Source organism: Dongia sp. (genome assembly GCF_041905885.1).
In the GTDB taxonomy this organism is placed as follows: domain Bacteria; phylum Pseudomonadota; class Alphaproteobacteria; order Dongiales; family Dongiaceae; genus Dongia.
Genome location: NZ_JAYRKD010000003.1, coordinates 111,120 through 165,294, shown reverse-complemented (window position 1 = coordinate 165,294; position 54,175 = coordinate 111,120). Strand labels below are relative to the sequence as shown.

The following is a 54,175-nucleotide window of genomic DNA, read 5'->3' as shown; positions in this document are numbered from 1 at the left end:
GATTTCGCGGTGATCTCGTTGGCGGCGTCCCCGCCCCCAAGATGGGGGCGGGTTTGGGTGGGGGTTGACGCCTACCATGTCTCGATACCTCTTTGACGATCCCGGTGAGCGGCGCAATCGTGCGCGCACGGTGAAGCGCGCCAAGGACCTGCGGCGCAATATGACCGAAGCCGAGAAACTGCTGTGGTCGAGAATCCGGCGGGATCAGATCGACGGGTTGCCGTTTCGCAAGCAAGTGCCGATCGGGGATTTCATCGCCGACTTCGCCTGTCTGCCGATCGGACTGGTGATCGAGGTCGATGGCGGGCAGCATGATGCGCAGAAGGACTACGACGATGCGCGCACCGCGGTGTTGGAGAGCCAGGGGAATCGGGTGCTGCGGTTCTGGAACAATGAGGTGTTGGGGAATATCGAGGGGGTGTTGGCGGTGTTGGTGGAGACGTGTCGGAGCCTGAAGCAAACGTCACGCGGATAGGTCAACATGGTCCGCGAAGGCGGACCATCCACGAATTTCGGGGTGCAGGTCTCGACCCCTCAAGGCATTGGCGAGCGAAGGAAGCACCGCATAATCAATTCAATCTGCAGCCGCTCGGCTCTAGCAGCCGGTCCAGGGGCCGCGGCATTACGTCCTGGGGATGACCGCGGAAAGGTCGCAATTCGGCCTTGCAAGCGCCGCGAAGCCAATGCAACCTCCCGTTACATTTCACCAACGGTGGGGACCGTATCTTGATGACATTTCTGCGCACCGGCCTGGCGGCTGTGGGCCTGGCCGGGCTTCTCTTCCTGACCGCCTGCAACTCGTCAGGCACGCTGGCGGTGGCAACGCCCAAGGCCGAGCCGATTCCGCCCGGCAAGGTGGTCGCCTTGAGCGTCACCGCGGCCGAGGACGAGGACTCGCAGGACGCCGCCGGACGGTTGCAAAACGATCTATTCGGCCGGCTGGTGACCGCGGGCCTGTTCAAGCAGGTGGTGCAGGCGGGACAGCCTTCGGATTATCGAATGACCGTGGCGCTGAGCGGGGTCGACAAGGTCTCGCAGGGCGCGCGCATCTTCCTCGGCGTGTTCGCCGGATCGAACGAGCTCAAAGCCGACGTGACCCTGTTCAACGGCACCGGCGGCGTGGTGGAGAAGTTCGCCGTCACCGGCGAATCCGCCTCGCACCCACTCTCCGACGAGAACGGGCTCGACGACGCGGTGCGCGAGGCCGCGACCAAGGTGGTGCAGGCGCTGCGGTAGGCCTCCGCTCTCCGATTGACCGCGCGCTGGATTTGAGCAGCGCGGCTGCATCACCCCCCTCCCCAACCCTCCCCCGGTCTCGGGGGAGGGGGTCTTTTTTGGGGAGCGGCCTGCGCTACCTGCGCTTCGCCCGCGCGTCCGCCAGCAGGCAGAGGATTTCGAACATCAGCGTGGCGCCGACCAGGGCGGTGTTGCCGCTGGGGTCGAAGGGGGGCGCCACTTCGACCACGTCGCCGCCGATCAGGTTGAGGCCTTGCAGGCCGCGGACCAGGTGCTGGGCTTCGAGTGTCGTCAGCCCGCCGATCTCCGGGGTGCCGGTGCCGGGCGTGAAGGCGGGGTCGATGCCGTCCACGTCGAAGCTGACATAGGTCGGGCCGTCGCCGACGACGCGGCGGGCCTCGGCGATGGTCTTCTCGACGCCGAGCTTCGAGAACTCCTCCATGTAGATCACGCGCATGCCGTTCTCGAGCGCGAAGGCGATGTCATCGGCGCTGTAGATCGAGCCGCGGATGCCGATCTGCACCGTGCGCTTCGGGTCGAGCAGCCCCTCCTCCACCGCGCGGCGGAACGGCGTGCCGTGGGTGTACATGTTGTCGCCGAAATAGCGGTCGTTGGTGTCGGAATGCGCGTCGAAATGCACCATGCCGACCGGCCGCTGCTTGGCGATGGCGCGGAAGATCGGCAGGGTGATCAGGTGGTCGCCGCCGGCCGAGAGCGGGATCGCGCCGGCAGCGTGGATCTTGGCGTAGAAGCCCTCGATCCGCTTCAGCGAATCCATGAGGTCGATGGGATTGACCGGCGCGTCGCCGCAATCGGCGATGCGCGCGAGCTCGTAGGGCGCGATGCGGCTGACATGGTGCACCTTGCGCATGAAGCTCGACATGTTGCGGATCTCGCGCGGCCCGTGCCGCGCGCCCGCGCGGTTGGTGGTGCCGCCGTCCCAGGGCACGCCGATGAGGGCGATATCGACCTCGGTCGGCTCGGTCACATAGGGCAGGCGCATGAAGGTCGGAATCGCGCCGAAGCGCGGCACGATCGCGGCGTCGACCGGCTGCGGGAAGTTGGGGGTGGTGCGGTCCATGGCAGGCGGCTCCTGGTGTTTGGGGGAGTTTAGACCGAGGGCTGGATTGCGTGGCGGGTTTTTGTTGGGGACAGCACAGCTGCATCCGCCTGCGCCAAGGCTTCGGCGGACAGGTCAACCACCCTCCTGGCCTCCCCCCAATCTTGGGGGAGGGACTCTTGAGAAGACGCTGTTCGACGTGACGGTCTGGGTGAGCCCCCTCCCCCAAGATTGGGGGAGGGTTGGGGAGGTGGTTGATGCGGCCTGAGGCGGTGCAGGATCATACTCGCTGCGGAGGCGAGACCGACTATCGCGCTTCAGCCTTTCGGCTTGGTGGCCAGCCAGATCGCCTCGCGCACGCCATCGATGTTCCGCAGCACGTCGTTGTTCCAGAACCGCATGACGCGATAGCCTTGCGATTCCAGCCAGCGCGTACGTCGCTCATTGCGCGCCTTGTCGATATTGTGCTGGCTTCGATGACGAGCTTTATGGTGAGGCAGGCGAAGTCGACGATGTAATTCCCGATCGAAGCTTGATGCCGGAACATGTGGCCGTGCATCTGGTGGCGGCGGAGTTTCGACCAGAGCAGGCGTTCGGCGTCGGTCATGTTGGCGCGGAGGCGCTTGGCGTTGCGCAGCGTGCGCGGGCGATTGCGCCAGTTTTGGCGGGTTGAGCGCGTTTTGCTCGGTGACAGCGCTGGATCATCCATCGGTCTTATCTCGGCAAAGTCTCAGGCTGCATCAACCACCTCCCTTACCTTCCCCCCGTCCGCGAAGGCGGACCTTCGTCCGCTGGCTTGGGGGAGGGGGCCCTTAACACAGGGCTCTAAACTATTCTGTCCAGCAGCTGCTTGAACGCGCCGTCATTGGCCGGCTGTTCGCGCATGGCTTCGGAGTTCATGACGTCTTCCAGGAGCGCGCTGGTCAGCAGGTGGTTGCGCCATTCGCCGTTGATCTTCAGGTAGCCCCTGGCCTCGCCGATCTCGCGGAAGCCGAATTTTTCCAGGAGATGCCGGCTGGGGCGATTCTCGGGGATGCAGGCGGCGTCGATGCGGTGCAGCCCCAGGCCCTGAAAGGCATGCGGCAGCAGCGCCCGCACCGCGTCGGTCATGTAGCCCTGGTTGGCGTATTCCTCGCCCATCCAGTAGCCGAGATTGGCGGCCTGCGCGACGCCGCGGCGGACGTTGTTGAGATTGACGCCGCCCAGCAGGCGGTCGTCGTTCTTGCGGAAGATGTGGAAGCCGTAGCCGAGGTCGAGCCGCCATTCCTGCAGGATGCGCGCGACGCGGTCGCGGAACACGGCGCGCTCCAGCGCATCCTCGCCCCAGGCCGGCTCCCAGGGCTCGAGGAAGCTGCGGCTGGATTCGCGCACGGCGATCCATTGCTTGTAGTCGGCGCGCGAGGGCGGGCGCAAATAGGTGCGCGCGCCGAGCAGCTTGAAGCGCGAGAGACCGTCGGAGCGGAAGAGCGGCAGCATCGCGGTCCCCTGCCCGCGCTCAGGCCAGGCGGCGCCGAACCGCGTCGAGGCTCGGCACCTGGCCGACCGGGCCGAGCGAGGCCAGGGTCGGCGTGGAGGCGAAAATACGCTTGGCGGCCCGCGCGACATCGAGTACGCCGACCGCCTCGATCTTGGCGACGACCTCCTCGGCCGGGATCGGGCGGTCGTAGAGCAGGAGCTGCGAGGCGAGCTGCTCGCAGCGGCTGCTGGTGCCTTCGCGCGACATCAGGGTGCCGGCCTTCAGCTGGGCGGCGGACCGCTTCACCTCCTCGTCGCTCAGGTTGTCGGCGACCTTCAGCACCTCGTCGCAGATGACCGGCATCATCTCGGCCGCTTCCTTCTCGCCGGTGCCGGCATAGATGCCGAACAGGCCGGCGTCGCTGTAGGAGCTGGAGAAGGTGTGGATGCTGTAAACCAGGCCGCGCTTCTCGCGCACTTCCTGGAACAGCCGCGAAGACATGCCGCCGCCGAGCAACTGCGACAGCACCGCCGCGGCATAGTAATCGGGATCGTGGTAGCTGACGCCGGAGAAGCCGAGCACGACGTTGACCTGCTCGAGGTCGCGTTCCTCGCGATGCTCGCCGCCCTTGTAGACGGCTTTCTCGCTGCCCGGCGCGGCACCTTTCGGCAGGCGATCGAGCAGGCGCCCGGCGAGCTCGACCAGCCGGTCATGGTCGATGTTGCCGGCGGCGGAGACGATCATCCGCTCCGGGCGATAGCGGCTTTCCAGGTAATGCGCCACCACGTCGCGCGGCAGGCTGCCGATGATCTCGGCGCGGCCGAGGGTCGGCCAGCCCATCGGCTGGTCGGGGAAGGCGACTTCCTGGAAATGGTCGAAGATGATGTCGTCCGGCGTGTCCTCGGCCTGGCCGATCTCCTGCAGCACCACCGCCCGCTCGCGCTCGAGCTCGGCCTCGTCATAGACCGAATGCTGCAGGATGTCGGCCAGCACATCGATCGCCAGCGGCATGTCGGCGCTCAGCATCTTGGCGTAATAGGCGGTCTGCTCGCGGCCGGTATAGGCGTTCAAGATTCCGCCGACGGATTCGATCTCCTGGGCGATCTCGAGCGCATTGCGACGCCTGGTGCCCTTGAAGGCCATGTGCTCCAGCAGATGCGCGACGCCGTTATGCTCCGCCGTCTCGTGCCGCGTGCCGACCCCGGCCCAGATGCCGAGCGACACGGTCTCGACCGAATCCATCCGGTCGGTCGCGACGCGCAGGCCGTTCGGCAGGGTGGTGATCTGCACGCTGTTGGGGCGATGCTTCTTCGCGACGTTCAATTCACATTGCTCCCACGCCGGTGGGCGAGGACATAGTCCTGGATCTTGCCGAGGTCCCTCGGCAGCACGTCGTAGCGTTCGCGGCGCGAAAGCAGGTTCGAGAGATGCGCGGGCAAGGCCGGGCGCACCCCGGTCGCCCTCTCCACCGCGTCGGGGAATTTGGCGGGATGCGCGGTCGCCAGCGCCACCACCGGCACGGACTTGTCTTTGCGCATCGCTTCCGCGGCGGCGACGCCGATCGCCGAATGCGGGTCGATCAGCATGCCGGTGCGCTTGTAGAGATCGGCCATCGCCTTGAGCGTGCCGGCATCGTCCAGCTTGTAGCCGGAGAAAAGTTTCTGCGTGGCGGTCCAGCCCGATTTCGGGGCCGCAAACTTGCCGGTCTTACGGAAGGCTGCCATCGCCTCGGCAAGCTTGGTGCCGTTGCGCTTGTAGAGATCGAACAGCAGGCGCTCCAGGTTGCTGGAGATCTGGATGTCCATCGAGGGACTGAGGCTCGGGACCACGTCCGTCACCTTCATGCTGCCGCTCTTGAAGAAGCGGGTGAGGATGTCGTTACGGTTGGAACCGACGATCAGCTGGCCGATGTCGAGGCCCATTTGCCTGGCGGCGTAGCCGGCGAAGACATTGCCGAAATTGCCGCTGGGCACCGAGAAGCTGATCTTGCGGTTGGGGGCGCCGAGCGCCACCGCCGCGGTCACGTAATAGACGATCTGGGCCATGACTCGAGCCCAGTTGATCGAGTTGACCGCCGACATCGAGATCTTGTCGCGGAAAGCATGGTCGTTGAAGCAGGCCTTCACGATGTCCTGGCAGTCGTCGAAGCTGCCGTCGATCGCGATGTTGAAGACATTGCCGGAATCGATCGTGGTCATCTGCCGGCGCTGGACTTCGGAGACGCGGCCCAGGGGATGCAGGATGAAGATGTCGATGGCGCGCCGGTCGCGGCAGGCTTCGAGCGCCGCCGAGCCGGTATCGCCCGAGGTGGCGCCGATGATGGTGACGCGCTTGCCCTGCTTCTTCAGCACATGGTCGTAGAGGCGGCCCACCAGCTGCAGGGCCAGGTCCTTGAAGGCGATGGTCGGCCCGTGGAACAGCTCCTCGATCCAGACCCCCTCGCCGACTTCGACCAGCGGGGTCACGGCTTGGTGGCGGAAGCCGGCATAAGTGTCGGCGACCATCGACTGGAAGGTCTTCTGCGGGATGGACCCCTTTGAACCCATTGGGCCGATGAACGGCGCCATCACGGCGGCCGCCACCTCGGCGTAAGGTTTGCCGGAGAAACCGGCGAGCGTCTTTGGCTTCAGGCTGGGCCAGGTTTCCGGAACGTAGAGCCCGCCGTCCCGGGCGAGGCCGGCCAGCAGGACCGCCTCGAAATCGAGCCGCGGCGCGGCGCCGCGGGTGCTGATGTAACGCAAAATCCACCTCCAAATGGGTGGCGGTACAGTAGTTTGGCGGGGGGTGGGAGGCAACCGCGTAGGCGCGGTTTTCGGCCCCAAAAGCCGGGCAGTCGGCCCTAGACCAGCCGGCTGGGCGGCAGCCAGAGGATGGCCGTGGTGCCCTCGCCGATACAGCTCTTCAAGGTGACGGTGCCGCCGTGCATCTCGGCCAGGCGGCGGGAGATGGCGAGGCCGAGGCCGGTCCCTTCCCGCTTGCGGCTGACATCACTGTCGCTGCCCTGGAAGAAGGGCTCGAAGGCGCGCTCGATCGTCTCCGGTGACATGCCGCGGCCGGTATCGGCGACGCTGATCGTGAGACCGTCGCCGTCGGCATGGGCCTTCAGCTCGACCCGGCCGCCGGCCGGCGTGAACTTGGCGGCGTTGGTCAGCAGGTTGAGCACGATCTGGGTCACCGCGCGCTGGTCGCCGTTGAAGCCGACCGCGCCCAGCGAGATATGCGTCGCGAAGGAAACCTGCCTGCCGTCGATCTCCTGGGAGACGAAGCGGGCGGCGGCGCCGAGCACCGCTGACACGTCGAAGACTTCCTCGATCAGCGGAAACTTGCCGGCCTCGATCTTCGACATGTCGAGGATGTCGTTGATCATCCGCAGCAGATGCCGGCCGGAGCCGGCGATGTCGGCGACGCATTCCTTCTGCCGGTCGTTCAAGTGGCCATAGGCCTCGCCGTTGAGGACGTCGGCGAAGCCGATCACCGCGTTCATCGGCGTGCGCAATTCGTGACTGACGGTGGCGAGGAAGCTGGTCTTGGCGCGGTTGGCGGCCTCGGCCTGCTTCATGGCCGCCTCGATCTCGCGGCGGCTTTCCTCGAGGTCGAGTTCGCGCTGCTTCTGGGCCGAGACGTCGATCAGCATGCCGCGGAGCTCCAGCGAGCCGTCCACCTTGCGATCGACGCGGAAGAGATCGCGCACCCAGATGACCCGGCCGTCGCCGGCGACGATCCGGTATTCCCATTCGTGGTCCTCGTCGGGGCGGAGCTCGGCGGCGGCGAGGCGCTTCATCCGCTCGCGGTCGTCGGGGTGGATGAACGTGATCCAGGCCCGCGGCTTCACCCACTCGGCCATGGGATGGCCGAAGGTCGCGACCGCGCGCTCGCCGACATAGGAGTAGTCGAGAAAATGCGGACCGTCCTTCGCGTAAGGGACGATGCGGCTGCCTTCCATCATCATCTTCAGGCGGCTCTCGCTCTCCAGGATCTCGTCCTGTTGGCGGTCGCCTTCCGAGCGGGCGATCGCGACCACGAGCAGGCCGATCAGCACCGCGGCCAGCATGCCGGCCAGCGCGATCCGCTCGCCGTCGAGCGAGAAATGGGGAAAGGGCATCACGCCGAAGCGCGCGGCGCCGACCAGCGCCACCGCCAGCAGCAGCGCCGAGAGGCTGGCGCCGCGGCGGCCATAGGAGATCGCGGCCCAGAAGGCGAGCGGCAGGCCGATCACCGCCAGGGTCGAGACGCCGACCGCCAGGTCCGGCGTCATCCAGCCGACCATGAAGAGCAGCCAGCAGGCCGAGCCCGCGAGCGCGGCGATCTCCATCCAGCGCGGGCCCCGTACCCGGGCCTGGGTCACCCATACGAGCGCCATCGGCACCGTCATCAGCACCGCGGTCGCATCGGCGGTGGCCCAGCCGAACCAGAGGGCCAGCGGGTGAATATCGGTGTGTGGCGCCACCACCAGCGTGCCGACAATGCCGGAAACCGCTGGAACCAGCACGACGCCGAACAGCACGAAGCGCTGCAGGTCGTCCTGGGTGCGGAACCGGGGATCGAAGAGGGCGAAGCGCGCCATCGCGGCATAGGCCAGCACCGCCTCGAGCACGTCGCCGGTCGCCGCGATCAAGGTACCTTCGGCGCCGCCGCGGGAGATCGCCTCCACCGCGAAGGCCAGGGTGATCGCGGCCGGCAAGGCGCGCCAGCCATAAAGCACAAGCGGCGCCAAAGCCACGGCGCCGCACCAGAACAGCCCCAAACCACCGTCATTCCAGGGGAGGAGGCTCGAAGCCACCAGGCGGCTGGCGAGCGCGCCGAACAAGGAGACCGCCGCGGCGTAGTAGAGCCGAACGCGGTTCTCCTCGGAACGGAAGTCGATAGCAAGCTTCGGCATCATCGCGTTGCGGCCTCGACCGCCACCATGCCAGCCGCGCGATGCGCGCGGCAAGCCGCTTTGCGTGCCGCCGTCGGAGTCTGTCACCATCCCCCTCACCCCTCACCGAATCATCGGCGTCGATGATTGAACGCTACGACTCTTCCCGTGATCGGCCCGTGACCGACGGCTAGCCTGTTGTTCAGTCGGGCAAATAACGCTGCTGCAGATGCGCCTTGAAGACCCCGACGTCGAGCGGGCGGCCAGTCGCCGCGGTCACGATTTCCCGGGTCGTCATGCTCGAGGCGCGCTCATGCACGTTGGGCCGGAGCCAGGCCATCAGGGCTGAGAAATCACCCCGCGCGATCGACGCCGGGATGTCGGGGTTTGCGGCGCAGGCCGCGGCATAGAGCTGCGCCGCGGTCATCGCGCCCAGGCTGTAGCAGGGGAAGTAGCCGACCGCGCCGTCGAACCAGTGGATGTCCTGCAGGCAGCCCTCGCGGTCGCTGGGCGGCTTGATCCCGAGCAAGGACTGCATGCCCTCGTTCCAGGCACCGGGGAGGTCGGCGACCTGCAGATCGCCCTTCACCAGGGCCTGCTCCAGGCGATAGCGCAGGATGACATGGGCCGGATAGGTGACCTCGTCGGCATCGACCCGGATGAAGCCGCGCTCGACCCGGCTGTAGAGCCGCTGCAGATTCTCCGGCGCGAAGGCCGCCTCGTTGCCGGGGAAGGCCTCGTTCAGCAGCGGCGAGAGGAAGGTGCAGAAGTCGAGGCTGCGCGAGGCCTGCATCTCGACCAGCAGCGACTGGCTCTCGTGCAGAGCCATGCCGCGCGACTGGCCGACCGGCTGCAGCCGCCATTGCGCGGGCAGGCCGCGCTCGTACATCGCATGGCCGGTCTCGTGGATGATGCCCATCAAGGCCGAGGTCACCTGGTCCTCGGAATAGCGGGTGGTGATGCGCACGTCGTCCGGCACGCCGCCGCAGAAGGGATGCAGGCTGGTGTCGAGCCGGCCGTGATCGAAGTCGAAGCCGATGGTCTTCATCACCCGCTCGCCCAGCGCCTTCTGCGCCGCGACCGGAAAGGGCCCCTTGGGCTCAACCGGCGGCTTGCCCTGCGCCTGGCGCTCAAGCACGGAACCCAGGAACTCCGGCAGGAAGGCGGCGTAATCGCCGAACACCGCGTCGATGTCGGCGGTGCGGCTGCCGGGCTCGTATTCGTCCATCAGCGCTTCATAGGGCGAGAGGCCGAGCTTCTCGGCTTTTGCCGAAGCGGCCTCGCGCACCAGGCGGATGATCGCTTCCAGATGCGGCTGCACCATGGCGAAATCGCCGGCCGGACGCGCCTGGCGCCAGACCGCCTCGCAGGCGGTCGAGGCCTTGCTCATCGCCTCGACGAGATCGGAGTTGAGCGCGGTCGCGTGGACATGGACCCGGCGCATCTCGTTGAGGTTGGCGCGCTGCCAGTCGTCCAGGCCCCGCTCCTCCTCGCCCGCGGCGGCCAGGAGCTCGCCGGTCTTGGGTTCGGTGAGAAGCTGGTGCGAAACCACGCCCAAGGCCGCGAGCTGCTCGGCGCGGGCGGAATGGCCGCCTTCCGGCATCATCGCCGACATGTCCCAATGCAGCATGCCGGCGGCGTCGCGGAGCGCCGACCAGCGGCGGAAGCGCTGCTCCAGGTTCTCGTAGGCGCCGACTGTATTTCCGGTCACCGACTGCCTCGCTCGCGTTCCAGTTTCAGGTGATAGACGACATACACGCCCGCCAGCGAAAGCGCCAGCAGCGCCCAGGTGACGGCGTATTGCAGGTGGTCGTTGGGGAGCTCGATCCGGGTCTGCCCGCCGAGCGGATAGTTACCGGGAATTTCCGTCTTCTCGGCATCGAGATAGAGATCGGTGCGGACGGCGACACCGGCCGCCGCCGCCATCTGCGCCGGATCGATATAGAACCAGACGTTCTTGGCGGGCTCGTTGTCCGGCTGGAAATAGGTCTTCACCTGCGGCAGCCGGATGAAGCCGTTGAGGGTCACGGTGCCGGCAAGCTGGCCCTGGGGACGGGTTTCCGGCCGTTTCTGGTTCTCCGGGACCCAGCCGCGCTCGATCAGCACGCTTTCACCGCTGTCCAGCTTCATCGGCGTCATGATCCAGTAGCCGACATTGCCGTTTTGCGAGCGGGCGGCGAGATAGAGCTCATGGGCGTGGTCGAAGCTGCCGGTGACGGTCACCCGGCGGAACTCCAGCGGCGCGAGATCGGTGCCGACCGGCGGCAGCGGGACCGGTTCGGCGGTGGTGCGCGCGACGCGCTCGGCGATCTCGCCTTCCTTCCAGTGCAGGCGCTGCACCTGCCAGACCGAGAGGCCGATCATGACCAGGATCGCCGGCACGGTAAACAACGTCGGCCAGAAGGTGGGGCGGAAGGGAAGACGCATGATACTGCCTAGATAATCAGAACGGGCGGGCGTTCAACGGCGGTCCTGGCCCGCGCGGTGATGGAGCTGGAGCGCCATCAACACCGATTTCGCCGGGCGCATCAGCAGGGCGCCGCCGCCCAGCGTGAGCGGGATCAGGATGACGACGAAGAGCCAGTAAGGCGGATCGAAGGTGAACTCGGCCCAGAAGGCGAAGCCCATCACGATCGCGCCCCAGATCAGGATCACGAAGGCGATCGGCCCGTCGCCGGTCTCTTCGGCGTGGTAGTCGAGGCCGCAATTGGAGCAGGAGGGAGCGGGTTTGAGGAAACCCGCCAGCAGCTTGCCTTGGCCGCAGCGCGGGCAGACGCCCGCCAGGCCGGAAGCGATCGGCGACCGGTAGCCGGCCATGAGTCCGGGCTACCGGTCGCCGCGCATGGTCAGCCCGCGAACGGGCCGGGGCCGCTGCCCCAGATGTAGACGAAGCTGAACAGGAACAGCCAGACCACGTCCACGAAATGCCAGTACCAGGCGGCCGCCTCGAAGCCGAAGTGATGATCCGGCTTGAAGTGCCCCCGGATCGCGCGCACCAGGCAGACGATCAGGAAGATGGTGCCGACGATCACATGGAAGCCGTGGAAGCCGGTCGCCATGAAGAAGGTCGAGGTGTAGATGCCGTCCTTGAAGCCCCAAGGCGCGTGCATGTACTCGTAGGCCTGGAACGAGGTGAACAGGATGCCGAGCACCACGGTCAGCGCCAGACCCTGAATGAGGCCGGCGCGGTCGTTGTGCTTCAGCGCGTGGTGCGCCCAGGTGACCGTGCAGCCCGAGGTCAGCAGGATCAGCGTGTTCAGGAGCGGGATCGCATAGGGATCCAGCGGCGTGATCGCGGTCGGGCCGGTCGGGGGCCAGACGCCGCCGGAGGCCTCGCGCGGGAAGATCGAGAAGTCGAAGAAGGCCCAGAAGAAGGCGGAGAAGAACATCACCTCGGAGGCGATGAACAGCGCCATGCCGTAGCGCAGGCCGATCTGCACGACGGGGCTGTGGTGGCCCTGGAACTCGCCCTCCTTAACCACGTCGCGCCACCAGAGATACATGGTGGCGGCGATCAGCAGCACGCCGGGGACGATGTTGCCGAGCCCGAACTTGTGCCCGAACACGGCGATATCGTGCATGTAGAGCACCATGCCGCCGGTGAACAGGCCGCCCGCCAGCGCGCCGACCACCGGCCAGGGGCTGGGATCGACCAGGTGGTAAGGATGGTTCGGCTTATGGGCTGCGTCGCTCATGGTCTCCACTCTCCCTTCGCGGCCGGTCCCCCTTGGACCCGGCCGGCAGATTCGCGCATTCAGTTCACGGCCGGCTTCGACGCCGGTTCGGCCGAACCGACCTTGGCCGGCGCGTCCTGCGCCGACGGCTGATCGGCCGCCTTGAAAAAGGTGTAGGACAAGGTCACGTCCGACATCCGGTTCAGCAGCTTGTCGTCCGCCAGCGCCGGGTCGAGATAGAAGGTCACCGGCATCTCGATCGACTCCCCCGGCTGCAGGGTCTGCTCGGTGAAGCAGAAGCACTCGATCTTCACGAAATACGGACCCCAGAGCTCCGGCGAGACGTTGAAGGTCGCGGTTCCGGTGATCGGCTTGTCCGAGAGATTCTTCGCCTCGAAGAAGGCGAGATAGGTCTCGCCGACCTTGGCCTCGATCTTGTTCTGCTTCGGGTAGAAGGCCCAGGGCATGCTCTGGTTGACGTCGCCGGTGAAGCTGACCGTCACCATGCGGTCGATCGCCTTGCCGCGCTGGCCCGCAACGTCGGCACGGATCGGCGTGCCTTCAAAGCCGGTGCGCTCGCAGAAGATGCGATAGAGCGGCACGGCGGCGAAAGTCAGCCCCACCATGAAGGCGATCACGGCAACCAGGCCCATCACGACGTTGAGATTGCGGCGCGCCTGCCTGGTCATCTCAGCCGCCCTTCATCTTCACGATGGTGACGACATAGACCAGCACGACGAAGGCGGCCAGGGCCGCCAGCAGCGCCCAGTTGCGCTGGCGCAGGCGCTTCTGCTTTTCGGTCAATTGCGCGCTCATCGCACCAGCTCCAGCAGGCCGGGCGCGCGATCGATGCACAGCACGGCGAAATGCGCGAAGAGATAGATGAGCGAGAAGCCGAACATGCGCTTGGCGTAACGGAGATCGTCGCTCTTCAGCACCCGGATCGCATGGCCGACGAAGCCGAGGTTGAGCGCGACCGAAACCGCGCCATAGACCCAGCCGGCGACGCCGAAAGTGACCGGCAGCAGGGTCAGCGGGCAGAGGATCAAGGTGTAGACCAGCATCTGCAGCTTGGTGGAGCGCTGGCCGGCCACCACCGGCATCATCGGCACGCCGGCCTTGGCATAATCCCCCTCACGGTAGAGCGAGAGCGCCCAGAAATGCGGTGGCGTCCACATGAAGATGATCAGGAACAGCCCGATCGATGCGAGGCTGACGTCGCCGGTCACGGCGGCCCAGCCGATCATCGGCGGGAAGGCGCCGGCGGCGCCGCCGATCACGATGTTCTGCGGCGTCGAACGCTTCAGCCAGATCGTATAGACCACGACATAAAAGAAGATGGTGAAGGCCAGCAGCGCCGCCGCGGTGGTGTTGACCGCGATGTCCATCAGCATGACCGAGAACAGCGACAGCACCAGGCCGAAGGTCAGCGCCTGTTCCGGCGTCACCACGCCGCGCGGGATCGGGCGGCCGCGGGTCCGCGACATGACGGCGTCGATGTCGCGGTCGTACCACATGTTGATCGCACCGGAAGCGCCGGCGGCGACCGCGATGCAGAGGACCGCCACCGCGGCAATCACCGGATGGATATGGCCCGGCGCCACATAGAGGCCGGCGAAACCGGAGAACACCACCAGCGACATCACGCGCGGCTTCAGGAGCGCGATGAAGTCGCCGACCGACGCGCCCTCACCCACCGCAGTTGCGGTGGCTGCTTCGTTCGCGATGCCAATCTGCTGTTCGGCCATGTCCAGTCAGTTCATCCCGACAATCCGGCGGCGGGCCACCCTCAATTGGAAAGGGGCCCGCCGCCGATCGTCGTCAGTGGTGACCTTCAGCCGGCTTGATCACCGGCAGGTCTTCGAAAGTGTGGAACGGCGGCGGCGAGGACACCGTCCATTCCAGGGTCGTGGCGCCCTCGCCCCACTGGTTCGCACCAACCTTGCGGCCGGCGAACACGGTGTAGAGCGCCATTGCCACGAAGAAGAGCGTCGAGGCGAAGGAGATGAAGGCGCCGATCGAGGAAATCTCGTTCCAGGTCGAGAAGGCGTCCGGATAGTCCGGATAGCGCCGCGGCATGCCCGCGAGGCCGAGGAAATGCTGCGGGAAGAAGGTCAGGTTCACGCCGATGAAGGTGGTCCAGAAGTGGAGCTTGCCCGCCCATTCCGGGTGCTCGCGGCCCGACATCTTGCCGATCCAGTAGTAGTAGCCGGCGAAGATCGAGAACACGGCGCCCAGGCTGAGCACGTAGTGGAAGTGCGCGACGACGTAATAGGTGTCGTGCAGCGCCACATCGACGCCGGCATTGGCCAGGACCACGCCGGTGACGCCACCGACCGTGAACAGGAAGATGAAGCCGAGGGCCCACATCATCGGCACGCGGAAGGTGATCGAGCCGCCCCACATCGTCGCGATCCAGGAGAAGATCTTGATGCCGGTCGGCACCGCGATGACCATGGTCGCCGCGGTGAAGTAGGCGCGGGTGTCGACGTCGAGGCCGGCCATGTACATGTGGTGGGCCCAGACGACGAAGCCGACGAAACCGATCGCGACCATCGCGTAGGCCATCCCGAGATAGCCGAACACCGGCTTCTTCGAGAAGGTCGAGATGATCTGGCTGATCATGCCGAAGCCCGGGAGAATGAGAATGTAGACTTCCGGATGGCCGAAGAACCAGAACAGGTGCTGGAACAGGATCGGGTCGCCGCCGCCGGCGGGATCGAAGAAATGGCTGCCGAAGTTGCGGTCGGTCAGCAGCATGGTGATCGCGCCGCCGAAAACGGGGAGCGAGAGCAGCAGCAGGAAGGCGGTGACCAGCACCGACCAGACGAACAGCGGCATCCGGTGCAGGGTCATGCCCGGGGCGCGCATGTTGAAGATGGTGGTGATGAAGTTGATGGCGCCCAGGATCGACGAGGCGCCCGCCAAGTGCATTGAGAAGATCGCCATGTCCACGGCGATGCCCTGTTGCGTGGCCAGCGGCGGATAGAGCGTCCAGCCGGTGCCGGCGCCGCCGTCCACGAAGGCCGAGCCGATCAGCAGGGCGAAGGACGGAATCAGCAGCCAGAAGCTGATGTTGTTCATGCGCGGGAAGGCCATGTCCGGCGCGCCGATCATCAGCGGCACGAACCAGTTGCCGAAGCCGCCGATCATCGCCGGCATGACCGTGAAGAAGATCATGATCAGCGCGTGGGCGGTGATCACCACGTTCCAGTACTGCTGGTCCGGGGCGGCGTCGCCGCCGAACATCGGCAGATCGATGCCCGGGCTCATCAGCTCGGCGCGCATGAAGATCGAGAACAAGCCGCCGATGCAGCCCGCCACCACCGCGAAGATAAGGTACATCGTGCCGATGTCCTTATGGTTCGTCGAATAGAGGTAGCGGATGATCCCGGTCGGGTGATGGCCGTGATCGTGGCTGTCGTGGGCGTGCGAAGTGGAGACGGGGCTCATGGCAGGGTGTCCCTCAAACTACCGGCGGATCAATTCGCCGTTTGAACTTGGGTGGCGGAAGCGAGCGCGCTCGATCCGTCGGTGCTGGTGGGCGCGGCCGAAGCGGCGGGCGCATCCAGCTTGTCGAACTTGCCCTGGGCTTCCTTGACCCAGGCGTCGAACTCTTCCGGCGTCACGGCGCGGACCTTGATCGGCATGTAGGCATGCTGGACGCCGCAGAGCTCGGAGCACTGGCCGTAGTAGATGCCGGGCTTCTCGATGTTGAACCAGCTCTCGTTCACCCGGCCCGGCGTCGCGTCGTGCTTCACGCCGAAGCTCGGGATGGTCCAGGAGTGGATCACGTCTTCCGAGGTGATCTGGATCCGGATGTTCTTGCCGACCGGCAGCACGACTTCCTCGTCGGTGTCGAGCAGGCGGATGACGTTCTTCTCCTTGGCGACCGCGTCCTCGGCGGTGACCATGCGGGCGTCGAAGGTGAAGTTGCCGTTGTCCGGATAGACATAGGACCAGTACCACTGGTGGCCGATCGCCTTGATGGTCATGTCCGGCTTCGGGATCTCGAGCTGGTTATAGAGCAGGCGGAAGGACGGGATCGCGATCAGCACCAGGATCAGCACCGGGATGCCGGTCCAGGCGATCTCCAGCATGGTGTTGTGGGTGACCTTGGACGGGACCGGGTTCCGCTTGGCGTTGAAGCGGTACATCACATAGAGCAGCAGCAGCATGACGAAGATGGCGATCACGAAGATGATCGGCGTCAGGATCGCGTTGTGGATCCAGTCCAGCTCCTCGGCCAAGGCGGTCACGGGCGGCTGCAGGCCGAGCTGATCGGGCTTCGGCTCGCCGATCACCTCTTGGGCAAACGCGGCCCCGCCCCCACATGTGACTCCGAGCACCCAGGCAGCTTGTGCAAGAAGACGCTTCAACGACATATCGAACCACCCCGTCCTGTCGGCGCTCGCAAGGCCCCCTAAGACCCGTCCCGCCGACGTGTGCGAAAGGCCGGAAACGGACCGATCAGCCCTTCCGGCGAAAGAATTTGCTCTCATTCCAAGGCTTTGACGGGCAGCCGCAGGCTTGCGTCCGACCCCCATCGAAAGCGAGCCGACCCTACATGGGCGATCTCGATAACTCAAGCATTTCGGGGCCTTGCACGCCTTAAGGCGGAGGGCTTTGCTCCCGGTCAATCCGATTCTGCGACGATCCGTCGCAATAAAGGTAAACGCCCACCGTAAACGCGGTTGGTGAGCGCGCCGGATGACTTATATTGCTCCAAGAGTACCGCGTTTTCCGGAGGATCCATGTCGAATCTGATCGAGGCCGACCGGCTGTTTTTCGAGCGCGCCGGGCTGGACCGCAGCCGAATCGAGCGCACGGTCGCCGATTCGCTGTCGGGGGCCGATGACGGCGAGCTCTATCTGGAATACGCCCAGTCCGAGGCCCTCTCCTACGACGACGGCCGGTTGAAGAGCGCCAGCTTCGACACCACGCAAGGCTTCGGGCTGCGCGCGGTGAGCGGTGAAACCCACGGCTATGCCCATGCCAGCGAGCTCTCCGAGGCCGCGATCAAGCGCGCCGCGGAGACGGTGAAGGCGGTCCATGCCGGGCGCGGCGGCAAGCTCGACCTGGCGCCGAACGGCACCAACCGGCAGCTCTACGCGCCGGACAATCCGATTTCCCTGGTGCCGTTCGAGACCAAGGTGAAGGTCTTGCAGGAGATCGACGCCTATGCCCGGGCCAAGGATCCGCGGGTGAAGCAGGTCATGGCCTCGGTCGCCGCCTCCTGGCAGGCGATCGAGATCCTGCGCGGCGACGGCGCCCGCACCGCCGATATCCGCCCGCTGGTCCGCCTCAACGTCTCCATCATGGTCGAAGCCGACGGCAAGATGGAGACCGGCAGCCATGGTTCCGGCGGCCGGATCGGCTACGAGACGCTGATCGAGCCCGAGCATTGGAAGGCGAGCGTGGACGAGGCCCTGCGCCAGGCCCTGGTGAACCTCGACTCGGTGCCCGCCCCCGCCGGCGAGATGCAGGTCGTGCTGGGTCCCGGGTGGCCCGGCATCCTGCTGCACGAGGCAATCGGCCACGGTCTCGAGGGCGACTTCAACCGCAAGAAGACCTCGGCGTTTGCGGGCCTGATGGGCCAGCGCGTCGCCGCGAAGGGTGTGACCGTCGTGGACGACGGCACGCTGGGGCAGCGCCGGGGCTCGCTCACCATCGACGACGAAGGCACGCCGACCCAGTGCACCACCATGATCGAGGACGGCATCCTGGTCGGTTATATCCAGGACCGTCAGAACGCCCGGCTGATGGGCATGAAGCCGACCGGCAACGGCCGGCGCCAGAGCTTCGCGCATCATCCGATGCCGCGCATGACCAACACGATCATGATGAATGGGCCGCACGACCCGAAGGAGATCATCACTTCGGTGAAGAAGGGCCTCTACGCCGTCAACTTCGGCGGCGGCCAGGTCGACATCACCTCTGGCAAGTTCGTGTTCTCCGCGGCTGAGGCGTACCTGATCGAGGACGGCAAGATCGGTCCGGCGGTCAAGGGCGCGACCCTGATCGGCAACGGGCCGGACGTGCTGACCAAGGTCGATATGATCGGCAACGACATGATGCTCGATCCCGGCATCGGCACCTGCGGCAAGGACGGCCAGGGTGTCCCGGTCGGCGTCGGCCAGCCAACCCTGCTGATCGGCGGCCTGACGGTCGGCGGCACCGGCGCGTAACGACCGCGGCGAAGCTAGGCAACCGGCGGTGCGCCTGATAGCGTGCCGCCGTTGTCACATCTTGAGAATCGAGAGAGCAAATGCCGGGGGAAGGCCGCTCCGCGGAGATGATTCGGCCGGAACTTGAACAACTGCGGCTCGGCCTGTTCGCCGTCGCGTTGTCCATCCTCATCACCGCGATCCTCGTCGCCTTCCGGGTCGGCCTGCCGAACCCGCCGCTGGCGATTCTGCTCGGGCCCGCCATCGTCGCCGTCGCCGTGCTGCCGGCCTTGCTCTGGGGCGGCTCGATCTGGGCCGGGCCGCTGGCCGTGGTCGGGCTGCTGGTGGGTTGCGGCCTGGCGGCCTTAGGCACGGTCGGTTTCGCCCTGCTCTGGCTCGCCGCCCTGGCCTGCGCCGGCATCGCCGTCCGGCGGCTGCTCGACAACGCCTTCCTGTCGCCGCGGCGGCTCGTCGCCTGGCTGCTGCTGCTGCTCGCAGCCGCCCTGCTCTCCGCGCTGCTGATCGCCGGGAGCAAGTACACCAACTTCATTTCCGACCAGCTGCTGCTCTACGGCCGCACCGACGGCGACGTGATGTTCCACGGTGCGATCATCAACGCCTATCGCTACTTCCATTTTCCAAGCACCGGGATCGACGGCCTGCATCTGCTGCGCTACCACACCGGCGTCGATGTGCTGGCGGCGGCGATCGCCGGGGGTGCCGGCATCGACGCGCTGCTCGGGCTCGTCATCCTGCATGCCTCGGTGCTGTTCCCCCTCGCCGTCTTCGCCGTGGGCTGGGGCGGCCTGCTGTTCGGCCAGGCCCTGCTGCCGGTCGGGCTCCGGGCGCTGGCGGCGGCGACCGCCGCCGTCATCGTGGCCCTGCTGGTGCAGTGCGGATCCTGGAACGAGCTCTCGTTGCAGGGCGAGCCCATGCTGTTCAGCGGGACGCTTTTCGTCCTGCTGGCGCCGCCGATCGTGCTCGAACTGCTGGTGCGCCGCGCCGCGGCGCATGTCGCGCTCGGCGCCGCGATCCTGGCCGTGCCGCTGCTCAGCCTCGCCAAGGTCTCGACCGGCGCGGTCTGGTGCGCGCTGATCGGCTGGCTGGTGCTGCGCCTGATCGGGCCGAAGCGCCCGGCCTTCTGGATCACCGCCGTCGCCATGTCCCTCCTCTTCGTGGGCAGCGTGCTGCTCGCCAACGATCCCGGCCAATCCGGCGCGGTGCTGTTCGGCACCCCCTTCTTCGTTCAGTCCGGGTTCCAGGCCGGCAATTACCTGCTGCCGCTCGCCGTGCATGCGACGCTGCTGGTCGTGATCGGCGCCCTGGTGCTGCTCAAGGACGTCGTCCCCGAGCCCGCGCGGCTCATGCTGATCGAGGCCTTCGCGGTCACCGCCCTCGCGGCCAACGTGCCGGGACTGGTGCTGGAGATCCCCGGCGGCGATGCGTTCTTCTTCTTCAGCGCGCTCAACTGGCTGATGGCCCCGGCCCTGGCCATGGTGATCGCGAGCCTGCCCGCGCTGATCCCGCAGCTGCAGCCGGCGCGCCGCCGCTTCGCCTGGCCGCTGGCCGGCCTGGTCCTGCTGGCGCTGCTGGTCGATGCCGGCCTCCGCGCCGACACCCGCTTCGACACGGCGATCTCCGGCACCGCGCTGGTGCGAACCGGCGACACCACCTACTACGCCGACGACAAGCGCAAGGTCTGGCGTGCGGATACCAAGCGGGCGCTCGCCGAGCATGGGCTGGCCGGGCTGTTCGCGCTCACCCCGCCGAGCCCTTCCGGCGCCAGCCTCGCCTCGGCGCTGGCGACGGCGAAGAGCGCGGATGCCGCCGCCTATATCCCGCCGGATTCCGATTATTGGAACTTCGTCGCGGATTGCGACGGGCGCAGCCTCTGGCCGATGGCCGTCGCCGGCGTGCCGCTGATCGACGGCACCGTCCCGGTCCAGGCCGAGTGCCGCCAGGAATTTGCCCTGCTCGGCTACGGCCCGCCGCCGGAGAAACGCAGCCGCCTGGACGAGGCCGCGCTCTGCCAACGCGCCGCCGCCGCCGGCCTGCCGGTCGTGATGCGGATCGAAAGCCTGGACGACCGCAGCAAGGACCAAGTCGCGGCTTGCCGCTGAACCTAAGAGCGCGGAACGGAGAAACGCGATGATCAAGAACGATGTCGTGCTCGGCGCCAATGTCGGCATCCCGCAGCCGGACCTGGTCAACCTCTACGGCTGCACCATCGGCGACGAGACCAAGATTGGCGCCTTCGTCGAGATCCGCAAGGGCGTCACCATCGGCAAGCGCTGCAAGATCCAGGCCTTCGCCTTCATCCCCGAGGGGGTGACGATCGCCGACGGCGTCTTCATTGGCCCGCATGCCTGTTTCACCAACGACCTCTTCCCGGCCGCAATCACGCTCGGCGGCGAGTTGAAATCGCCCGACGACTGGGAGATGAAGCCGACCCTGGTCGAGACCGGGGCGGCGATCGGTGCCAACGCGACCATCCTCTGCGGCATCACCATCGGCAAGCATGCGCTGATCGGCGCCGGCGCGGTGGTGACCAAGGACGTGCCGGACTACGCGATCATGATCGGCAATCCGGCGCGCCGCATCGGCGACCGGCGCGACCAGGTGAGCGACGAACCGAAGATCGGGTGACTAAGCCTTCCAGTTGACAATCTGCTCGTCCGCCAGCAGTTCTTCCGGGTCCTTGCCGCTCGACTGGTACCAGTCGCGCAGCAATTCCAATCCCCGCTGCAGCGATGTCTGCGGCTTGAAGCCGATCAGCCGCTGCGCCTTCGAGCTGTCGGCCAGCAGGCGGCGCACGTCACCGGGGCGGTCGGGGCCGTATTCGACGTTGATGTTCTTGCCGGGCAAGGTGCGGGCAATCAGCTCGGCGAGGTCCTTGATGGTCACGTCCTTGCCGCTGCCGAGATTGATGGTCTCGCCGATGGTCGCTTCGTGGGTGCCAGCGGCGATGATGCCGCGCGCGGTGTCGGCGACGAAGGTGAAGTCACGGCTCTGCAGCCCGTCGCCATGGACGATCAGCGGCTTGCCCGCCATAGCGCGCAGCATGAATTTCGGAATGACCTCGCCGCTGTCGCCTTCGTGATGGCTGCGCGGGCCGAAGGCGTTGAACGGCCGGATGACGGTCGTGGGATAGCCGTAGGTCTTCCAATAGGCGTCGGTGTAGCGCTCGCCGGCGAGCTTGGCGGCGCCGTAGACGGTCATCGGGTATTGCGGATGGTCCTCGGTCATCGGCGCGGTGCGCGCCGTACCGTAGATCTCCGAGCTCGAGACATTGGCGAAGCGCTTCACCCCCGCCGCGCGGGCCAGTTCCAGCAGCACCAAGGTCGCGGTGGCGTTGACCTCGTGGTTCTCCAGCGGGGCGTGGATCGAATGCCGAACACCGAGGCAGGCGAGATGCAGGACCAGGTCCTGGCCCTTCAGCGCCTTCGTCATCGCGTCGCGGTCGCGGATGTCGGCGGCCTCGACCTTCAGCCGGTCGGACTGGATGTCGGCGAGGTTCTCGCGCTTGCCGTTGCGGAAGTTGTCGACGACGGTGACCGCGGCCCCCGCTGCGATCAGCTGCCGCGCCACCTCGTTGCCGATGAAGCCGGCGCCGCCCGTGACCAGCACGCGCGATTTGGCGAGATCGATCGCGTTCACGCCAGGATGCGCTTCAGGGCGCCGGCGACTTCCTCGACCTGGGCATCGGTCATCTCGGGATACATGGGGAGCGACAATTCGCGATCGCCCTGCTCTTCCGCAGCCGGGAAGTCGCCCTTCTTGTGCCCGAGCTCCTTGAAGCAGGGCTGCAGATGCACCGGCACCGGGTAATGCAGGTTGGTGCCGATCCCCGCCTCGTTCAGCTTGGCGATGATTTCGGAGCGGCGCGCGGCATCGACCCGCACGGCGTAGACATGCCAGACGTGGCGCGAGCCCGGCCGCTCATAGGGCAGCTCGATGCCGGCGACATTGCCCAGCGCCTGCTGGTAGCGCTTGGCCACGCGGCGGCGGCCCTCGGTCCAGGCCTCGATATGCTTCATCTTGACGTCGAGCACGGCGCCCTGGACGCCGTCCATGCGGTAGTTGAGGCCCTTGATCTCGTGGTTGTACTTCTTGGTCTGGCCCCAGTCGCGCAGCATGCGGAGCTTCTCGGCGAGCTTGGCGTCGCCCGTCGCGACCAGGCCGCCCTCGCCGTAGGCGCCGAGATTCTTGCCGGGATAGAAGCTGAAGCAGGACATGCGGCCCATCGTGCCGGCGAACTTGCCGTCGAACTTCGCGCCATGGGCCTGGGCCGCGTCCTCGATCACGATAAGGTTGTGCTTGTCGGCGATCTTCTGGATCGCGGCCATGTCGGCGCATTGACCGTAGAGATGGACCGGCATGATCGCCTTGGTCCGCGAAGTGATCGCGGCCTCGATCTTCTTAGGATCGAGCAACGCGGTCTCGAGGTCGATATCGGCAAAGACCGGCTTCGCACCCACGAGATCGATCGCGATCGCGGTGGCGATGAAGGTCATCGGCGTGGTGATCACCTCGTCGTCGCGGCCGATGCCGGCCGCGAGCAAGGCGAGATGCAGGGCCGCGGTGCCGGAGCTGCAGCCGATCGCATGCTCGATGCCATAGGCCTTGGCGAAGGACTGCTCGAAGGCCTGCACCGCCGGGCCGAGCACGAACTGCCCGCTCTCCAGCACGCCGATCACGGCGGCATCGACTTCCGGCTTGATGGCCTGGTACTGCGACTTCAGATCGAGGAAGGGAACCACGTTGTCTCTCACGAAACCGGTAAGACGGCGCCGGATTGCTGTGCCGACTTGTCGGCCAGCTCCAGCAGCTTGACGATCCGCATCCCCACCTCGCCCGAGGTGACCGGCGGCTTGTTGGCGGCGAAGCATTCGTTGGCATGCGCGGCGAGCACGGCCAGGGCCTCGCGGGTGTCGATGACCGGCGCGCGCATGTCGCCGATGCGGTACTCGACCCGCATCGCATGCTCGCGCACGGGATCGCGCACGAACTCGACGCCCTTGTCGTAGATCCGGATCTTCTCCGAGGGCGAGAGGTCGTCATAGACGACCATGCTCTTGTCGCCGCCGACGATCACCTGGCGGATCTTCACCGGGGCGAGCCAGCTGGCATGGACATGGGCGACGGCATTGCCCGGATAATGCAAGGTCACGTAGCCGACGCTGGCGAGGCCGCTGCCCGTCGGGTCGAAGGCCTGGGCGCTGATCGCGGTCGCCTGCGCCGGCATGATGCGCTCCAGGATCGCGAGGTCGTGGACCACGAGATCCCAGATCACGTTCACGTCGTGCTGGAACAGGCCGAGATTGATGCGGGTGGAATCGTAATAGAGGATGCGGCCGAGCTCGCCGGCATCCGCCATATCGCCGATCTTCCGCACCGCGCCGGTGTAGACGAAGGTGTGGTCGGAGAAGATCTGGCGCTGCTTCTTCGCCGCCAGCTCGACCAGGCGCTCGGCATCGGCGAAGTTGCCGCAGAGCGGCTTCTCGACCAGGACATGCTTGCCGGCGTTGAGCGCCGCAGCCGCCAGCGTGTAATGGGTGGAGACCGGGGTCGCGACCGCGACCACGTCGATCGCGGGATCGTTGATGACCGCCATCGCGTCGTCGTGGGTGGCGGTCTTCGGGTAGAGCGCCTCGACCTTGGCGCGGTTGGCCGGCAGCTTGTCGGCGACCGCGGCAACGGTCGAATCCTTCGCCTGGTTGAACACGCGCACCAGGTTCGGCCCCCAGTAGCCGTAGCCGATCACGCCGTATTTCAGCATGCGCGCGCCTTCTGCGATGTGGCGGCCAGCGCCGCGTCGATGCGCGCCGCGACCCAGCGCGCCTGGTCCGCGGTCATGCCGGCGAACATCGGCAGGATCATGCCGCGGTCCTGCGCCTCCTCGGAAACGGGGAGCGGCACGCGGACGCCGTCGCTCTCCGGCGGATTGGCATAGGCCGGCTCGCGGTGGATGCACATCACGCCGCGGCGCGTGGAGATGCCGTCGTCGAGCAGCCGCTGCATGACACCGCGCTGGTCGGCGCCTGCAGGCAGCAGGATGCAGTAGCTCTGCCAGTTGGTGCGGGTGTCGGCGCGGTCCGCCGGCGGCACCAGACCGGGAATCCGCGCCAGCGCCTGGCTGTAGGCGCCGGCAAGGGTGCGGCGTTCCTCGACCATCGCGGGGAGGCGCTGCAGCTGGCAGCGGCCGATCGCGGCCTGGATGTCGGTCATGCGGTAGTTGAAGCCGACCTCGTCGTAGGATTCGAACATCACCTGGTTGGACTGGTGGCGCTGGCGGTCGTTGAGCGACATCGCATGCTGGCGCAGGCGCCGGAGATGCGCGGCGAAACCCTCGTCGTCGGTGGTGATCATGCCGCCGTCGCCGGTCGCGAGCAATTTGCGCGGATGGAAGGAGAAACAGGCCGCGAGGCCGAACGGCTTGCCGACCTTGATCCAGCCCGCTTCGGTCTTCAGCTCGCTGCCGATGCCGCAGGCGGCGTCCTCGATCAGGATCAGCTTGTGCTTCTCCGCGACGGCGCGGATCTTCTCCAGCTGCGCCGGCATACCCAATTGGTGCACCGGCAGGATCGCCTTGGTCCGCGGCGTGATCGCGGCCTCGACCTTCGCGGGGTCGATGTTAAAGTCGTTGAGGGTGACATCGACGAAAACCGGGATCGCACCCGCCATGCGGATCGCATTGGCCCCGGCGATGAAGGAATGGCTGACGGTGATGACCTCGTCGCCCGCCCCCACCCCGGCCGCGTGCAGCGAGAGGTGCAGCGCCACGGTGCAGTTGGCGACGGCGATCGCATGGCGCGCGCCGCAATAGTCGGCGAACTCGCGCTCAAGAGCGGCGACTTCCGGACCCTGGGTCACCCAGCCGGAGCGGAGCACGCGCACCACCGCCTGCTCCTCCTCCGGGCCGTAGAACGGCTTGGCAACAGGCAGGGTTGTCTTCGACATTTCGACAGGTTTCGCGCGTTTCGGGAAAGGGCGCCTCCGAATAGCATCCCGCGCCCGGCCCCGACAAGGGCAACCCCGGCTCCGCCCGGCCCGGCGGCAAACTGCCACGCTGCATGTTAGGTTGGCTGAAACGACCCGGTGAGGACTCGATGATCGACGAACTTCGCGCCCTGCAGAAGCGACTCCAGGCGGAAAAGCGGCGGGATTTCAACCGGCGCGTCTCCCTGGGCGACCTCCTGACCGAGCGTAAGGACAATGCGGCCGAGATGGGCTTCGGCGAGGGCACGACCTGCTACGACAACGTGCTGATCCTGGGCGACGTGACGGTCGGCAAAAACACCTGGATCGGGCCGAACGTGATCCTGGACGGCAGCGGCGGCAAGCTGGTGATCGGCGACTTCTGCTCGATCTCGGCCGGGGTGCAGATCTACACCCACAACACCGTCGAATGGAGCACGTCCCTCGGCGAGAAGCCGATGGCCAAGGCGCCGACTCGGATCGGCAATGGCGTCTATATCGGCCCGAACAGCGTCGTTGCGATGGGCGTCAGCATCGGCGACAAGGCGGTGATCGGCGCGCTCTCCCTGGTCAACGGCGATATCCCGGCCGGCGCCCGGGCCTGGGGCACACCGGCGCGGGTGGTCTAGCCTTTCCGGCAGACCAGGGTGTTGCTGCGCATCATGCGGCCGTTGTCGCCGAGGCGCGCCAGCAGCTTGTGCACCTCGGGCAGATGCGGCTCGTCGTCCGCACCGCCCAGCTTCCCGGCCCCGCGCAGATAGGAAAGGATCAGCGAGAGCGATGAGATGCCGTGCTGCTCCAGCACGTGCAGCCCGCATTCCTCCGCCATCGCCACCAGCTCCTCGCGGGTGAAGCAGCGCGAGCGCACCATGTTGCCGGCGCTGCCGTCCCAGATGTCCCGGTTGCCGGCCTGCTTCAGCATCCCGGCGACGCCGTCGAAATAAAGCAGCTGCAGCATCAGCCCGCCTTCATAGTCGCGGTCGGAGACAAGGAGATGCGCCGCCGATCCCATGATGCGCCGGCAGTCCTTCAGGCCCGCGGCATAATCCTCGTTGAGATAGGCCAGCGCCTCGATGCTCTGCACCGCGTCAAAGGCGCCGCTCTTCAGCGGAATGCGGCGGGCATCGCCCTCGATCAGCAGCACGCGGTCGAGCCACTGCGGATGCTCGGTTTCCAATCGCTGGCGAAAGCGATAGAGCCCATCGAAGATCGGATCGACCACGACGATCCGCGCATCGGTCTCGTTGAGCCAGGGCATCGCATTGCGCCCGTCGCCGCCGCCGATATCGGCGACCAGCGCGCCGCTGCGCGACGGCCGGATCAGTTTGGTGTAGCCGGCATAGATCGGCGTATCCAAGGTGGTCATGGCATAGCCGACCTTGGAGCGGTCGTGGAAGTTGGCGCCGCCGACCTTCTGGTACCAATGGATCGAGGGATCGTCGGCGCGCACGCCGAAGCGCAGCACCCCGGAATCGATGTAGCCGATCGCCTCGCCCTTTGCCGAGAGAATGCGGTCGCCGGAGATCGTCGCCGCGGCCTCGCCACCCGGCGTCGCCAGGACGTCCTTGACCCAGAGCGGTTCAACCCATGCCGTCATGAAACTCTCCACCGCCTATCCGAGCCCGCGCGTCGCCAGGGGGATAGCCGTCCGGAGCCGGGCTTGTAAAGTGTCCGTGCGCCTGATAGGCGGTGGGCCAAGCCGGGACAAATAGAGATCGCTGGATGAATCAGCCGGAAGGCATCGGGGTTCGCGTTCTGCCGCAGGCGCATGCGGCCGAAGCCGCCGCGCTCGCGCCCTGGCGCACTTTGCTCGCCCAGTCGCCCGCCGCCAGCCTGTTCCACGAACCGGAGTTCCTGGCCTACCACCCGGAAGGCCGTTTCCAGTTCCGCCACCTGCTGCTCGCCAAGGGCGGCCAGCCGCTGGCCCTGCTGCCGGGCGGCATGGCCGGAACCGCTTTCCGCTCGCCGCTCGGCGCCTCCTTCGGCGGGCCGGTGCTGATGCCGCGTCTGCCGACGCCCGACGTGATGGCGGTGCTCGAGGCCCTGCAAGCGCATGCCCGGGCGGAAGGCTGGTCGTCGATCGAGCTCACGCCGCCGCCGCTGGTCTATCGCCGCGACGCCAGCGACACGCTCGGCTTCTGCCTGCAGGCGGCCGGCTTCGTGCTGGCTTCGCGCATGCTCTGCCACGCGATCCCGCTCGACGGCGCGGCGCCGCGCTATGAAGCGCTGTTCCGCTCCCGCGCCCGGCGCAACACCAACAAGCTCCGTGCCACCAACGATGCGCGGTTTGAAACCAAACTCGGCGGCGCCGAGCTGCTGGATGCGTTCCTGGTCGCCTTCAACGAGACCTACGCAAGGCACGGCGTGGCGCCGACCCACAGCGCGGCGGAGCTGGCCGACCTGCTGCGGCGGCTGCCGGATCGGTTCCGGATCGCGCTGCAATTCTTCGAGGGCCGTCCGGTCGCCGGGCTCTTCCTGATGCGGATGAGCGCGACGATCGAGAACGCCTTCTACATCTGCGCGACCTCGGAGGATGCCGAGCTCAACGCCAGCCTCGCCCTCTTCGCCTGGACCCTCGACCGGCTGGCGGATGACGGCGTGGCGCTGCTGGATCTCGGCCCCAGCAGCCTGCCCGACGGCAGCCTCAACCGCGGTGTCTGCTTCTTCAAGGAATCGCTCGGCGCCGTCGGTTATTGCCGCGACCGCTGGACCTGGAGCGCCGCGTCATGACGACCGCCCTTTCCGACTGGCGCACGGAGCCGGTCTTCGCGCTCACCAGCGACACCGACTGGGCCTCGGAATATGCGATCGAGCAGCTGCTCGGCTTCGCCGCTGCGCGCGGGATCCGACCGACCGTGTTTCTCACCCATGAGAGCCCCGCGCTGCAGCGCGCCGCCGCAGCCGGCCAGGCGGAGCTCGGCATCCACCCGAACTTCCTGCCGGGCTCCAGTCACGGCGCCGATGTCGATGCCGTGGTCGCGCATGCCTTCCGCCTGGTGCCGGGGACCCGGCTCTGGCGCAGCCATGCCTTCCTCGACGGCACGCATATCGCGCTGAAACTCTTCAATGCCGGGATCCGCATCGACAGCAATCTCTGCCTCTATCTGCAGCAGGGCTTGCAGCCGCTGGAGCATTGGGTGGGCATCCGGCGCTTCCCGGTCTTCTGGGAGGACGACGTGCACTGGCATCGCGGCGGCGCCTGGTCGTTCGAGCGCTACCAGGAGGATTTCTTCTCGCCGGGGCTGAAGGTCATCAACGTGCATCCCTTCATCCATGCCCTCAACATCCCCGACGACCGCAGCTACCAGTCGGTGAAGAACCACATTCCCTCCCTCACCGCCGATTCGGCCAAGGCCCTGCGCTGGTCCGGCCCGGGATCCGCCGATTTCCTGGCCGCCCTTGCCGACGCCGTCGCGGCACGGGGCCTGCGCTGGCACACGCTGACCGAGCTGGCCGCGCTTGGTTGATAAACCGGGGCGGTCTCGCTAGCTTGGGCCCATCTGCCCCTTGGAGAGCCTTTTGGAATCGTCTGCGCCCCACGCCCAGCCGGAAGCCGGAGCCCAGGCGAGCCAGCGCAGCCCCGTGCTGAGCATCGTCCTGCCCTGCTACCGCGAGGCCCAGAACCTCCCCATCCTGCTCGAGCGCCTGGCCCAGGCGCTGGGCGGCGCCGGGATTGGCTGGGAAGTGATCGTGGTCGACGACCATTCGCCGGACCAGACCTTCGAGGTCGCGGCGGCGCTGGCGGCCAAGCACCCCAACGTGAAGGTGGTGCGGCTCGCCCGCAACAGCGGCTCGCATGTCGCCTCGTCCTGCGGGATCGAACTCGCCCAGGGCGATGCCGCCGTGGTCATGGCTTCCGATCTCCAGGACCCGCCCGAGATCTTGCCGGAGATGATCGCGCGCTGGCGCGCCGGCGACCAGGTGGTCTGGGCCTGCCGCCGCCAGCGCAGCGGCGTCGGTCCCTGGGGCCGCTTCCTCTCGCGCGTCTATTACAAGCTGCTCGCGCGCCTGGTGCCGAACGAGACCCTGCCGCCGCAGGGCGCCGACTTCTTCCTGCTCGACCGCAAGGTGATGGATGCCCTGATCCGCTGCCAGGAATCCAACTTCAGCGTGCTGGCGCTGATCCTCTGGCTCGGCTTCCGCCAGGGCCAGATCCAGTATGACAAGCAGGCCCGGTTGCACGGCCGCTCGAGCTGGAGCTTCACCCGGAAGATCCGGCTGGTGATCGACTCCATCATCTCCTTCAGCCATCTGCCGCTGCGCCTGATCAGCATCTTCGGCTTCCTGGTCGCCTTCCTCGGCTTCCTCTATGCGCTCTATGTCGCGGTCGGCTACTTCCTGGCCAGCGCGCCGGTCGAAGGCTGGTCCTCGCTGATGGTGGTGACCCTGATGCTCGCCGGCACGCAGATGATCATGCTGGGCGTGATCGGCGAATATGTCTGGCGCACGCTGCACGAAAGCCGCCGCCGGCCGCGCTACAACATCGAGCGCGCCGTCGCGGCCGATCCGCAGCCGCCCGGCCCCCGTCTCTAACCGAAACCGGAACATGCCCTTCACCGTCGCCATCGTCGGCCGCCCCAATGTGGGCAAGTCCACCTTGTTCAACCGTCTGGTCGGCAAGAAGCTCGCCATCGTCGACAACCAGCCGGGCGTCACCCGCGACCGCCGGATCGGCGAAGGCCATCTCGGCGATCTCGATTTCGCGGTGATCGACACCGCCGGCCTCGAGGACACCTTCGACGACAGCCTGGAATCCCGGATGCGCGAGCAGACCGAGGCCGCGGTCAAGGAAGCCGACGTCGCGCTGCTGGTGATCGATGGCCGCGCCGGCGTGACCCCGCTCGACGAGCATTTCGCCCGGCGCCTCAGGAAGAGCAAGACGCCGATCCTGCTGGTCGCCAACAAGAGCGAGACCAAGCAGAGCGAGGTCAACGCCAGCGAGGCTTATCGCCTGGGTCTCGGCGACCCGATCCCGATCTCGGCCGAGCATGGCCAGGGCATGTCGCTGCTCTACGACGCGCTGCAGCCGATCGCCAAGAAGGCCGGCGCCCTGGCCGAGGAAGACTCCTTCGGCGACGCCGAGCTCGATGCCCTGCCGGACGACGAGGCCGAAGCGCCGAAGCACCTGCAGATGGCGATCATCGGCCGGCCCAATGTCGGCAAGTCCACTTTGGTGAACAGCCTGCTCGGGCGCGAGCGGCTGCTGACCGGACCGGAAGCCGGCATCACCCGGGATTCGATCGCCATCGACTGGAGTTGGAAGGGCACGCCGATCCGGCTGATCGACACCGCGGGCCTCCGGCGCCGCTCCAAGGTGGTGGACAAGGTCGAGCGCCTGTCCAGCGCCGATACCGACCGCGCCCTCACCTATGCCCATGTCGCGGTCCTGGTGCTCGACGCCAACGACATGCTGGAGAAGCAGGACCTCACCATCGCCCGCCACATCGTCGAGGAAGGCCGGGCGCTGGTGATCGCCGCCAACAAATGGGACGCGGTCGAGAACAAGACCGAGGCGATGAAGAAGCTCCGCGACCGCATCGACTACTCGCTGCCGCAGGTCAAGGGCGTGCCGGTGGTGACGATCTCGGCGATGACCGGCAAGAATCTCGACAAGCTGATGCAGACGGTGCTGGAGATGTATGCGCTCTGGAACAAGCGCATCCCGACGGCGCGGCTGAACCGCTGGCTCGAAGGCACCACACAGGCGCATCCGCCGCCGCTGGTCTCCGGCAAGCGGATCAAGATCCGCTACATGACCCAGATTAAGACCCGGCCGCCGACCTTCGCGCTGTTCGCCCAGAAGGGCGAGGAACTGCCGGATGCCTATCACCGCTATCTGATGAACGGCATCCGCGAGACCTTCGACCTCGAAGGCGTCCCGCTCCGGCTCTACCTGCGCAAGGGCGAAAATCCGTTCGACAAGAAGGATTAACGCCGGACCGGAACGTGACGGCCGTCAATTGGCCCTGCATCGGAGTTCTGCTAGGTTCCGGCCGCCCAGGGGACCAAGTATCTCGCGCCATGCCGCATCGATCTGCCAACCAGCCGCTGAAAGTCGCGGTGCTCGTCACGCTGGAACGGGGTCCCGCCGCCGGCGGCCATGTGAAAAGCTGGGAGCGTATCGCCGAAGTCGCGGCCCAGCGGCCCGACCTCATTGAGCTCGACCTCCATTTCCTCGGGCCGAAGCGCAGGACCGAGGCGACCGCGCCCAATGTTCGGTTTCACACCCATCGCCCGACCCTGGGCACGCGCGCGCTGATGTTCCTCGAACAGGGCGCCGGCCACACCGATCTCGCGCCGTTTCATCCCGGCATCTATGCGGCGCTCAAGGGTTCCGACGTAGTGCATGCCACCGACTTCTTCAGCTTCGGCAAGACCGCGATCGCTTTCGCCAAGCGGACCGGATGTGGCCTTTCGGCCTCGGTGCAGACCGACGTTCCACGTTTCACACTGATCTATGCCGGCGGCATCATCCGCCGCATGTTCGGTCCGGTGATCGGCAGCTGGCTGTTCGTCAAGATCTGGCGCCTGCCCGAGCGGGTCGCCCGCGGCCAGCAGCGCGGCATCGACCGCCGCCTGGCACTCTGTGATCGCATCCTGCTCTCGAAGCCCGAGGACCGCGACCGGCTCGCCAAGTCCGCACCGAGCGTCCGGTTATTCAGGCGGGGAATCGACCGCGCCAAGTTCAATCCGGCGCGTCGAGACCGCGGGCGGCTGCTCGAACGATTCGGCATACCGGCCGATCGCGTGGTGCTGGTCTTCGCCGGCCGGGTCGATGCCAGCAAGGGCGCGCCGCTCATGGCCGAAGCCGCGAAACGATTGCTGGACCAGGGACTTAATGTCCATGCGCTGGTCGCCGGCGACGGCCACGAGCGGGCCGCGATCGGGGCGCTGCTGGGCGAGCGGGCGACCCTCTCCGGCAACCTGCCGCAGAGTGAATTGGCCTGGATTTATGCGAGCGCCGATGTATTTGTCTTCCCCTCCACGACCGAGGTTTCGCCCAACGTGGTGCTGGAAGCAAAAGCCAGCGGCCTGCCGGTTGTCGTGGCGGCCGATCACGGCGGCGGCCAGTTCGTCGCCCGCTCTGGTGAAGACGGCATCGTCCTCAACGAGATGGATGCCGGGATCTGGGCCAGGGCGATCGCGCCGCTGGTCGTGGAGGAGACTCGGCGCCGGGAGATCGGCCGCAACGCCCGCCAGTGGATCGAGCGGGAATGGCCGGACTGGAGCGAGGTCCTGGAACGGGATTTGCTGGCCGCCTGGCATGAGGCGGCGCTGAATGGAAAGGTCCGTCATGTCGATCATGCGCGCCGTTGGGCAAGCAGTTGACGTTCTTCGCCTGCTCCCGATCGGCGGCCCCAGCTGCTGCAATATCGCGGTCACCAACGTCTGCAACGCGACCTGCGATTTTTGCAACTACGCCAAGGACAAGGATTTCGTCACCGAGAAGAAGTGGCTGGACCCCGAGCGCCTGAGCCGCGCGCTCGACATCCTGCATGCCCGCGGCATCCGCTACATCACCTTCTCCGGCGGCGAGCCGATGCTGCACCCGAAGATGTGCGAGATGATTGCCGCGGTCGCCTACCGTGGCATGCGCCCGGCAATGGTGACCAACGGCTCGGCGCTGACCGAGAAGAACATGCGCGATCTCGCCGAAGCCGGGCTGAAGACGCTGTTCATCTCGATCGACTCCCCGGAAGCCGAGGAGCACGAGAAGAACCGCGGCCTGCCCGGCGTGTTCGAGAAGATCAAGGCGGGCAACGCGCTCCTGAAGGAACTCGGCATCAAGACCGTCGCTTCTTGCACCATTAACCGGCTGATCGGCGACGATTTCGAGAGCCTGTTCGCGAGCCTGGACGAGCTCGGCTTCTCGACAGTGACCTTCACCTATCCGAAGAAGGAGCTCAATTCCGGTTCGCTGGTGTTCTCCTCCTCCTCGCTGATCGACTTCTCCGATCTGGAGCTGGCCGACGTGCTGGAGATCCTGCGCTCGAAGAAGGAGAAGTTCGGGATCCTCAACCCGTCGGAATCGCTCAGCGAGATGGTGCGCTTCCTGAAGAAGGAGAAGCAGCAGTTCGAGTGCTACGGCGGCTACAAGTATTTTGCGCTCGACGTGAACTTCAACATTTACCGCTGCGACTTCTGGCACGAGCCGATGGGCACGATCGAGGAGTTCCAGCACGTCGAGTTCGTGCGCGACGGCTGCACCAAGTGCATGTCGGTCTGCTATCGCGACAGCAGCGTGTTCCTCAACCTGCCGGTGGCGATCGGCGATGCGATCGGCCACACCAAGCGCGGCCGCATCGACAAGGCCGCCCGCGCCCTGGCCCAGCCGAGCGTCCGCAAGTCGGCCCGCTCGCTGATGAACGAATGGAAGACGCTGAAACGGCTGGCGCGCACTTCCTGACGGCGACGCGCTGAGTTTGCGGAAGCGTCAACCCCCTTCCTATAGCCTTCCCCCATCTTGGGGGAAGGGACTCTTATGAAGAAGCTGTTGAAAGTGACGTTCCTATCCGTCCCCCGCCCCCAAGATGGGAGCGGGTTGGGGTGGAGTTTGACTGCTCCGCTTGCTCGCTGTTTCCGCGCAGGAATACGCTCACCGCGCGTGATGGTGCCGCCGCATCTTCGGGCGCTCCAGCACCGCCCAGGCGACCAGGCCCGGCAGTCCGACGCCGAGCTCGCGCGCGCGCTTCACCAGCGCCAAGGCCAGCGCGACCGGACCCGGGATGCCGGCCCAGCCGCAGAGCAGCAGCAAGGCGCCTTCCTGGATGCCGAGGCCGGCCGGCAGCAGGAAGCCAGCGGTGCGCGCGGCGTTGAGCAGGCCTTCGATCATCACCGCGTCGAGCAGGCCGATATCCTGCCCCATCAGGTGGAGCGCGATGTAGGTCTCACCGGCGCGGCAACTCCAGGCGACCAGATGCCCGCCGGTGACCGCCGCCGCCAGAGAAAGGCGGCGGTAGAGCGCCGCCAGCCGGGTCCAGAGCGGATGCTCTTGGGCTTCGTCGGCGACCAGGCGCGCAAGGCCGAAGCGCGCGGCCAGGGCGGTACCGCCCTTGATCGCGCCTTGGTGCTGGGCGGCGATCAGCAGCACCAGCGGCAGGATCGAGACCGCGACGCCGCCGACGATCCGGGCGATGGCGCCCTCGTTCAACTGCCAGAGATGCCAGAGGCCGGGTAAGGCGAACGCCGCCTGCGCGACCAGCGCCAGGGTCATGTCGACGATCACCGTCGCTGCCGAATCCAACCCACTCGATGGTTTGCCTGCGCGCTTCAAGGCGTGAAACGCCAGGCGCGCGCGGGCGAGCTCGCCGCCGACCTGCGCCACGGGGAGCAGGCCGTTGACGCTCTCGCTGACCCAGCGGGCGATGACGGTGAATCCGAAGCGCGGCCGCGCGCCGGGCGCGTAGAGCAGGCGCCAGGAAGCGCCGGCGACGATGATCGAGACGAAGCGCCAGAGGATGATCGCGGCGAGGCCCCAGCCGAGCAGCGCCACCGCTTGCCAGATCTCATCCCAGTCGTGGCGCGAGAAGACGAAGACGCAGGCCGCAATGCCGAGCGCGGCGCCGATGATGACGCGAAGACGCAATGCGGTTTGCCCCTGTCCCCGAACTCAGATGTAGCCGTGCTGGTTGAACCAGGTGACGGCGTCGGCGATCGCGACCTTGGCCGGGCGCGGCTGGTAGCCCAGCGCCTGGATCGCGTGATCGCTGGAGAAGAACATGTGCTTGCGCGCCAGCCGCACGCCGTCTTGCGTCACGAAGGGCTCGCGGCCGGTCAAGCGCGCCCAGAGCTCCGCCAGGAAGGCGATCGGCATCACCACGTCATGCGGCAGCCGCCATTTCGGCGCCGGGCGGTGCACGATCTCGGCGACCGCGGCCAGGATCTCGGCCAGGGTCAAGTTCTCGGCGCCGAGGATGTACTGCCCGCCGATGGCGCCCCGCTCCATCGCGAGCAGATGACCCTCCGCCACGTCATCGACGTGAACGATGTTCAACCCGGTATCGACGAAGGCCGGCATCCGCCCCTTGGCGGCCTCGACCACGATCTTGCCGGTCGGCGTCGGCTTCACGTCCCGGGGGCCGATCGGCGTCGAGGGATGGACGATGATGGCCGGGAGGCCCTGCTCCGACACCATCTTCTTCACCAGGGCTTCGGCCGCGTATTTCGATTGCTTGTAGGGGCTGATGATGTCGCCTTCGCGGACCGGCGTCTGCTCGTTGGCCGGCACATGGTCGCTCTGCGGCAGGCCCAAAGTCGCGACGCTGCTGGTGTAGACGATGCGCTTCACGCCGGCATTGCCGGCCGCCTCCATCACGTTGCGCGTGCCGTCGACATTGGCGCTGAACATCTCGTCGGGCTGCGGCACCCAGAGCCGGTAGTCGGCGGCGACGTGGAAGACGGTGTCGCAGCCCTGCATCGCCCGGTCGAGCGAGGCGCGGTCGCGCAGGTCGCCGACCTCGATATCGACCTTGATGTTCTCGAAATTGCGGCGGTCGCTGGAGGGACGGACGAAGGCGCGCACCGTCTGGCCCCGCTGCAGCAGGGCGCGGACCACGGCGGAGCCGACGAAACCCGAGGCGCCGGTAACCAGAGCCGTCATATCAACGACGCTCCTCACCGAATCCAATGGACCGACAGAACCCTGCCGTCACGACCGCAACCCCCTTGGCATCCGCACCAAAAGCCCCGGCTGATAAATACAACATCTCGGCGGTCTGACTCAAAATTGATCCAAGGCGGCAGCGACCCGAATCGCCCTGCCCGGGTCGATAATATAGGCCGCTTCGCCTGTCATCTGTGGCTCAGCCGGCTGACGAAATCGTAACAGACGGCAACGGCGGTCGCGGTCGCCGGGACGGGATTACAGCATTTCCAAGGGCTTCGCCCGGGCCGGCGGCGGAAAGTCGCGGTCGATTTCCGCCAGGTCCTGTTCCGTTAACTTGAGATCGCCGGCTGCGGCATTCTCCCGCACGCCCTCCAGGCGGCTGGTCTTCGGCACCGCGAAGACGGATTTCGACCGCAGGCACCAGGCCAGCATCACCTGCCCGACAGTCACATGATGCCGTGCCGCCACGCCTTTCAGAGCCGCGGATTTCGGCAGCCGCCCCTGGGCCAGCGGCGAATAGGCCATGACGGGAATCCCGGCTTTGGCCTGGAACGGCAACAGGTCGAAATCGATGCCCCTTGTGCCGACGTTGTAGAGGACCTGGTTGGTCTGCGTGGCCTTGGCGCCGCCCGCGATACCGGCGGTGAGCGCCAGCCATTCCTTCATGTCGTTGACGTCGAAATTGCTGACCCCGAAGCCGCGGGTCTTGCCGGCCTGCTGCAAGTCCATGAACCCCGCCAGGGTCTCGGCCAGCGGCACGCCGCCGCGCCAATGCAGCAGATAGAGGTCGATGCGATCGGTCTTCAGCCGCTTCAGGGAACGCTCGGCCGCCTGCACCACGGCCTTGCGAGCGGCATTCGAGGGCAGCACCTTGGTCACCAGAAAGACCTGGTCGCGCTTGCCGGCGATGGCCTCGGCAACCACCTCCTCCGACTTGCCCTCGGCATACATCTCCGCGGTGTCGATCAGGTTCATGCCGAGCTCGAGGCCGAGCTGCAGCGCCCTCACCTCGTCACCGCGCTTCGAGGCCTGCTCGCCCATGCGCCAGGTGCCCTGGCCCAGCACCGGAATCTCGTCGCCCATCGGCAGTCGGAGTTTGCGCATCATTGGCCCCACGGTTTGAACCGCAGCAATCTAGCGGGCGAAGATCGAGGCCGCTATAGTGCCGGCCCATGAGCATATTCTTCTTCGCCCTCGGCGGGCTGTTCGCCATCGCTACCCTCGGCACCCTGCTGACCGGCGTGGTCGGCATGGGCAAGGGCGGCGCCTTCAACGAGAAATACGGCAACAAGCTGATGCGCTACCGCGTGATCTTCCAGGGTCTCGCGATCGGCTGTTTCGTGCTCGGCCTGCTGACGCGCTGACGGCCCGCATGGTCCAGCTCACCCGCATCTACACCAAGGGCGGCGACAAGGGCACGACCTCGCTCGGCACCGGCAAGCGCGTGTCCAAGCACGACCCGCGCGTCGCCGCCTATGGCACGGTCGATGAGGCCAATGCCGTGATCGGCATCGCAAGACTGCATGCAGAAGGCGAGCTGGATGCCATGCTTTCACGGATCCAGAACGATCTCTTCGACCTCGGCGCCGATCTCTGCCGGCCGGATATCGAGAACCAGGAAGGCCTGCGCATTGTCGAGGCCCAGGTCGAGCGGCTGGAACGCGAGATCGACGCGATGAACGCCAAGCTGCAGCCCTTGAACTCCTTCGTCCTCCCCGGCGGCTCGCCGGCCGCGGCCTATCTGCACCAGGCCCGCACCATCGTCCGCCGCGCCGAGCGCGAGATGACCGCGCTCAGCGAACGAGAACCCGTGAATCCCGCGGCAATCCGCTACGCCAATCGTCTCTCCGATCACCTCTTCGTCGCCGCCCGGGCCGCCAACGACTGGGGCAAGGACGACGTGCTCTGGCAGCCCGGCGCCAACCGGTAGCCCGCGACGAGGCGCATGCGGCGATCGCACAGGCCAAGGGCCTGATCGCTTTTGCGTCGCAGGCCGCGCGCAACCGCCGGCGGCCGCAGGAGGACGATCATCCGTTCTTCCGCCCGCTGCAGGAAGCGGCGCAGGACCTGGACAGCGCCCTCTGCGAAGCCGGGCAAAGTCTGAGCGCGGCGGAGTCGGGGTGGGCAGCGTCTCCGCCGTCCAGACCACCACCCTCCTGGTCCAGATGTCGGTCGAAGTGTCGGTCACGGCGAATCTCGTCATCTGACCAATTCGAGAGGCAAATCAGCCGCTTAAACCGGGCCTTTCAGGCCCCGGAAAGCCCCCTGTGGCCACGTTGACACGTGTCTGTCGCATCAATATTGTGCAACCGCGAAAAAAGCGGGCAGGCCTTGAGCCGCCGCGGAAAATGACCCCCTTCGTGAGATCCGAGCAGCAAGATGAAAGTCCTGGTCGCGGTTAAGCGGGTGGTCGACGCCAACGTGAAGGTGCGCGTGAAAGCGGACGGCACCGGCGTCGAGACCCAGAACGTCAAGATGTCGATGAATCCCTTCTGCGAGATCGCGGTCGAGGAAGCCGTGCGCCTGAAAGAGGCCGGCAAGGTGACCGAGATCGTCGCGGTGTCGCTGGGCGGCGCGCAATGCACGGAGACGATCCGCACCGCGCTGGCCATGGGGGCAGACCGCGGCATCCATGTGCAGACCGATGTCGAGTTGCAGCCGCTGGCGGTGGCGAAGCTGCTGAAAGCCGTCGTGGACAAGGAACAGCCCGGCCTCGCCATCCTCGGCAAGCAGGCGATCGACGACGACAGCAACCAGACCGGCCAGATGCTCTCGGCCCTCTTGGGCTGGCCGCAGGCGACCTATGCCTCGAAGCTCGTCATCAACGGCGACAACACCGCCAACGTGACCCGCGAGGTTGATGGCGGCCTGGAGACCGTGCAGGTGAAGATGCCCTTCGTCATGACGACGGATCTGCGCTTGAATGAGCCGCGCTACGCGTCGCTGCCGAACATCATGAAGGCGAAGAAGAAGCCGATCGAGGCGCTGACTCCGGAAGCGCTGGGGGTCGATCCGGCGCCGCGCCTGAAGACCCTGAAGGTCGTCGAGCCCGCCAAGCGCTCCGCCGGCGTCAAGGTGAAGTCGGCGGCCGAGCTGGTCGAGAAGCTGCGCAACGAAGCCAAGGTCATCTGAGCTTCCCCGATAAAATCTCTCCCTGGGATGAAGATCCATGAGTGTTCTGATCATTGCCGAGCATGACAACGCGACCCTGAAGCCCGCGACCCTGCACACGGTGACCGCGGCCAAGAAGATCGGCGGCGATATTCATATTCTGGTCGCCGGCCAGGGCGTGGACGGTGCCGCAGCGGCCGCCGCGAAGGTCGCCGGCGTTGCCAAGGTGCTGAAGGCCGATGACGCAGCCTATGCGCATCAACTGGCCGAGAACGTGGCGAAGCTGATCGTCGCCCTCGCGCCGAACTACAGCCATGTCCTCGCCGCGGCGACGGTCAACGGCAAGAATTTCATGCCGCGCGCAGCCGCCTTGCTGGACGTGCAGCAGATCTCGGAAATCTCCGGGGTCGAGAGCGCCGATACCTTCGTGCGCCCGACCTATGCCGGCAACGCGATGACCACCGTCCAGTCCTCGGACAAGATCAAGGTCATCACCGTTCGCGCCACGGCCTTCGACCTCGCCCCGGCCGAGGGCGGCTCGGCCGCGATCGAAGCCGCTTCGGGCGGTGGCGATGCGGGCCTCTCCAAGTTCGTCGGCCAGGAAGTGCAGAAGACCGAGCGTCCGGAGCTGACCTCGGCCCGGGTCGTCGTCTCCGGCGGCCGCGGCATGCAGAACGGCGAGAACTTCAAGCTGCTGGAAGCGGTGGCCGACAAGCTTAATGCCGCGGTCGGCGCATCGCGCGCCGCGGTCGATGCCGGCTTCGTGCCCAACGACTACCAGGTCGGCCAGACCGGCAAGATCGTCGCCCCCGACCTCTACATCGCGGTCGGCATCTCGGGCGCAATCCAGCATCTGGCCGGCATGAAGGACAGCAAGGTCATCGTCGCCATCAACAAGGACGAGGACGCGCCGATCTTCCAGGTGGCGGATTACGGATTGGTGGCCGACCTGTTCCAGGCGGTCCCGGAACTCACCCAGGCGCTCGAGAAGAAGTAGTCTCGGGGAACGCGCCGGGCTTTGAAAGGCTGAAAGTATGATCGAGACGGTTGGTGTGATCGGCGCGGGCGCCATGGGCAACGGCATCGCCCATGTTTGCGCGCTGGCCAAGATGGACGTGACGCTCGTTGACATCAACGAGAAGCAGCTCGCGAAAGCACTCGACACGATCCACCACAACATGGACCGGCAGATCAAGCGCCAGCTGATCACCGATGCCGACCGCGACGCCGCGCTGAAGCGGATCACCACCTCGCTGAAATACGACGCGCTGAAGAACTGCGACATCGTCATCGAGGCGGCGACCGAGAAGGAAGAGATCAAGAAGGAGATCATGAAGACGGTCTCGCCGCTCTTGAAGCCGAGCGCGATGATCGCCTCCAACACCTCCTCGATCTCGATCACGCGGCTGGGTGCGGCGACCGACCGGCCGTCGAAGTTCATCGGCATCCATTTCATGAACCCGGTGCCGGTGATGCAGCTCGTGGAGCTGATCCGCGGCCTCGCCACCGACGACGAGACCTTCACCGCGGCGAAGGGCCTGGCCGAACGCCTCGGCAAGACCACGGCGACGGCGGAAGATTTCCCGGCCTTCATCGTCAACCGCATCCTGCTGCCGATGATCAACGAGGCGATCTACACGCTCTACGAGGGCGTCGGCTCGGTGGACTCGATCGACACCGCGATGCGGCTCGGCGCCAACCACCCGATGGGCCCGCTCGAGCTCGCCGATTTCATCGGCCTCGACGTCTGCCTCTCGGTGATGCAGGTGCTCTATGACGGCCTGGCGGACAGCAAGTACCGCCCCTGCCCGCTGCTGGTGAAGTATGTCGAAGCCGGCTGGCTCGGCAAGAAGACCAAGCGCGGCTTCTACGACTACAGCACCGAGACCCCGACGCCGACGCGCTGAGCGTGGTGCAGGTGGCGCCGGCGAAGACCCGGACGGCGACCTGTTCCTGCGGCGGCCTTTCCGTCATCTGCACCGGCGAGCCCGCCAAGGTCTCGCTCTGCCATTGCCTTGAATGCCAGAAGCGCACGGGCAGCACCTACGGTATCGGCGCCTTCTTCCCCGCCGCAGCGGTCACCGCGCGCGGCGCGACCCAGACCTACACCCGTCCCTCAGACAGCGGCCAGGCCGTCAGCTTCCGTTTCTGCCCGACCTGCGGTTCCACGGTCTTCTGGGAAGCCCATCGCCTGCCCGGCATGATCGCGGTCGCCGTCGGTGCCTTCGCCGACCCCAGCTTCCCGGCACCGGAGCAGGCGGTCTACGGCGAGCACCAGCACGGCTGGGTCGTGGTGCCCGGGTCATAGGCGAGGATCGACATTGGCGGTGGAGTCGCCGCCGGATCGGCAAGCCCCAACCCCACCCGAACCACGATTAGATCCCTCTCGATCAGGCCCGACGGACTCTCCTAAAAGCCGGACACCCGGACAGACGGACACCCCTTAGGGGGATGTCCAGTCTGTCCGAGGAGGGTCCTTCAATCTGGCCTGACTGCTTTCACGCGCGCCTTCACAGGCTGATCACCGCGATCAGCGCCATGGTCGTCATGGCGATGGAAAACAGCAGCCAGGTGCGCGTCCGCAGCCTGCGGCCGGCCGGGATGCCGGGGGCCTGGTCGCCGGCGCCGCGCGGCGCCGGGTTGCAAAGAGCGGGATCGGGTTGCTGCATGCGAGCCTGTTCGCGCCAAGCCGTGGCTGCTCAACCAACCGGCGCAGCGCACGGTCTTTCCGTCGTAACGAGAAACCGCGGGTGATTTGGAACGGCGCCGGCGGGCGCGCTCACCGTCCGTCTTGTCCGGGTGGCTCAGAGCTTGGTCTTGTAGAGCTCTTCCACGAAGGCCTTCGCGGCCGCGATGGTGAATTGCAGCGCCTGCGCCTTGGGGTCGGTCCCCCTGCCCGGCACCTCCATGGCGGAAGCCAGCCGCGGCACGCCGCCCGCGGCGAGGAAAGCTTCGTCGGTCATCGGCACGACGACGTGCTGGGTGCGGTAGCGGCCGTTCAACAGCCGACGGGCGCTGACCGAGATATCGAACCCCCGGTATCTGAAACTGTCTTCCATAAGAATCGGCGGACGTCTGCGAAGCGACGAACATACCAGCCGCCCGCAGCGAAGGTAGAAATCTTGGAGTTCCGGCCCCGAGAGACGTTGCCGGCCCTTATCGCATCCCGCGCGCGGAACGGCCGCGGCGGGCGACGTTGACTGTCACTCAACAGGCGCAGAAAGCGAGAGTGACATGGGACAGCAACAGAATCCGAACCAGCCGCAGCGGCAGCCGAACGAGGGAAATCCGGGCCAGGGCAACCCCGGTCATGGCAATCCGGGTCATGGCAATCCGGGCCAGGGCAATCCGGGCCAGGACAATCCGGACCAGACCGGCAAGCCCGGCACCGGCCGGCCGGATGAAGGCCGGCCCGGCCAGCCCGGAACCCCCGCCGGCGGCCGGGACTGAGACCGCGCCACCTCGCCGAGCCTCCGCACGCGAGGAAGAGAGCGCCGGCCCCAGCGGGTCGGCGCTCTTTGCTTGCGCCGCCGACGGCTTCAGTCGGTGCGGCGCTAATTCGGGACAGACCCGATAACGCAGCGGCACACACCGCGCAACTGATCCAGGTCTAGGCAGAAGCCCTGACTAGGATTTAAGGCTGGTCCGGCTAGATTGCTCGGGAAAGGCAGACCCGTCACCATGGATCACCCTTCGGACCACCGCCCCACGCCGAACTCTCCCACGGACGTCGCCTTCGCGCACGGCTTCCAGTGGGCCGGCAGTTTCGTGAAGCTCGCCACCTATCGCGGCCGGCCGCTTTCCTTCCGGCTCTCCACCCAGCTCGCCGCCAACTGCCTCGCGCCGCAGCCGGGCGCGATCGGGCCGGTGCAGAACGTCGCCGCCAACGAGCCCGCGATCGAGCGCGCCTGCCGGCGCGCGCTGGCGCGGCTCAGCCACAGCATGGCGACGATCGATCTCCAGCGGCAAGATTTCGACGCCGCCGCCTGAAGCACCGGGGGATCGCCGTGCCGCTCCGCAACAGCGTGGACGAACTCGCATCCGACAAGGTCAAGTCGTTGCATGACTGGTGGCGCGCCGCACTCGATGGCGCCGGGCGCATTCCCGATCGCCGCGACTTCGACCCGACCCGCTTCGCCCGGCTGCTGCCCAACCTGATCATTGCGGAAGTGGAGCGCGATCCCTTCCGCATCCGCTATCGCCTGGTCGGCACCAAGGTCGCCGACGTGCTCAACATCGACTTCACCGGCCGCTATCTCGACGAGCTCATCGACGGCGCCACCGACACGCCGTGGCAGGACTACTTCGTGACCGCCTTCGAGCAGCGCGTGCCGATCCTCGGCGAGATCACCGAGCGGACGCTGTCGGGCGGCACTTTCATCTTCGAGTTCGGGATCTTCCCGGTCACCGCCGGCGGCGCCGCGGTCGGGCAGTTCCTCTGCATCGAGGATTACTTCGACTTCAACCTGACCTCGGCCGAGCTCATCCCCTGGTCGCTGCGGGACGCCAAGCTTTCTGCCTGAGCGCGTGGGGGTGAGTCCGGCTCTAACCCGCGCCCCCGAGCAGCGCATCCACCACGCGCACGACCTCCTCGACGACGAAGGGCTTCTCCAGCGTGGCGTTGGCGCCCAGCCGCTTTGCGATCGCCAGCACGTCGTATTTATGGTCGGCGCCGGAGATGGCGAGGATCGGCGTCTCGATGCGCTGCCGGCGCAGCTGCCGGATCACCTCGAGCCCGTCGGTCTCCGTCATGTAAATGTCGGTCACCACCAGCGCCGGCGCGAGCGCGTCGAAACGCGCCAGCGCTTCCGCGCCGTCGGCGACGTCGATGCAGCGATAGCCCCGGTCCGCCAGGGCCGCGCAGATGTCCATGCGGACCATGGCTTCGTCATCGACGACCAGGATGGTGGGTGGCTGAAGGTCGCGGGGCTGGGCGGCGGACGCGCCGCCGGGATCGAGGGACATGATGCTCAGGAGGCTGGCTGCGAAAAGTTGTAGAGAATCCTAATCAGAGACCAACCGCCGCGATGGCGCCTGCGTTCCCTTGCGCCCCCTGGGCGTTGCGGGACCCCAGCGCCGCCGGATTCGCTCGAGACTTGAACTAAGACCGCGATCGTGGGTTAATACCGCAGCGTCGGCTTCCACCCTGGACATGTCGACGCCTGAGAGACTGCGGCACTGCCTGTGAGGTGTCCCGCGCTCCCGTTCAAAACGGAGGGCGCGCCGGTGGCGAGTCTCAATTTCACGCGACACGATTCCATTCGGGATCTCGCCCTCCAGCAAGGGAGGGCACCATGGCTGTCAAGCCGCTCGAGCATTCCCGCGACGGCCCGGCCAAGCGGCCGCGGCCGGCGCGTAGCGCGGGTAAGAGCTATGCCGACCTGGTCACGGGCAGCTTCGCCGCGGTGGCGCGCTCGCACGAGCTGCTGACGCGCACTGCGAACCTGCCCGGCATGCCGGAGGCACCGCCGAGCAAGGCACCGCCGAAGAACGCATAGAGCGTGCTGCGACCTCAGGGCGTTTCCTTGCCGGGCTCGCAGCAGAGCACGCTGGTGCGCCCGGGCCAGCCGGTCGGGCCCAAGTTGAACAGGGCGATGATACCCAGCACCGCGAACAGCAGCACCGCAAACACCAGGACCGGCGTGCCGATCCGGCGCAGCGGCGAGACGTCGTCGTCGCTGCCGCGCTCGATCTCCTGCCGGACCCGCTCCAGCACGGCGCGGACGGACGGCGCCGCTTCCGGGGTCTGGTCCCGGTCTGTCCGGGCGAGATCAGTCCTGGGCGCCGATACCTCCCTCTCGCCGCGCTGACGTTCGGCCGCTTTCGGCTCCATGCGGCCCGGCCAGGCCGCGTGGATCGCCATCACCTTGGGAATTGCGATACAGCCGAGATCGGTGGTCTGGAACAGCCGGGCATCGGGCAGGCCCCAGCGCTCGGGCGGGGTCTTCCGCTTCATCCAGCCCTGCTTCTCCATCTCGAGATAGAGCGCGTGTTTCGGGTTGCCCTCGATCACCGTGGTGTCGGCCGGGATGCGCGCGACCGCCTCGAGGGTCGCAAGATCGCCGCGGGTGAGCTCGTTGATCATCCGCAGCATCGGCTTGGCCGCGAGCAGGAGTGCGAGGTCGTTGCCGGCGAGCGACGCATTCTGTGCCACGGCTTGGCGCAACCAGGCCTCCGCCGCCTCGAGATTCTGCCGGCCGCCGCGGCCGTAGAGCCGGAACAGCCCGGCATTGTGCTGCGCCGCCTCCAGGCCCTGCGCTGCCGCCTTCTCGTACCAGGCAAGTGCCAGTTGGTCGTCGGCGGCGACGCCCTCGCCCCGCGACAGCATCGCCGCCAGGCTGAACTGCATTGGGGCGATGCCCTGCTCCGCCAGCGCCCGGAAGATCGGCAGCGCGGTGCTGAAGTCGCGCGCCTGATGCGCCGCGAAGGCGCGCGTCGAATCCTTGGCCAGGATATGCGCGGTCGCGCGCCGCTGATAGTCGTCGCCCGAGGGCTCGATCGCGGGCGGCTCCGGCGCGACCTCGCGCGGCGCCAGCCATTCCGGCGCGACCCGCAGGGTCTCCAGCGCCAGCAGGATGCCGGGGCGTCCGGGCTCGGTCATGCGGAAGACCGCGCCGCCGCCGGGCGGCGCCGGATCGGCGCCGAAGGCCCACTCCATCCAGCCGGCCGCCACCAGCGCGGCGCACAGGCTCTCGGCCGCGCTGCCGGCCTTGGTGCGGAGCTCTTCCCCCGTGCGGATGACGCCGGCTTCGAGCACGAAGAGATCGGCATGGGCGAGCTGCAGCAGGAACGGTAGCAGCGGGCGGATGGTGCGGAGCTGGGCCAGGCGTTCCGCCGCGCCCTCGGTCGCCGCGCCGGCCAGCGTGTACCAATGCTCGGCCTGCCCCAGGTCCTGCCGCACGCCGATGCTGAACTGGAACATCGAGCCCAGCGTGAGCTGGGCATTGCCGAGCCCCTGCTCCGCCGCCTTCAGGGTCCAGCGGAAGGATTGGGCGAGGTCGACCGGCACGCCCTCGCCGTTCTTGTAGAGATTGCCGAGGGTCTCCTGCGCCGGCGCGAAGCCCTCCTCGGCCAGCACCCGGATCATCTCCGCGGCGGCTTCGTGCTCGCCGCGCATATGGGCGGCCCAGGCGGCGAGATAGCGCTCCCGGCTCAAAGACTGCCCCTGTGATCGGAGGTGACATCTGCGGGCGAAATGCAACCCACGCCGCCAGACTATTGGTTGCTCCGAAAACTGGCAATATGAATGGGATGCCGGAAATCCGTGGGTTTTGTGAATTTGCCGCAATCCGGACACATTCTTGGGAACCCAAGCTCACGTGATGGGTCGATTCCGCAAGGCCCCGCCTCACAGGCCCCAACGAAACGGACAAAACCATGCTTGCCGTCTGTTTGACGATCTGGCTGCTGCTGCAGCTGCCAGTGGCACTGGTGCTCGCCCGATTCATCGGCTGCCCAAGTAAGCGGCACGCGGTGAAGCGTCACGCACCACGCCGGTCTCCCCTTGCGCCCACCCGCGCTCGCGCGGCTTAGGCGGGGTTTGAACCCGACTTACCGGCACGGATCCGGTGGGATCGGTTCGGCTCCCAAGGTGTTGCCCTTTCCGTTCTGGTTCGGGCGGGGATTTCAATGACCGATGTACACGCGATCGAAGCGGCGCGCCGGCGCGTGCGCGAAGCCGAGGAGAAGTTCGACCGGCAGACCCGCCGCTACGCGCTGATGACGGTGCCGTCCGACGCCGGCACCAAGGTCGGCAGTTCGGAGAAAGGCGAAGCCGCCAAGGCGCTGCTGGCCGAGCTGGAGGCCGAGCTCGAAGCAGCAAAAGAGGCGCTGCTGAAGCTGGAACGCGATCCGAAATAGCGCGGCACTCGCGCTGGAACCAGCACCGGGAGTCTCGGTTGGTTCGACGCCAGGCATTGCGCCTAAACCGGGAGAAAAGATAGATGGCAAGCAGCAAGGACATGGACGCAGTCGCTCTTCTCAAAGCCGACCACCGCAAGGTCGAGGAGCTGTTCGAGAAGTTCGAATCCGCGCGCAGCAACAAGCAGAAGATCGCCGAGCAGATCTGCATGGAATTGATGATCCATGCGCAGATCGAGGAGGAGATCTTTTATCCGGCCTGCACCGGCAAGGTCGAGGACGCGAACCTCGTGCAGGAAGCCTATGTCGAGCACGACTCCGCCAAGGTGCTGATCGCGGAAATCCTCGCTGGCGGGCCGGACGACGAGTTCTACGACGCCAAGGTCAAGGTGCTCTCCGAGATGATCAAGCACCACGTCAAGGAAGAGGAGAAGCGCGCCGAAGGCCTGTTCGCCGAGGCGAAGGAAGCCGGCCTGGACATGGACGCACTGGGCGAGCAGCTCATGGCTCGCAAGGAAGAGCTGATGGAGGAGTTCAAGTCCGGCCTGCCGACCCCGCAGACCCGCTCCTTCAAGGGCACCGAGCTGGAGCACGGCGAGCCGGTCAGCCAGGCGGCCTGATCGACAGGAGTAATGGATGGACTGGAACCGCGAAGAAGAGATCCGCAAGCGCGCGCTGCGGATCTGGGAAGACGAGGGCAAGCCGGAAGGCAAGGATGCCCAGCATTGGGCACAGGCCGAGCGCGAGCTCGAAATGACTTCGCACCAAGGCGGAGAGGCCGGCAATCCGCGCGGCTTCGCCGAAGGCTCACAAACCGAGCGCAGCGCCGAGGACCTCAAGTCCGGCGACGCTCGCCGGCGCTAGAACGATCCCGCAGCCGGACGGACGGACATGCCTCCAGGGCTTGTCCGTTTGTCCGGTTTCTTCGTTTCAAGCGCAGCGACCCTCGTAGTAGACGTCATAGATGCTGCCCAACGCGCCGGTCGATAACAACACCGGCTTACGCGATGTGATCTCATAGCCGTTAGGACAGGTTGCGGTCTGCTGCAGCCGCTGCTCCAGCCACCGCATCCGCCAGGACTCGCCGTTGGCGCTGTCCTCGGGATAGGCGGCATCGGCGATGGCGCGAAACTCGAAGCCGCCATCGACCGCGTCGAAACGCGTCGCTTCCGGCTTCTTCAGATATTCGCAACCGCCGGCCAGCATCGGCAGGACGACGGCGGTCGCCACGATCCCGATCTTCAGCTTCACCACTGACAGCATTGCAATGAAAGGCCGGGCGGGTCCCGAAGTATCCCCGCGATGGGGCCCGAATCCGCCCAACGCCGGGCGGCTCGCTCGGCGAACCCAGAAATCGACAGGAAGGTGCGCGTGATCACGGTTTGCCCGCATCAACCCCAGGATGCTGGCCATCCCGCAGGGCCGGGTATAGCGTCGTCCGCTCCGTTCCCGGCCACCCGGTTTAATATGAAGCGTGCCGCCTTCTTCCCCAATCCCTCGATTACCGTCGAGCTCATGACGGTGGTGGTCGTCGCCACCAGCGTGCTCTCGGCCTCCGTGCTGTGGAGCAAAGCCGCGACCGACAATTGGTATCTCGACCACATCAATGCCTTCATCGCCACGCTGATGGCGATCCTGGCCGCGCATCGCCTCTATCTCGGCGTCGCGCCGCGGCTGGCCCGCTTTGCCTGGATCGCGGTGCTGGTGCTGTTCCTGGCGCTGGCCGTCATTTCGCCCTACGAGGCGGCGATGGACCGGATCGAGACCATGCTCGGCATCGAGGACATCGACGATCTCTGTCTCTGGTTCGTGCTGCCCTGTGCGCTGCTGGCAGCCTTGCGCGCCGAGCGCGTGGCCGCGCTGCCGTTCCAGCTGCTGGTCGGCGGCTTCATCGCCCAGACGCTGTCGACCGGGCTCGATCTCTTCGACGACAACCTGGCGCCGATCGGCCGCATCACCATCGGCGAGATGGTCGATTTCTCGGAGTTCGTCTATCTGACGCTCTATTTCGTCGGCCTCACCCTGTTCATGGCCTCGGTCTATCTGCGCCTGTGGCCGAACGGCGCCGCGCAGCCGACCGGCCTCACCCGTTCACTCGCCAAGCGCGGCAAGTCCGCCCTGCGCTATCGCGTTTGGAAGCTGCGCCACCCCGAAGGCAGCCATGGCGATTACTATGCCGAGCGTATCGCCCGCCGGCTCGACCGCGGCGACGGGCATGCCACCTTGGGCCTGCAGGAGCGCCAGCGACCGGCGCACTCGACCCGCGGCGCGGGCGACTCCGACCTCGATCTCTGGCAGCGCGGCGCCGGCACCTTCGGTTTCCTGAAGACCTATGGTCTCGAGCCGCTGCACAAGGTGGTCGATTACGGCTGCGGCAGCCTGCGCATCGGCATGCATTTCATCGACCATCTGGCGCCGCAGAAATACTGGGGCGTGGACGTGACCCGGCGCTTCTTCGAGGACGGGCTGCACCGGCTGGATCCGGAGCTGCTCGCCGAGAAGGCGCCGCGGTTCGACCAGATCTCCGCGCAGAGCCTGGCCGCGATCCAGGCATGGCAGCCGGACTTCGTGTTCAGCGTCTCGGTGCTGATGCATGTGCCGCCGGTCGAAGTCGAAGGCTTCCTGCGCAAGATAACCGACCTGCTGGCGCCCGGCGCCCGCGCCGTGATCCTGTTCGACCGCACCGAGCAGAACGCCAAGACCGCGACGATGAGCTGGACCTATAACGAAGCCTATCTCTGCGAAGCGCTGCGCCGCATCAACCCGGCATTCCAGATCAGCTTCCGCTTCTTCGAGCCGGCTGGTTTCGCCGGCCGCAAGCCGATCAGCCGCCTCGGCATGGAGCTCGTCGCGCCGGCGGGCTAGGCCGCGGCGCGGTCGAGCAGGCTGTCCAGCAGGCTCTCCAGCTGGCGTGCGCGGAACGGCTTGGTGAGGGTGGCATCGGCGCCGAGGGTCCTGGCGAGCTCCGGCTGGCCGCCGGACATCACGATGATCGGCACGGTCTCGCCGCGGCTGCGCAAGGCGTTGATCAGCACGAAGCCGTCCGAGCCGCCCATATACATGTCGGTTACGATCGCGGCGACGTTGCGCGCCTCGAAGAGCGCCAGCGCCTCCTCGCCCTCGGCCGCGGTCAGGGTCTCGTAGCCGCTTTCCGCCAAGGCCTCGGCCAGGCTCTCGCGGATGAGCAATTCGTCATCCACGATCAGAATCAGCGGGCGGTGGGTGGTGTCGTCCATACCCCTGCTTAGGCCAGGGGCACCGCTGCGACGATGATCCATGTCAAAAGCCGCAAAATATGCATTAGGCTGCCCCGATGACCGGAATCCTCTACGCCCTGCTTTCCGCCGCCCTTTTCGGGGTCAGTGCGCCCTTGGCCAAGCTCTTGCTGGGTGAGATCTCGCCCTGGCTGCTGGCCGGCCTGCTCTATTGCGGCTCCGGCTTGGGCCTTGCTTTGGTGCGGCTGGTCCGGCGCTCCAACGAAGCGGGCTTGAGCCGCCGCGACCTGCCCTGGTTCGGCGCGGCGGTGCTTTCCGGCGGCGTCATCGGCCCGGTGCTGCTGGTCTTCGGACTGGCGCAAAGCTCGGCTGCCGAGGCCTCGCTGCTGCTCAATCTCGAAAGCGTGCTGACGCTCGGCATCGCCTGGATCGTCTTCAAGGAGAATGTCGATCGCCGGCTGCTGATCGGCGCGGCCGCGATCGTCGCCGGCGCGCTGGTGCTCTCCTGGCCGGAGGATGCTTCAGTCGGCCTCAGCTCAGGCCCGCTGTTGATCGCCGGCGCCTGTCTCGCCTGGGCCATCGACAACAACTTCACCCGCAAGGTCTCGGCTGCGGACCCGATGCAGATCGCCATGGTGAAGGGCCTCGCCGCCGGCATCGTCAATGTCGCGATCGCCTTCACTCTCGGGGCGCCGGTGCCGGGCCTTGCCGCGGTCGCGGGCGCCGGCCTGCTCGGCTTCTTCAGCTATGGCGTCTCGCTGACCCTGTTCGTGCTGGCGCTCCGGCATCTCGGCACCGCGCGGACGGGCGCCTATTACGCACTGGCGCCCTTCATCGGCGCCGGCGTCGCGATCCTGTTCCTGGGCGAGCCGATCGGCCTCGCCTTCGTCGCCGGCGGCCTGCTGATGGCGATCGGCCTCTGGCTGCATTTGACCGAGCAGCATCAGCACGAGCATGTTCACGAGCCGATGGAGCATGAGCATGTCCATGTGCATGACGCCCACCACCAGCACGACCATGCCCCCGGCACGCCGCCCGAGCCGCATGTGCACAAGCACCGGCATGCGCGGCTGATCCACCGCCACCCGCATTACCCCGACCTGCACCACCGGCATTCGCATTGAGCCGGATGGACGGACACGCCCTCGGGCCGGGTCTGTTTGTCCGGGCTATTCGTCCGGCAATTTCGAGATCAGCAGCTTGTCGATGCGACGGCCGTCCATGTCCACGACCTCCAGGGTGAAGGCGCCGACCGTGACCTTCTCGCCGGTCTTCGGTACATGGCCGAGGCGGTCCAGCACCAGGCCGGCCACCGTCGTGTAGTTCTTGCCCGACCATTCGTAGGCGCCGACCGCGCGCTCGGCATCGATCACGCGCACCCGCCCGTCCACCAGCCAGGTGCCGTCCGCGCGCTTCACGACATTGGTCGCCTCGTCGCTGGATTCCAGGAGTTGGCCGGTCACCGCCGAGAGCACGTCGCTCGGCGTCACCACGCCCTCCAATGAGCCGTACTCGTCGAGCACCACCGCGAGATGCGACGGCGCGTTGCGGAACAGCTCCAGCAAGCGCAGCGCCGTCGTCGTTTCGTGGATGCTCAGCACCTGGCCGCAGGCAGCCTCGAGATCGATCGCCTGCCCGGCCGCCAGCTGGTTCATCAGGTCGCGCATCCGCACCATGCCGACGATGTCGTCGAGTTCGTCGCCGCAGAGCAGCAGGCGCGAATGCTTGGCGGTGGCCAGGGTCTGCAGCACGTCCTCGCGGGCATCGTGCTTCGACAGCCATTCAACGTCGGGCCGCGGTGTCATGATCGCCTTCACCGAGAGATCGCCGAGCGCGAACACGCCTTCCAGCATGTGGCGCTCGGACTCCTCGATCCCGCCCTGCTCGGCGCCTTCGGCGATCAGGGTCTTCACCTCCTCGTGGGTGACGCCCTCGCGCTCCTTGTGGCCGCCCAGCAGCCGCACCAGCAGCTCGGTCGAGCTCTGCAGCAGCCAGACCACCGGCGTGCCGATCTTGGCCAGCAGCGCGATCGGCCGGCTGACCACCACGGCGATGCCCTCGGCATGGTTCATGGCGAGGCGCTTCGGAACCAGCTCGCCCACTACCAGCGAGAGATAGGTGATGATCGAGACCACGATCACCAGCGCCGCATCGTCCGCCATGGTGCCCAGCACCGGGAAGGTCTCGCGCAGATAAGTGGCGAACGGCTCGGCCAGCGTTGCACCGGAATAGGCGCCGGCGACGATGCCGATCAAGGTGATGCCGATCTGCACCGCCGAGAGGAACTGGCCCGGATCCCCGGAGAGCTTCAGCGCCAGCGCCGCGCCCTTGTGCCCGCGCTCGGCGAGCTTCTGCAGCCGCGGCCGGCGCGAGGAGACGATGGCAAGCTCCGACATCGCGAAGAAGGCGTTGAGCAGGATCAGCAGCAGCACGATCCCGCATTCGAAGAGGATGGTCACCGGGGTTCCTTATACGGCGCTAGAGGATCGTCTGCTTCAGGAGGCTGATCGCCTCGGCGCTGTACCAATCGACCGGCGCATCGACCCGCACCAGCGCGAAGCCATTCTTGTCGATCAGCAGCGAGACCGGGATCGCCTTGATCTCCAGGGCTTTCGCAAAGACGTTCTTCGGATCTAGATAGGGCTTCAGCGCATCCCAGCGCCGGTTGGCGAGGAAGTCGCGCACCTTCGCGGGGTTCGGCTCGTCCACCGCGACCGCGACGACGGCGAGCGTGCCCGGCGCGGCATCGGCCTGGAGCTGATTGAGCGTCGGCATCTCGGCCAGGCAGGGCGCGCACCATTTGGCCCAGATGTTGAGCAGGACCGGCCGGCCCTTGAAGTCGGCGAGACGCACAGTGTTGCCGTCCGCGTCCTGGAAGGCGAAGCCGCCCATCTGCATTGGCGGCTCCACCGGCTTGAAGCCTTCCGGCAGCGCGACCCCCGCGAGGGCGCTGGGCGGCGGCGGCGCGGACATCCGCCAATACCAGGTGCCGCCGGCCCCGATCGCGACCAGGACCGCGATCAGCACCGGAACCAGGATGCGCAGGCGCGATGCCGTCACGACGCATTCCCCTTCAGGTAATGCGCGATCAGCGCCTTGGCCGCCGTCGAATCCCATTGCGCGGCGCCTTCGATCCGCCCGACCAACCGGCCCTCGCGGTCGATCACGACGGTGAACGGCAGGCTCCTGGCCTGGAAGGCTTCCTGCAGGCTGCCGCGGGTGTCGTTGTAGAGGCTGAGATTCTTGATCCCGGCGCGGCGATAGAACGGCGCCGACTTCTTGATGCCTTGGCGATCGGTCGAGACCGCGACCACGGCGAAGTCCTTGCCGCCGAGGTCGGATTGCAGCTGGTCCAGGGCCGGCATCTCGGCCACGCAGGGCGGGCACCAGGTGGCCCAGAAGTTCAAGACCACGACCTTGCCCTTGAAGTCGTCGAGGCCGACCGGCTGGCCCATTTTGTCCTGGAATTTGGGCGCGGCGATTTGCTCCGGCGGGTCGATCGGGCTAAAGTCGCCGGAGATTCCGGCAAATTTGGGCGGTTCCGCCGCGCCGGCCGTCGCCCCCCAAAAGGCGATGGCGACGAAGGCGGAAAGGTGGATAAACCGCCCGAGGGCAAGACGAGTTAAAATCGAGACCATGACGCAACAGAATCCTAAAAAACCGGCCGCAGCCCCAAACAATCCGGGGATCGGCGACGAAGCGGTAACCCGCATGTGGGGCGGGCGTTTCGCCGCCGGCCCCTCGGCCGTGATGCAAGAGATTAACGCGTCGATCGATGTGGATAAAAGGCTTTATCGCGAGGATATTGCCGGCTCCCTGGCCCATGCCGCCATGCTCGCCGACCGCGGCATCATCAGCAAGGAAGACGGCGCCGCCATCGCCAAGGGGCTGGAGGCGATCCGCGCCGAGATCGACGCCGGCAATTTCAAGTTCGACGCGGCGCTGGAGGACATC

59 protein-coding genes and 1 pseudogene (1 of these 60 running past the window's edge) are annotated in these 54,175 nt (G+C 66.7%); 28 read left to right on the top strand and 32 right to left on the bottom strand.

Features of this window, described 5'->3' with window-relative positions; translation table 11 throughout:
- Positions 1–76: 76 nt before the first annotated feature.
- Together ACH2CY_RS04120 and ACH2CY_RS04115 are read left to right on the top strand one after the other, a co-directional pair.
- Positions 77–475 carry an endonuclease domain-containing protein gene (locus ACH2CY_RS04120; RefSeq protein WP_395016239.1) on the top strand — a complete coding sequence of 133 codons (399 nt, stop codon included), beginning with the start codon at positions 77–79 and terminating at the stop codon, positions 473–475.
- 254 nt (positions 476–729) lie between these two features.
- Positions 730–1,236 (top strand): DUF4410 domain-containing protein, encoded by a 507-nt coding sequence (locus ACH2CY_RS04115; RefSeq protein ID WP_395016237.1) that lies wholly within the window; start codon positions 730–732, stop codon positions 1,234–1,236.
- 115 nt (positions 1,237–1,351) lie between these two features.
- On the opposite strand, the gene speB is transcribed toward ACH2CY_RS04115, so the two are convergent.
- From speB to coxB, 15 genes and pseudogenes are all read right to left on the bottom strand, one after another.
- Positions 1,352–2,317, bottom strand: a complete 966-nt coding sequence (gene speB, locus ACH2CY_RS04110) for an agmatinase (RefSeq protein WP_395016235.1) — start codon at positions 2,315–2,317, stop codon at positions 1,352–1,354.
- Between the two features lie 296 nt (positions 2,318–2,613).
- Positions 2,614–2,903 (bottom strand): annotated as a pseudogene (locus tag ACH2CY_RS04105) (endonuclease domain-containing protein).
- Positions 2,904–3,121: 218 nt separating this feature from the next.
- Positions 3,122–3,772: a GNAT family N-acetyltransferase gene (locus ACH2CY_RS04100; RefSeq protein ID WP_395016233.1), complete on the bottom strand. Its 651-nt coding sequence runs from the start codon at positions 3,770–3,772 to the stop codon at positions 3,122–3,124.
- 19 nt (positions 3,773–3,791) lie between these two features.
- Entirely contained in the window at positions 3,792–5,075 is a 1,284-nt protein-coding gene (locus tag ACH2CY_RS04095) for a M16 family metallopeptidase (protein ID WP_395016231.1), read from the bottom strand.
- On the bottom strand, positions 5,072–6,493 hold the full coding sequence (gene thrC / locus ACH2CY_RS04090) for a threonine synthase (RefSeq protein ID WP_395016229.1): 1,422 nt from the start codon (positions 6,491–6,493) through the stop codon (positions 5,072–5,074). Before thrC ends, ACH2CY_RS04095 begins: the two co-directional genes overlap by 4 nt.
- A 98-nt stretch (positions 6,494–6,591) precedes the next feature.
- On the bottom strand, positions 6,592–8,721 hold the full coding sequence (locus tag ACH2CY_RS04085; RefSeq protein ID WP_395016227.1) for an ATP-binding protein: 2,130 nt from the start codon (positions 8,719–8,721) through the stop codon (positions 6,592–6,594).
- A gap of 91 nt (positions 8,722–8,812) precedes the next feature.
- Complete coding sequence (locus tag ACH2CY_RS04080) at positions 8,813–10,321, bottom strand: carboxypeptidase M32 (RefSeq protein WP_395016224.1); 1,509 nt, start codon at positions 10,319–10,321, stop codon at positions 8,813–8,815.
- Entirely contained in the window at positions 10,318–11,037 is a 720-nt protein-coding gene (locus tag ACH2CY_RS04075) for an SURF1 family protein (protein WP_395016221.1), read from the bottom strand. The genes ACH2CY_RS04080 and ACH2CY_RS04075 overlap by 4 nt, the downstream gene beginning before the upstream one ends.
- A gap of 33 nt (positions 11,038–11,070) precedes the next feature.
- Positions 11,071–11,427 (bottom strand): DUF983 domain-containing protein, encoded by a 357-nt coding sequence (locus ACH2CY_RS04070; RefSeq protein ID WP_395016219.1) that lies wholly within the window; start codon positions 11,425–11,427, stop codon positions 11,071–11,073.
- Between the two features lie 29 nt (positions 11,428–11,456).
- Positions 11,457–12,305, bottom strand: coding sequence for a cytochrome c oxidase subunit 3 (locus ACH2CY_RS04065; RefSeq protein ID WP_395016217.1), 849 nt, complete (start codon positions 12,303–12,305; stop codon positions 11,457–11,459).
- Between the two features lie 59 nt (positions 12,306–12,364).
- Positions 12,365–12,973 carry a cytochrome c oxidase assembly protein gene (locus ACH2CY_RS04060; protein WP_395016215.1) on the bottom strand — a complete coding sequence of 203 codons (609 nt, stop codon included), beginning with the start codon at positions 12,971–12,973 and terminating at the stop codon, positions 12,365–12,367.
- Position 12,974: 1 nt separating this feature from the next.
- Positions 12,975–13,100, bottom strand: coding sequence for a hypothetical protein (locus ACH2CY_RS04055; RefSeq protein WP_395016212.1), 126 nt, complete (start codon positions 13,098–13,100; stop codon positions 12,975–12,977).
- Complete coding sequence (cyoE, locus tag ACH2CY_RS04050; protein WP_395016210.1) at positions 13,097–14,032, bottom strand: heme o synthase; 936 nt, start codon at positions 14,030–14,032, stop codon at positions 13,097–13,099. The genes ACH2CY_RS04055 and cyoE overlap by 4 nt, the downstream gene beginning before the upstream one ends.
- Positions 14,033–14,105: 73 nt before the next feature.
- A complete protein-coding gene (ctaD, locus tag ACH2CY_RS04045) occupies positions 14,106–15,737 on the bottom strand; it encodes a cytochrome c oxidase subunit I (protein WP_395016209.1) in 1,632 nt (543 codons plus the stop codon).
- Between the two features lie 29 nt (positions 15,738–15,766).
- The gene (gene coxB / locus ACH2CY_RS04040; RefSeq protein ID WP_395016206.1) at positions 15,767–16,669 is read right to left on the bottom strand and encodes a cytochrome c oxidase subunit II; all 903 of its coding nucleotides are present in this window, start codon (positions 16,667–16,669) and stop codon (positions 15,767–15,769) included.
- Positions 16,670–17,038: 369 nt separating this feature from the next.
- Here coxB and tldD point away from each other — a divergent pair, with 369 nt between their 5' ends.
- The 3 genes from tldD (at position 17,039) to ACH2CY_RS04025 (ending at position 21,097) form a co-directional block, all read left to right on the top strand.
- Positions 17,039–18,472 carry a metalloprotease TldD gene (tldD, locus tag ACH2CY_RS04035; RefSeq protein WP_395016204.1) on the top strand — a complete coding sequence of 478 codons (1,434 nt, stop codon included), beginning with the start codon at positions 17,039–17,041 and terminating at the stop codon, positions 18,470–18,472.
- Positions 18,473–18,579: 107 nt separating this feature from the next.
- Entirely contained in the window at positions 18,580–20,571 is a 1,992-nt protein-coding gene (locus ACH2CY_RS04030) for a hypothetical protein (protein ID WP_395016202.1), read from the top strand.
- A gap of 28 nt (positions 20,572–20,599) precedes the next feature.
- Positions 20,600–21,097, top strand: coding sequence for an acyltransferase (locus ACH2CY_RS04025; protein ID WP_395016199.1), 498 nt, complete (start codon positions 20,600–20,602; stop codon positions 21,095–21,097).
- Here ACH2CY_RS04025 and ACH2CY_RS04020 read toward each other — a convergent pair whose 3' ends face one another.
- Genes ACH2CY_RS04020 through ACH2CY_RS04005 form a run of 4 tightly spaced genes read right to left on the bottom strand, consistent with a single transcriptional unit; the run spans position 21,098 to position 25,411 of the window.
- Complete coding sequence (locus tag ACH2CY_RS04020; RefSeq protein ID WP_395016197.1) at positions 21,098–22,108, bottom strand: SDR family NAD(P)-dependent oxidoreductase; 1,011 nt, start codon at positions 22,106–22,108, stop codon at positions 21,098–21,100.
- Positions 22,105–23,211, bottom strand: a complete 1,107-nt coding sequence (locus ACH2CY_RS04015) for a DegT/DnrJ/EryC1/StrS family aminotransferase (protein WP_395016194.1) — start codon at positions 23,209–23,211, stop codon at positions 22,105–22,107. Before ACH2CY_RS04015 ends, ACH2CY_RS04020 begins: the two co-directional genes overlap by 4 nt.
- Before the next feature lie 8 nt (positions 23,212–23,219).
- Positions 23,220–24,230, bottom strand: a complete 1,011-nt coding sequence (locus ACH2CY_RS04010; protein ID WP_395016191.1) for a Gfo/Idh/MocA family protein — start codon at positions 24,228–24,230, stop codon at positions 23,220–23,222.
- Positions 24,224–25,411, bottom strand: a complete 1,188-nt coding sequence (locus tag ACH2CY_RS04005) for a DegT/DnrJ/EryC1/StrS family aminotransferase (protein WP_395016189.1) — start codon at positions 25,409–25,411, stop codon at positions 24,224–24,226. Before ACH2CY_RS04005 ends, ACH2CY_RS04010 begins: the two co-directional genes overlap by 7 nt.
- Before the next feature lie 149 nt (positions 25,412–25,560).
- Here ACH2CY_RS04005 and ACH2CY_RS04000 point away from each other — a divergent pair, with 149 nt between their 5' ends.
- Positions 25,561–26,058 (top strand): acyltransferase, encoded by a 498-nt coding sequence (locus ACH2CY_RS04000; RefSeq protein WP_395016186.1) that lies wholly within the window; start codon positions 25,561–25,563, stop codon positions 26,056–26,058.
- Here the strand turns inward: ACH2CY_RS04000 and ACH2CY_RS03995 are convergent.
- Positions 26,055–27,026: a class I SAM-dependent methyltransferase gene (locus tag ACH2CY_RS03995; protein WP_395016183.1), complete on the bottom strand. Its 972-nt coding sequence runs from the start codon at positions 27,024–27,026 to the stop codon at positions 26,055–26,057. The genes ACH2CY_RS04000 and ACH2CY_RS03995 overlap by 4 nt on opposite strands.
- Positions 27,027–27,151: 125 nt before the next feature.
- Here ACH2CY_RS03995 and ACH2CY_RS03990 point away from each other — a divergent pair, with 125 nt between their 5' ends.
- The 6 genes from ACH2CY_RS03990 to ACH2CY_RS03965 all read left to right on the top strand — a co-directional run bounded on the left by ACH2CY_RS03990 (position 27,152) and on the right by ACH2CY_RS03965 (position 33,836).
- Positions 27,152–28,159 carry a GNAT family N-acetyltransferase gene (locus ACH2CY_RS03990; protein ID WP_395016181.1) on the top strand — a complete coding sequence of 336 codons (1,008 nt, stop codon included), beginning with the start codon at positions 27,152–27,154 and terminating at the stop codon, positions 28,157–28,159.
- Positions 28,156–28,896, top strand: coding sequence for a hypothetical protein (locus ACH2CY_RS03985; protein ID WP_395016178.1), 741 nt, complete (start codon positions 28,156–28,158; stop codon positions 28,894–28,896). The genes ACH2CY_RS03990 and ACH2CY_RS03985 overlap by 4 nt, the downstream gene beginning before the upstream one ends.
- Positions 28,897–28,948: 52 nt before the next feature.
- The gene (locus ACH2CY_RS03980) at positions 28,949–29,962 is read left to right on the top strand and encodes a glycosyltransferase family 2 protein (protein ID WP_395016175.1); all 1,014 of its coding nucleotides are present in this window, start codon (positions 28,949–28,951) and stop codon (positions 29,960–29,962) included.
- A 13-nt stretch (positions 29,963–29,975) separates the two neighbouring features.
- Complete coding sequence (gene der / locus ACH2CY_RS03975; protein WP_395016173.1) at positions 29,976–31,361, top strand: ribosome biogenesis GTPase Der; 1,386 nt, start codon at positions 29,976–29,978, stop codon at positions 31,359–31,361.
- Positions 31,362–31,450: 89 nt separating this feature from the next.
- Positions 31,451–32,758, top strand: coding sequence for a glycosyltransferase (locus tag ACH2CY_RS03970; RefSeq protein ID WP_395016171.1), 1,308 nt, complete (start codon positions 31,451–31,453; stop codon positions 32,756–32,758).
- Positions 32,724–33,836, top strand: coding sequence for a radical SAM protein (locus tag ACH2CY_RS03965; protein WP_395016170.1), 1,113 nt, complete (start codon positions 32,724–32,726; stop codon positions 33,834–33,836). The genes ACH2CY_RS03970 and ACH2CY_RS03965 overlap by 35 nt, the downstream gene beginning before the upstream one ends.
- 189 nt (positions 33,837–34,025) lie before the next feature.
- Here ACH2CY_RS03965 and ACH2CY_RS03960 read toward each other — a convergent pair whose 3' ends face one another.
- From ACH2CY_RS03960 to ACH2CY_RS03950, 3 genes are all read right to left on the bottom strand, one after another.
- The gene (locus ACH2CY_RS03960; protein ID WP_395016168.1) at positions 34,026–35,015 is read right to left on the bottom strand and encodes a lysylphosphatidylglycerol synthase domain-containing protein; all 990 of its coding nucleotides are present in this window, start codon (positions 35,013–35,015) and stop codon (positions 34,026–34,028) included.
- Positions 35,016–35,039: 24 nt separating this feature from the next.
- The gene (gene hpnA, locus ACH2CY_RS03955; RefSeq protein ID WP_395016165.1) at positions 35,040–36,029 is read right to left on the bottom strand and encodes a hopanoid-associated sugar epimerase; all 990 of its coding nucleotides are present in this window, start codon (positions 36,027–36,029) and stop codon (positions 35,040–35,042) included.
- Between the two features lie 261 nt (positions 36,030–36,290).
- Positions 36,291–37,139, bottom strand: coding sequence for an aldo/keto reductase (locus tag ACH2CY_RS03950; RefSeq protein ID WP_395016163.1), 849 nt, complete (start codon positions 37,137–37,139; stop codon positions 36,291–36,293).
- 68 nt (positions 37,140–37,207) lie between these two features.
- Between ACH2CY_RS03950 and ACH2CY_RS03945 the strand changes: the two genes are divergently transcribed.
- The 6 genes from ACH2CY_RS03945 (at position 37,208) to ACH2CY_RS03920 (ending at position 41,454) form a co-directional block, all read left to right on the top strand.
- Entirely contained in the window at positions 37,208–37,399 is a 192-nt protein-coding gene (locus ACH2CY_RS03945; protein WP_395016162.1) for a twin transmembrane helix small protein, read from the top strand.
- 8 nt (positions 37,400–37,407) lie between these two features.
- Positions 37,408–37,965: a cob(I)yrinic acid a,c-diamide adenosyltransferase gene (locus tag ACH2CY_RS03940; RefSeq protein ID WP_395016159.1), complete on the top strand. Its 558-nt coding sequence runs from the start codon at positions 37,408–37,410 to the stop codon at positions 37,963–37,965.
- Between the two features lie 449 nt (positions 37,966–38,414).
- Positions 38,415–39,167: an electron transfer flavoprotein subunit beta/FixA family protein gene (locus ACH2CY_RS03935; RefSeq protein ID WP_395016157.1), complete on the top strand. Its 753-nt coding sequence runs from the start codon at positions 38,415–38,417 to the stop codon at positions 39,165–39,167.
- Positions 39,168–39,204: 37 nt separating this feature from the next.
- On the top strand, positions 39,205–40,143 hold the full coding sequence (locus ACH2CY_RS03930; RefSeq protein WP_395016155.1) for an electron transfer flavoprotein subunit alpha/FixB family protein: 939 nt from the start codon (positions 39,205–39,207) through the stop codon (positions 40,141–40,143).
- 37 nt (positions 40,144–40,180) lie between these two features.
- Positions 40,181–41,053: a 3-hydroxybutyryl-CoA dehydrogenase gene (locus ACH2CY_RS03925; RefSeq protein WP_395016153.1), complete on the top strand. Its 873-nt coding sequence runs from the start codon at positions 40,181–40,183 to the stop codon at positions 41,051–41,053.
- A gap of 2 nt (positions 41,054–41,055) precedes the next feature.
- Positions 41,056–41,454 carry a GFA family protein gene (locus ACH2CY_RS03920; RefSeq protein WP_395016151.1) on the top strand — a complete coding sequence of 133 codons (399 nt, stop codon included), beginning with the start codon at positions 41,056–41,058 and terminating at the stop codon, positions 41,452–41,454.
- 202 nt (positions 41,455–41,656) lie between these two features.
- On the opposite strand, the gene ACH2CY_RS03915 is transcribed toward ACH2CY_RS03920, so the two are convergent.
- Together ACH2CY_RS03915 and ACH2CY_RS03910 are read right to left on the bottom strand one after the other, a co-directional pair.
- Entirely contained in the window at positions 41,657–41,815 is a 159-nt protein-coding gene (locus ACH2CY_RS03915; RefSeq protein ID WP_395016149.1) for a hypothetical protein, read from the bottom strand.
- Positions 41,816–41,950: 135 nt separating this feature from the next.
- Complete coding sequence (locus ACH2CY_RS03910; protein ID WP_395016147.1) at positions 41,951–42,205, bottom strand: hypothetical protein; 255 nt, start codon at positions 42,203–42,205, stop codon at positions 41,951–41,953.
- A 175-nt stretch (positions 42,206–42,380) separates the two neighbouring features.
- Here ACH2CY_RS03910 and ACH2CY_RS03905 point away from each other — a divergent pair, with 175 nt between their 5' ends.
- The 3 genes from ACH2CY_RS03905 to ACH2CY_RS03895 all read left to right on the top strand — a co-directional run bounded on the left by ACH2CY_RS03905 (position 42,381) and on the right by ACH2CY_RS03895 (position 43,669).
- Positions 42,381–42,596 carry a hypothetical protein gene (locus ACH2CY_RS03905; protein ID WP_395016144.1) on the top strand — a complete coding sequence of 72 codons (216 nt, stop codon included), beginning with the start codon at positions 42,381–42,383 and terminating at the stop codon, positions 42,594–42,596.
- Between the two features lie 231 nt (positions 42,597–42,827).
- Entirely contained in the window at positions 42,828–43,136 is a 309-nt protein-coding gene (locus ACH2CY_RS03900; RefSeq protein ID WP_395016142.1) for a hypothetical protein, read from the top strand.
- 17 nt (positions 43,137–43,153) lie between these two features.
- Positions 43,154–43,669: a PAS domain-containing protein gene (locus ACH2CY_RS03895; protein ID WP_395016141.1), complete on the top strand. Its 516-nt coding sequence runs from the start codon at positions 43,154–43,156 to the stop codon at positions 43,667–43,669.
- A gap of 22 nt (positions 43,670–43,691) precedes the next feature.
- Here ACH2CY_RS03895 and ACH2CY_RS03890 read toward each other — a convergent pair whose 3' ends face one another.
- A complete protein-coding gene (locus ACH2CY_RS03890; protein ID WP_395016138.1) occupies positions 43,692–44,111 on the bottom strand; it encodes a response regulator transcription factor in 420 nt (139 codons plus the stop codon).
- A gap of 329 nt (positions 44,112–44,440) precedes the next feature.
- Between ACH2CY_RS03890 and ACH2CY_RS03885 the strand changes: the two genes are divergently transcribed.
- Positions 44,441–44,644 (top strand): hypothetical protein, encoded by a 204-nt coding sequence (locus ACH2CY_RS03885; RefSeq protein ID WP_395016135.1) that lies wholly within the window; start codon positions 44,441–44,443, stop codon positions 44,642–44,644.
- Between the two features lie 14 nt (positions 44,645–44,658).
- Here ACH2CY_RS03885 and ACH2CY_RS03880 read toward each other — a convergent pair whose 3' ends face one another.
- Positions 44,659–46,302: a hypothetical protein gene (locus ACH2CY_RS03880; protein ID WP_395016133.1), complete on the bottom strand. Its 1,644-nt coding sequence runs from the start codon at positions 46,300–46,302 to the stop codon at positions 44,659–44,661.
- Between the two features lie 473 nt (positions 46,303–46,775).
- Between ACH2CY_RS03880 and ACH2CY_RS03875 the strand changes: the two genes are divergently transcribed.
- The 3 genes from ACH2CY_RS03875 to ACH2CY_RS03865 all read left to right on the top strand — a co-directional run bounded on the left by ACH2CY_RS03875 (position 46,776) and on the right by ACH2CY_RS03865 (position 47,870).
- Positions 46,776–47,006: a hypothetical protein gene (locus ACH2CY_RS03875; RefSeq protein ID WP_395016132.1), complete on the top strand. Its 231-nt coding sequence runs from the start codon at positions 46,776–46,778 to the stop codon at positions 47,004–47,006.
- 83 nt (positions 47,007–47,089) lie between these two features.
- Positions 47,090–47,626, top strand: coding sequence for a hemerythrin domain-containing protein (locus ACH2CY_RS03870; RefSeq protein WP_395016130.1), 537 nt, complete (start codon positions 47,090–47,092; stop codon positions 47,624–47,626).
- A gap of 16 nt (positions 47,627–47,642) precedes the next feature.
- Positions 47,643–47,870: a DUF2934 domain-containing protein gene (locus tag ACH2CY_RS03865; protein WP_395016128.1), complete on the top strand. Its 228-nt coding sequence runs from the start codon at positions 47,643–47,645 to the stop codon at positions 47,868–47,870.
- A 66-nt stretch (positions 47,871–47,936) separates the two neighbouring features.
- Here the strand turns inward: ACH2CY_RS03865 and ACH2CY_RS03860 are convergent, their stop codons facing one another.
- The gene (locus ACH2CY_RS03860) at positions 47,937–48,269 is read right to left on the bottom strand and encodes a hypothetical protein (protein WP_395016126.1); all 333 of its coding nucleotides are present in this window, start codon (positions 48,267–48,269) and stop codon (positions 47,937–47,939) included.
- 204 nt (positions 48,270–48,473) lie between these two features.
- Between ACH2CY_RS03860 and ACH2CY_RS03855 the strand changes: the two genes are divergently transcribed.
- Positions 48,474–49,871, top strand: coding sequence for a class I SAM-dependent methyltransferase (locus ACH2CY_RS03855; RefSeq protein WP_395016123.1), 1,398 nt, complete (start codon positions 48,474–48,476; stop codon positions 49,869–49,871).
- On the opposite strand, the gene ACH2CY_RS03850 is transcribed toward ACH2CY_RS03855, so the two are convergent.
- Positions 49,868–50,242 carry a response regulator transcription factor gene (locus ACH2CY_RS03850; protein ID WP_395016120.1) on the bottom strand — a complete coding sequence of 125 codons (375 nt, stop codon included), beginning with the start codon at positions 50,240–50,242 and terminating at the stop codon, positions 49,868–49,870. The genes ACH2CY_RS03855 and ACH2CY_RS03850 overlap by 4 nt on opposite strands.
- Positions 50,243–50,319: 77 nt before the next feature.
- Between ACH2CY_RS03850 and ACH2CY_RS03845 the strand changes: the two genes are divergently transcribed.
- Positions 50,320–51,345, top strand: coding sequence for a DMT family transporter (locus ACH2CY_RS03845; RefSeq protein WP_395016118.1), 1,026 nt, complete (start codon positions 50,320–50,322; stop codon positions 51,343–51,345).
- A 45-nt stretch (positions 51,346–51,390) separates the two neighbouring features.
- On the opposite strand, the gene ACH2CY_RS03840 is transcribed toward ACH2CY_RS03845, so the two are convergent.
- The 3 genes from ACH2CY_RS03840 to ACH2CY_RS03830 are packed head-to-tail and all read right to left on the bottom strand — an operon-like array spanning position 51,391 to position 53,859.
- Positions 51,391–52,680, bottom strand: coding sequence for a hemolysin family protein (locus tag ACH2CY_RS03840; protein ID WP_395016116.1), 1,290 nt, complete (start codon positions 52,678–52,680; stop codon positions 51,391–51,393).
- A gap of 19 nt (positions 52,681–52,699) precedes the next feature.
- Positions 52,700–53,281 (bottom strand): TlpA family protein disulfide reductase, encoded by a 582-nt coding sequence (locus ACH2CY_RS03835; protein WP_395016113.1) that lies wholly within the window; start codon positions 53,279–53,281, stop codon positions 52,700–52,702.
- The gene (locus ACH2CY_RS03830; RefSeq protein ID WP_395016110.1) at positions 53,278–53,859 is read right to left on the bottom strand and encodes a TlpA disulfide reductase family protein; all 582 of its coding nucleotides are present in this window, start codon (positions 53,857–53,859) and stop codon (positions 53,278–53,280) included. Before ACH2CY_RS03830 ends, ACH2CY_RS03835 begins: the two co-directional genes overlap by 4 nt.
- On the opposite strand from ACH2CY_RS03830, the gene argH reads away from it, so the two are divergent.
- A protein-coding gene (gene argH, locus ACH2CY_RS03825; RefSeq protein ID WP_395016109.1) for an argininosuccinate lyase crosses the window boundary here: on the top strand, positions 53,858–54,175 show its beginning. The gene runs 1,125 nt beyond the window's last position; only the first 318 of its 1,443 coding nucleotides appear in the window; the start codon lies at positions 53,858–53,860; its stop codon lies off the right edge, out of view. The genes ACH2CY_RS03830 and argH overlap by 2 nt on opposite strands.

Coding starts and splice junctions, on each gene's coding strand:
- hpnA (WP_395016165.1), bottom strand. CDS start 36,029: ATGACGGCTCTGGTTACCGGCGCCTCGGGTTTCGTCGGCTCCGCCGTG.
- ACH2CY_RS03870 (WP_395016130.1), top strand. CDS start 47,090: ATGGCAAGCAGCAAGGACATGGACGCAGTCGCTCTTCTCAAAGCCGAC.
- ACH2CY_RS04025 (WP_395016199.1), top strand. CDS start 20,600: ATGATCAAGAACGATGTCGTGCTCGGCGCCAATGTCGGCATCCCGCAG.
- ACH2CY_RS03945 (WP_395016162.1), top strand. CDS start 37,208: ATGAGCATATTCTTCTTCGCCCTCGGCGGGCTGTTCGCCATCGCTACC.
- cyoE (WP_395016210.1), bottom strand. CDS start 14,032: ATGGCCGAACAGCAGATTGGCATCGCGAACGAAGCAGCCACCGCAACT.
- ACH2CY_RS03875 (WP_395016132.1), top strand. CDS start 46,776: ATGACCGATGTACACGCGATCGAAGCGGCGCGCCGGCGCGTGCGCGAA.
- ACH2CY_RS04075 (WP_395016221.1), bottom strand. CDS start 11,037: ATGCGTCTTCCCTTCCGCCCCACCTTCTGGCCGACGTTGTTTACCGTG.
- ACH2CY_RS03965 (WP_395016170.1), top strand. CDS start 32,724: ATGTCGATCATGCGCGCCGTTGGGCAAGCAGTTGACGTTCTTCGCCTG.
- ACH2CY_RS03985 (WP_395016178.1), top strand. CDS start 28,156: ATGACGACCGCCCTTTCCGACTGGCGCACGGAGCCGGTCTTCGCGCTC.
- der (WP_395016173.1), top strand. CDS start 29,976: ATGCCCTTCACCGTCGCCATCGTCGGCCGCCCCAATGTGGGCAAGTCC.
- ACH2CY_RS04000 (WP_395016186.1), top strand. CDS start 25,561: ATGATCGACGAACTTCGCGCCCTGCAGAAGCGACTCCAGGCGGAAAAG.
- ACH2CY_RS04085 (WP_395016227.1), bottom strand. CDS start 8,721: ATGGTGACAGACTCCGACGGCGGCACGCAAAGCGGCTTGCCGCGCGCA.
- ACH2CY_RS03845 (WP_395016118.1), top strand. CDS start 50,320: ATGACCGGAATCCTCTACGCCCTGCTTTCCGCCGCCCTTTTCGGGGTC.
- ACH2CY_RS03855 (WP_395016123.1), top strand. CDS start 48,474: ATGAAGCGTGCCGCCTTCTTCCCCAATCCCTCGATTACCGTCGAGCTC.
- ACH2CY_RS03850 (WP_395016120.1), bottom strand. CDS start 50,242: ATGGACGACACCACCCACCGCCCGCTGATTCTGATCGTGGATGACGAA.
- ACH2CY_RS03935 (WP_395016157.1), top strand. CDS start 38,415: ATGAAAGTCCTGGTCGCGGTTAAGCGGGTGGTCGACGCCAACGTGAAG.
- coxB (WP_395016206.1), bottom strand. CDS start 16,669: ATGTCGTTGAAGCGTCTTCTTGCACAAGCTGCCTGGGTGCTCGGAGTC.
- ACH2CY_RS04055 (WP_395016212.1), bottom strand. CDS start 13,100: ATGAGCGCGCAATTGACCGAAAAGCAGAAGCGCCTGCGCCAGCGCAAC.
- ACH2CY_RS03990 (WP_395016181.1), top strand. CDS start 27,152: ATGAATCAGCCGGAAGGCATCGGGGTTCGCGTTCTGCCGCAGGCGCAT.
- ACH2CY_RS03890 (WP_395016138.1), bottom strand. CDS start 44,111: ATGTCCCTCGATCCCGGCGGCGCGTCCGCCGCCCAGCCCCGCGACCTT.
- ACH2CY_RS04070 (WP_395016219.1), bottom strand. CDS start 11,427: ATGGCCGGCTACCGGTCGCCGATCGCTTCCGGCCTGGCGGGCGTCTGC.
- ACH2CY_RS03865 (WP_395016128.1), top strand. CDS start 47,643: ATGGACTGGAACCGCGAAGAAGAGATCCGCAAGCGCGCGCTGCGGATC.
- ctaD (WP_395016209.1), bottom strand. CDS start 15,737: ATGAGCCCCGTCTCCACTTCGCACGCCCACGACAGCCACGATCACGGC.
- ACH2CY_RS04120 (WP_395016239.1), top strand. CDS start 77: ATGTCTCGATACCTCTTTGACGATCCCGGTGAGCGGCGCAATCGTGCG.
- ACH2CY_RS04030 (WP_395016202.1), top strand. CDS start 18,580: ATGATTCGGCCGGAACTTGAACAACTGCGGCTCGGCCTGTTCGCCGTC.
- ACH2CY_RS03995 (WP_395016183.1), bottom strand. CDS start 27,026: ATGACGGCATGGGTTGAACCGCTCTGGGTCAAGGACGTCCTGGCGACG.
- ACH2CY_RS04060 (WP_395016215.1), bottom strand. CDS start 12,973: ATGACCAGGCAGGCGCGCCGCAATCTCAACGTCGTGATGGGCCTGGTT.
- ACH2CY_RS03910 (WP_395016147.1), bottom strand. CDS start 42,205: ATGGAAGACAGTTTCAGATACCGGGGGTTCGATATCTCGGTCAGCGCC.
- ACH2CY_RS03830 (WP_395016110.1), bottom strand. CDS start 53,859: ATGGTCTCGATTTTAACTCGTCTTGCCCTCGGGCGGTTTATCCACCTT.
- ACH2CY_RS03925 (WP_395016153.1), top strand. CDS start 40,181: ATGATCGAGACGGTTGGTGTGATCGGCGCGGGCGCCATGGGCAACGGC.
- ACH2CY_RS04005 (WP_395016189.1), bottom strand. CDS start 25,411: ATGTCGAAGACAACCCTGCCTGTTGCCAAGCCGTTCTACGGCCCGGAG.
- ACH2CY_RS03950 (WP_395016163.1), bottom strand. CDS start 37,139: ATGCGCAAACTCCGACTGCCGATGGGCGACGAGATTCCGGTGCTGGGC.
- ACH2CY_RS04100 (WP_395016233.1), bottom strand. CDS start 3,772: ATGCTGCCGCTCTTCCGCTCCGACGGTCTCTCGCGCTTCAAGCTGCTC.
- ACH2CY_RS04010 (WP_395016191.1), bottom strand. CDS start 24,230: ATGCTGAAATACGGCGTGATCGGCTACGGCTACTGGGGGCCGAACCTG.
- ACH2CY_RS03970 (WP_395016171.1), top strand. CDS start 31,451: ATGCCGCATCGATCTGCCAACCAGCCGCTGAAAGTCGCGGTGCTCGTC.
- ACH2CY_RS03900 (WP_395016142.1), top strand. CDS start 42,828: ATGGATCACCCTTCGGACCACCGCCCCACGCCGAACTCTCCCACGGAC.
- ACH2CY_RS04065 (WP_395016217.1), bottom strand. CDS start 12,305: ATGAGCGACGCAGCCCATAAGCCGAACCATCCTTACCACCTGGTCGAT.
- ACH2CY_RS03915 (WP_395016149.1), bottom strand. CDS start 41,815: ATGCAGCAACCCGATCCCGCTCTTTGCAACCCGGCGCCGCGCGGCGCC.
- ACH2CY_RS04115 (WP_395016237.1), top strand. CDS start 730: ATGACATTTCTGCGCACCGGCCTGGCGGCTGTGGGCCTGGCCGGGCTT.
- ACH2CY_RS03885 (WP_395016135.1), top strand. CDS start 44,441: ATGGCTGTCAAGCCGCTCGAGCATTCCCGCGACGGCCCGGCCAAGCGG.
- ACH2CY_RS03940 (WP_395016159.1), top strand. CDS start 37,408: ATGGTCCAGCTCACCCGCATCTACACCAAGGGCGGCGACAAGGGCACG.
- tldD (WP_395016204.1), top strand. CDS start 17,039: ATGTCGAATCTGATCGAGGCCGACCGGCTGTTTTTCGAGCGCGCCGGG.
- ACH2CY_RS03860 (WP_395016126.1), bottom strand. CDS start 48,269: ATGCTGTCAGTGGTGAAGCTGAAGATCGGGATCGTGGCGACCGCCGTC.
- ACH2CY_RS03930 (WP_395016155.1), top strand. CDS start 39,205: ATGAGTGTTCTGATCATTGCCGAGCATGACAACGCGACCCTGAAGCCC.
- speB (WP_395016235.1), bottom strand. CDS start 2,317: ATGGACCGCACCACCCCCAACTTCCCGCAGCCGGTCGACGCCGCGATC.
- ACH2CY_RS03905 (WP_395016144.1), top strand. CDS start 42,381: ATGGGACAGCAACAGAATCCGAACCAGCCGCAGCGGCAGCCGAACGAG.